The organism is Actinorhabdospora filicis (assembly GCF_030269765.1).
Lineage (GTDB): Bacteria > Actinomycetota > Actinomycetes > Mycobacteriales > Micromonosporaceae > Actinorhabdospora > Actinorhabdospora filicis.
The window spans coordinates 2646438-2702060 of the sequence record NZ_BSTX01000001.1 but is presented as its reverse complement, the minus strand read 5'-3'; the positions used below and the strand labels follow the sequence as shown (position 1 = coordinate 2702060).

Below are 55623 nucleotides of genomic sequence, written 5' to 3'. Positions count from 1 at the left end.
CGAGAGCGCGGTGAGGATCGCGCCCTTGTCCGGGATCGGTGTCGGCATGATGACGTCGTAGATACTGACTCGGTCGGAGGCCACGAGGATGATGTCGCCGCGGTCCTCGTAGAGGTCACGGACCTTCCCGGAGTGCACCAGTCGCATGCCCCGCACGATAACCCACCGTTACAGGTAGGCCCCGGTCGGCAGCTCCTCGTATCCGGCCGACGGCACTTCGCCGGACCGCAGGGCGCACAGCTCGGCGAGGGTCGCGCCACCGGAGGCGATGCCGTCGGGGCGGCCGAGCCAGCTCACGGCCTCGTCGTAGGGGAAGCGGCCGACCTCGATCTGCGCCAGGCAGCGGCCCGGGCGGATCACCGCCGGGTGCAGGCGGGTGAGGTCCTCGTTGGTGGTGAGCCCGATGAGCAGGTTGCGGCCCTGGCCGAGGAGCCCGTCGGTGAGGTTGAGCAGGCGGGACAGGGCCTGGCCCGTCGACTGCTTCGCCTCGCCGCGGATCAGCTCGTCGCAGTCCTCGATGAGCAGCAGCTGCCAGCGCGGATGGCCGTCCTCGTCGTTGTCGTCGTCGCCGAGGGCCACCTGGAGCAGGTAGCCGGGGTCGCCGAAGAAGACCTCGGGGTCCAGGACGCAGTCCATGCGGCACCAGGAGCGCCACTCGTTGGCCAGCGCGCGCAGGGCGGTGGTCTTACCGGTCCCGGGCGGGCCGTGCAGGAGCAGCAGGCGGCCGGAGATGTTGTCCGGCCGGGTCGCCATGAGCGAGTCGAGCTGCCCCACGACGCCCGAGGCGTAGTTGCGGCGGATGTCGGCCCACTTGGGGATGTCGATGGTGCGCACCAGACGGTTGGGGCGCGGCATCGACATGTGCCAGAAGCCGATGTCGATGACGGTGTCGTCGTCCTCGGGCTCGGGCTCCTCGGCGTTGTCGGTGGCGGCCTTGAGGATCGTCTCGGCCAGCTCGGCGGTGCGCGCGGACACGCGGACGCGCCCGTTGCCGCTGTTCCAGCGGATCGCCTGGAGCATCCAGTGCTCACCGGCGGCGAGCAGCGCCGACTGGCCGCCCTGCTCGGCGGTGCGCAGGATGCGCGCGTCGGCGGGGACGAGCGAGGCGTCCTTGCGGACCTTGTTGATCCACTTCATCCGGGCGTGCTGGTGGTCCCCGCGGACGTACGGGCCCAGGGCGAGGGCGTCGATGACGTCGAAGGCGTCCATGTCGTCGTCGTAGTTCATGAGGAACGGCATCAGATCCGCCGTCCCGTCGACGGCGGCCTCGTGGGTGCCGTTCTTCTTGGTGTTCTCCCCCACCTTGGCCGCGTGCGCCACGGGGAGCTTCTGCGGCGTTTGCATCTCGCCAATGATCCCCGAGGGGTGCGACAGGGTCCAACCCCATTTCGTGCCAGCGTGAATTCAGCCGCTCACCAGTCGGAACCCGCCTTGCGGATCGCGCCCAGCGACAGTCCCGTCTCGTCGAACAGGTAGGAGCGCATCAGCTCCAGGCGCGGCGCGTAAACGTGCACCGAGACCGCCGGGCGGTCCGAGGCGTTGCGAACGGCGTGGACCGTGCGCGGCGAGACCGCGCTGGAGTCGCCGGAGGTCAGGCGCCGCTGCTCCAGTGACGGGAAATAGCCCGGGACGACGGTGTATTCGCGCAGCTCACCGTCCAGGACCGTGAAACCGGCCTCGGACGGCGTGCGCTCACCGCCGTGGTCGTGCAGTTCGGTCGACTGGCCCGGCAGCCACGCCATCAGCCACGCCTCGTGGTCCTCGGCGACGGCGATGCGGCGGGCGGTCCGGGAACGCCGGGAGAAACGCGGCGCGGGCGCCGAAGCGGCGTAGTAGGCCGAAAGCGCGGTGAGAACGGTGGCGGTGGCCGTTTTCATGAGAAGTCAGAACTTTCGTGGACGCGCGCACGGCGCAATGGACTGTCGGCTGAGTTAGCGGCGACAGTCGCGACAGCGACCCGACGTGGCGGCGGTCACTTCAATGGCGTCCACAGTCCGACATCTTAACGCACAATCTGTCCGACCGGTCCTCACCCTGTGCTGATTTCTTAGGTGATGGGCGAAAAACTGCCGTCGCGGCCTTCAGATACTTCCCGAACGTGCAGTACTCTCGCCTACGGTTCGCAGGCTGAAGAAGGAGCGCCCCAGTTGCTCGGCAAAGCAGCGCGCGGCAGAGCGCGGTTCCGCATTCTCGGTGCCATGACGCTCGCCGCGGTCGGTCTCGTCCTTGCCCCCTCCACCGCGCACGCCGACCCCGTCGACGACAAAGAAGCGCAGATGGAGGCGAAGTACCACGATCTCGAAGGACTCATCGAGGACTACAACAAGGTCAACATCGAGTTCACCGAGACCAAGGAGAAGATCGCCGACCTGGAGGAGAAGCTCAAGCCCTTCCAGGAGAAGCTCGACGTCCTCTACGAGGAGGTCGGTGAGATCGCCCGCAACACCTACATGGGCGGCGCGATGTCCGGCATGACGGCGGTCCTGACCACCGGCTCCGCCGACACCCTCGCCGACCGGATGACCCTCCTCGACCAGATCACCGTCGACGACCACGACGCCATCGCCGCCCTCAACGACGCGAAGTCGGACCTGGACGAGCAGAAGCGCGTCCTCGACGGCCTCTACGCGACCCAGTCGAAGCAGGACGAGGAACTGCGCGGCAAGAAGGAGACCATCGAGACCGATCTCGAACGGCTCTCCGGCGAGCGCGACAAGGCCTACCGCGACTCCCGCGGCCTCGGCCCCGGCGACTTCACCCCGCCTTACGTCCCCGGCAAGCGCGGCGAGGTGGTCCGCTTCGCACTGAAGCAGACCGGCAAGCCCTACGTCTTCGCCGCGGCCGGCCCCGGCGGCTGGGACTGCTCCGGCCTCACCCTCGGCGCCTGGAGCCAGGTCGGCGTGAACCTCCCCCACAACGCCGAGGCGCAGTGGAACATGGTCCAGCACATCTCCCGGGACCAGCTGAAGCCCGGCGACCTCGTCTTCTACAACGGACTGAGCCACGTCGCCCTGTACATCGGCGACGGGCACATCGTCCACGCGGCGACGAACAACAACAACGTGCAGGTCACCACGATCGAGAAGGCCGCGACGGATTACTACGGCGCGGGACGCATTCCCGGCTGGTAGCCGGCCCGATCAGACCTCACGCACCCGAAGACCACACCCGGCAACACGATGACATCACGAAAACCATGACCTAACCCGGCAACACCCAGACGCCCCGCATCGCTCGCCCCCGGACGATGCGGGGCGTCGCCGTGTCCGGGCGCGGCGGGTGTCCTAAATGGAGTGACGGGTGGTGCCGGGCGTCCTAGCCTGCGGGCATGCCGCCGACTCGCCGCGCCATCGTCCTGCCGTTCGCGGCCGCCTACGCGTCCCGGCCCGGGGCCGCCGCCGTCCTGCTCACCGGATCCGCCGGGCGGGGCCACGACGACCGCTGGTCCGACGCCGAGCTGGCGGTCCTGTGGGCCGAGCCGCCGTCCACCGCCGACCGGGAGCTCGTGGCGAGCGCTGCCGACACCCACCGGCTCTATCCCTTCGACTCCGCCGACGGGGCCTCCTACGACGACCTGTGGCGGTCGGGGCTGCTCATCGAGGTCGTCCACACGACCCTCGCCAGTGCGCACGCGAAGCTGGACGCCCTGCTGGAGCGGCACGAGCCCGACCCGGGCCTGCTGGCCCTCGCCTCCGCGCTCGCGCACGGGAAGACGCTCGCGGGCGACGCCTCGGAGCTCACCGGCCGGGTGCGGGACTATCCGCGTCCGCTGGCCGCGGCGGTCGCCCGCCGGCTCGGCCAGATCGACCACTTCTGGCGCTGGCGCATGTACGTCGAGCGGCGCTGCCCCCACGGGCTGCGCGAGCACTGGTCCGGCGTGGTCACCGCCCTCACCCACGCCCTCCTCGCGGTCAACCGGGTGTGGTGGAGCGGCCCGAAGTGGGCCCACCGCGTCCACGCCGCCCTGGAGATCGCGCCCGCCTCGTTCGCCGAGCGCGTCCTCGCCGTCGACGCGATGTCCCCGCCCGAGGCCGCCGGTGAGCTGGCGCGGCTGGTGGGCGAGGTGCACGGGCTGCTCGAACGCCACCTGCCCGAGGCGGACCCGGGCAGGCTCGCCGAGATCTTCGCCTTCGGCCGCGAGCCCTGGCCCGACTCCCTCATTCGCTGACTGCGGCCCGGCCCGGCCCCGACACCCCGTCCCGCGCCGCGATGTTCCCGAGGGCATCCCGTGACCTGCCGGAACACCGCCCAGGCCGGGCATATCGGCCCGGGTTGCCGTCGATCGTCCTTCCTGGACGTACCGCCGCCGGTCTCGTCCGAACGGAGGATGCACCCAATCGGCCGCGACCTCACGAGCTATGCTCGCCAACGGTCCGCAAGCTGATAAGGAGCAGTCTCTTGCTCGCGAACACAGCGCGAAGGATGGGTTTCCTCGCCGTAGCGACCGCCTTCGTCATAGGCGTAGCCGCGCCCGCCGTCCACGCCGATCCGGTGGACGAGAAGGAAAAGCAGATCGAGGAGCAGTTCCACACCCTCGAAGGCGTGATCGAGGACTACAACCGCGTCAACGAGGAGTTCAAGGAGACCGCGGCGAAGGTCGAGGCCCTCGAAAAGGAGCTCAAGCCCTTCGAGGACCAGCTCGCCGTCCTCTACGAGGAAGTCGGCGCGATCGCCCGCAACATCTACATGGGCGGGCAGATGACCGGGACGATGACCGCGCTCACCACCGGCTCGCCCGACACCCTCGCCGAGCGGATGACGCTGCTCGACCAGGTGACCGCCGACTCCAGCGACGCCATCGACCGCCTCAACGACGCCAAGGCGTCCCTCGACGAGCGCAAGGGCGTCCTGGACGGGCTGTACGAGACGCAGTCGCAGCAGGAGTCGGAGATGAAGGCGAAGAAGGAGACCATCACCGCCGACATCGAGCGCCTCTCCGGTGAGCGCGACAAGGCCTACCGCGACTCGCGCGGGCTGTCCGACGACTCCTTCATCCCCCCGTTCGTCCCCGGCAAGCGCGGCGAGGTCGTGCGCTTCGCGCTGAAGCAGGTCGGCGACGACTACGGCTGGGCCGCCGAGGGTCCGGACGTCTGGGACTGCTCCGGGCTCATGCTGGGCGCGTGGAAGCAGGTCGGCGTGCACCTCCCGCACAACGCGGCGATGGAGTGGAACCAGTTGCAGCACATCTCGCGCGACGAGCTCCAGCCGGGCGACCTGGTCTTTTACAACGGGCTGAATCACGTGGCGATGTACATCGGCGGCGACCATGTGGTCCACGCGTCGGACTACGGGATCGGCGTGATCATCTCGACCGTGGACAAGGGCGGGAGCCCGTACTACGGGTCGGCGCGGGTACCGGGGTTCTGACGCCCTGACACCCTGGCGCCGGGAACGACTTGCGGCCGCCGCCCCTTCGGGGGTGGCGGCCTTATTCATGGGACGGGGCCGGTGTGTCAACCCCGTGTGCCCCCGGCGTCGTAGACCAGGTGACCCTTCTTGAAAGGAGCACCATGAGAAGACGCAGTCTCCTGGCCGCCGCGGGGGCGGCCGGCGCAGCGGCTTTCATCCCCTCCACCGCATGGGCCGGTGGCGGCTGGATCGAGACGACGGTGCCCGATCCCGGGCACAAGTACACCGTCGCCGACATCCTGGCCTTCTCCGCCCGCGACGCCCACGCCGTCGGTGGCGGGCAGGGCCGGGCGGCGGCCTGGCACTGGGACGGGCGCGCGTGGTCGGCGGTGCCGACCGCGGAGGACCTGCACCTGACCGCCCTCGCCGCCGGGGCGCGGGGCGAGGTGTGGGGCGCGGGCTGGCGGACGGTGCCCGGCACGCGGGACAGCACCGCCCACGTCGCGCGGTGGGACGGTTCGGCCTGGCTGGGGATCGCGGTGCCCGCGCCGGAGTCCGACGCGAACTACCTGTCGGGCCTGGACGTCACGTCGCGCGGGGTGTGGGCGGCCGGGTACTTCGAGCGGGCCGACGCCGAGGGCCGGTCGCGGTCCACCGCCTTCATCGCGCGCTTCGACGGGCGGACGTGGACCTCGGAGGAACCGCCCGCGCCCCCGGAGGCCAAGGAGACCGAGGCGGAGCACATCGTCGTCGCCCCGGGCGGCGACGTCTACGCGAGTGGGTGGGCGCGGGTGCCCAGTGACGAACCGGGCGCCGACTCGCCGGTTCCGCTGCTGTGGCGCCATTCCGGCGGCCGGTGGCGGCCGGTGGATCTGTCCGGGCTGGCCTCGCGGTTCGGGTACGTCACCGGGCTCGCCGTCTACCGGGGGCACGCGCACGTCGCCGGTCACGTGTGGATGCGAACGCCGGAGGGCGCCAGTTACGCCAAGCCGTACCTGGCCGAGGTGCGCGGCCCGAACCTGCGGGAGCTGCCGCTCCCGGACCGGGCCGACATGATCACCGACCTCGCCGCCGACGACGCCGGTGGCATCGTGCTGATGGTCGGCACCGACCCCTTCGACGAGCGGACCGACGTCGTCTACCACCTGCGCGACGGGCGCACGACGGTCACCGAGACGCCGCCGAGCACACCGGAGACCAGGGTCGGGTACGCGCAGGTCAGCCTCGTGCCCGGCACCAGCACGGTCTGGATCTCCGGCGGAGCCCGGCCCGAGGGCGGGCAGTCCGGGACCGGCATCGCCGCCTACCGCAAGCTGTGAGAGGAGCGTGCCGCCGGGCCTCACGACCCCGGCGGCCTCACGACCCCGGCGGCACCACCGAATCCCGCACCACCACGTGCGTCCCCAGCATCACGTGCTCGTTGCCCGTCGAGCCGGGGCGCAGGGCCAGGCGGGCGGCGGTGCGGCCGAGTTCGCCGACGGGGATGTGGACGGTGGTGAGCGCGGGGTACAGGTCCTGGGCGATCAGGTCGTCGTTGTAGCCCATGATCGACACGTCTTCGGGGACGCGGAGACCGGCGTCGCGGCAGGCGCGCATCGCCGAGGCGGCCAGTATGTCGTCGAGGGCGAAGATGGCGGTGAAGTCGGGCGGGCCGGACGCCAGGCGCGCGCGGACGGCCTCGTAGGCGAACAGCCGCTCGAAACGGCCCGGCATGAGCAGCGACTCGTCCGAGGCGATCCCGTTGTCGGACAGGGCGCGCAGGTGACCGGCGATGCGGCCGTCGCCGGTGGTCTGGCCGACGATGCCGCCCAGCAGCAGGATGCGGCGGTGGCCGCGGGAGATGAGGTGGCAGGTGCCGGCGTGGGCGCCCCGCTCGTTCTCGTACTCCACGACGATCGCGGGGACGTCCGGGCCGAGCCCGGGGCGGCCGACCAGGACGAGCTTGCCGCCGACGTCGCGGAGCCCGGCGGCGTAGCGGGCCATGCGCTCGCGGTACTCGCCGGTCATGGCGACGCCGCCGACGAGGATGACGGCCTCGGCGCGCTGCTCGCGCATCAGGCCCAGGACCTCCAGTTCGCGGGCGGTGTCGCCGTCGGTGGAGACGTACATGAACAGGCGGCCCTCGGCGGAGCTGTAGGACTCCACTCCGGCGGCGATGTCGGCGTAGAAGGGCGCGGTCATCGAGGTGGTGACCACCGCGACGAGCTTGGAGGTGGACCCGGACAGGGCGCGCGCGTGCGCGTTCGCCACGAAGTCCAGGTCCTCGATCGCGCGGAGGACCTTGGCCCGGGTACGGGCGGCAACGGGATAGTTGCCGCCCAGTACCCGCGACACGGTGGCGACGGAGACGCCCGCCTGGGCGGCGACGTCCCTAATGGTGGATCGGGCCATGGACTAGAAGTTACTTGGCCGCCGCGTACTCGGCCGCGAACTCGTCGGCGGACTGGGATCCGCCGTCGCTCTTCCACTTGGCCACCGCGCCGTCGAAGGTGGAGACGTCCTCGCCGCGGAAGACCACGCCCAGGATCGCGTCGTTGATCGCCTTGGTCAGCGCCGAGCCGTTCTCCGTCCACTTCGCCGAGCGCAGGCCGTTCGACGGGTCGGGGATCGTGATCGGGGCGACCTTCTTCTCCCACTGGTAGACGCGCTCGACGGCCTCCGGGTAGCCCGCGTAGAACAGGGCCTGCGGGGCGGCGGCGATGTACTTGACGGGGAGGGTGGTGCCGTTCTCGCCCTTCGTCCACAGCTCGGTGGGGACGGGGGTGCCGTCGGCGCCGCGCGTGAAGTGGGTGCCCTCGACGCCGTAGTTGAACAGTTCGTACTGCTTGGTGCCGAAGGGCGCGGCGAGGTAGTTGCAGACGGCCAGCAGCATCTTGATGCGCGAGGCGTCGGCCTTCTTGAAGGCCACGAAACCGAAGCGGCCGGTGCCGCCCCAGGGCGTGGACGCCGCGCCGCCGAACGGGAGGCCGAAGTCCTGCGTGAAGCCCTTGGCCAGGGCCAGCGACGAGGTGCCCATGGCGCCCCAGCCGTCCCGGTAGGTGGCCACGGTCTGGTTGGCGAAGAGGGTCTTCATGTCCACCGCCGACGTGCTGCCGCCGTCGGGGTAGGCCGAGCCCTCCTTGAACAGCTGCGCCGACATCGCCAGGGCCTCCTTGAACTGCGGAGACTCGTAGGTGGTGGTGAACTTCCCGTCGGCGGAGACCGCCCAGGTGTTCGGGGCGCCGAGGGAACCGGCGAGGTAGTCGATGTTGAGCTCCATGGGGAAGCCCATGCCGTACTTCTTGTCGCCGGTGGCGGCCTTGAGCGAGGACAGGAAGCCCGCCTTGTCCCACTCGTAGACCGCGCCCGCCTTCTCCAGCGCGGTCCGGTTCACCAGCAGCGAACCGCCGTAGACGGGACGCTCGGTGGGCACGCCGTAGAAGCGGCCGCCGATGCGGCCCAGGCCCTGCCAGGTGTAGGACGGGATGTTGGCCAGCGCCGGGAACTGCTTGACGTTGTCCCCGGAGACGTACTCGGAGATGTCGGCGCACACCTGCTGGATGAACTGCTCCTGGCGCGGCAGCACGTAACCGGCGCCGAAGAACATGATGTCGGGAAGGTCGTTGCCGGCCATCTTCGTGCTCATCACCTCGACGAAGTTGGCCGCCGGGATGATCTCGATCTTCAGGTTCACCCCGAGCGCGGCGTTGACCGCCTGCCAGTACTTGTTCACCGACACGTCGGTGGGCGGGGTGCCGTAGGAGATGACGCTGACCGTCACGTCCGACTTGTCGCCGGGGGTGGCGAAACCGGCGTCGGTGAGGTTCGAGGGGTACTTCGTGTAGGCCGCCTGGAGGCCCTTCTCGCCGCCGGGCAGGTCCGGGGTGGGACCGGTCAGCGGGACGTAGGCCGGCCACGGCGCGAGTTCCTTGCCGTCGTTGCCGACGTCGGAGCCGCCACCGCCGTCGCCGCAGCCGACGAGCAGGGGGCCCGCGCCGAGCGCGACGGCACCGGCGCCGAAGAGTTTCAGGGTGTCACGACGGTTGATGGCCACGACGGGGTCCTTTCGAGAGGGGCGGGAGGAGTTCACGACTTGATGGCGCCGGACAGGACGCCCTTGGCGAAGAAGCGCTGGATGAAGGGGTAGACGATGACGATCGGGAGGGTCGCCATGATCACGACGGCCATCTTCACCGCCTGCGGGGAGTTGGCCACGCCCGTCTCGGAGGCGGCGTTCTCGGTGAGGCTCGCGCCCTGCGTGACGTAGAGGCGCATCAGCGTCTGCACCGGCCACATGTCCTGGCGGGTGTAGATCATCGCGTTGAAGAAGGCGTTCCAGTAGGAGACGGCGTAGAACAGGCCGACGACCGCCACGATCGACTTGGACAGCGGCAGCACGATGCGGGTCAGGATGCGCAGCTCACCGGCGCCGTCGAGCTTGGCGGCCTCGATCAGCTCGGTCGGCACGGCCTGGAAGAAGCCGCGCATGATGACCAGGTTGAACACGTTGACCAGGACCGGCAGCACCAGCGCCGGGTAGCTGTCGAGCAGCCCGAGCTCCTTGACCACCAGGTACGACGGGATCATCGCCGGTGGGAACAGGAACGTGAACAGGACCATGATCAGCACCGGCTTGCCGCCGAAGACGCCCGGCCGGGCCAGCGCGTAGGCCAGCGTGATCGTGGCGAACAGGCTGGTGGCGGTGCCCAGGATCGTGATGCCCAGGCTGACGGTGAGGGCGTGGGTGATCACACCGCCCTCGAAGATGTCGGTGTAGGCGCGGAAGCTGAAGCTCTGCGGCCACACCACCCAGCCGCCGTTGGCCACGACCTCCTCGGGCGCGGTTATCGAGGTGGCCAGGATGGTCCAGAACGGGAAGAGGACCAGCAGGACGATCAGCGACAGGGCCAGCGCCTTGGCGGCCCGGGTGATCGGCTTCGGCCGTCCCATCCACAGTGGACGACCCGGTTTCTGGGACAGAGTCACTTGTACACCCCCTGCTCACCGAGCCGGTGCGCGATCTTGTTCGCGGTGAAGATCATGACCAGCCCCACCAGGCCCTTGAAGAGACCGGCGGCGGTGGCGATGGAGAAATGGCCGTCCTTGATGCCGGTGATGTAGATGAAGGTGTCCAGCACCTCCCCGGCGTCGGGACCGACGGTGTCGCGCTGGAGGAAGAACTGCTCGAAGCCCAGCGTGAGGATGTCGCCCAGGCGCAGGATCAGCAGCAGGACGATGACCGGCCGGATCGCCGGGAGCGTCACGTGCCACAGGCGCCGCCACCACCCGGCGCCGTCGATGGACGCCGCCTCGTAGAGCTGCTCGTCCACATTGGCCAGCGCGGCCAGGAAGATGATGGTCCCCCAGCCGGTCTCCTTCCAGACGACCTGCGCGATGACCAGCGGCTTGTAGGCGTCGGGATTGCCGATGATGTCGACGGTGTGCAGCCCGGCGTCGCCGAGGACCCCGTTCAGCACGCCCACGTCACCCAGGACCTGCTGGAACAGCGCCACCACGATCACCCACGAGATGAAGTGCGGCAGGTAGACCACGCTCTGCACGAACTTGCGGACCTTGTCGCCCACCAGGCTGTGCAGCAGCAGCGCCAGGGCCAGCGGGGCCGGGAAGTAGAAGACCAGCTGGAGCACCGAGATGCTCACGGTGTTCCAGGTGGCGTGCCAGAAGTCGGCATCGCCGAACAGGGTGACGAAGTTGGCGAAGCCCGCCCACGGCGAGTGCCACACGCCGATGAAGGGCACGTAGTCCTGGAAGGCGATCGCGTTGCCGAACAGCGCGCCGTAGTGGAAGACCAGGAAGTACGCGACTCCCGGGACCATCAGCGCGACCAGCACCAGGTCCCGGCGGAACCGGCCCTTCCTGCGCTTCGGCTTGCGAGGAGACGTCTCGTCCCCGCCGCTTGCGGCGGGATGGCGCTCCGGTGGCGCCGCGGTGGCAGTCAACGGTGACCTCCTCGCTCTCGGGTGTGGCCGAAGATAGACGGTTTCTGTGAGCTGAGACAAGCCCCGCACATGTTTCAACTCGGTAACGTGCCTGGTAGTTGAGATATCCGCAGCTCACCCGCATGTTGACCAACGATCCGGGTGCGCTTATCGTGCTGTTCGAAAGAAACCGATTACTAGACCGGGGTCACACCCGGCGAGGAGGGGACCGTGACCGAGGGGATGGCGGACGCGCGACCGTACGGCGTGCTGGCGATGGCGGAGTACGCCCGCTCCAGCGCGGTGACCGACGAGGTCCTGACCGCGCTGGGGGGATTCGCCGAGGTCGACCCCGGCCTGCTCGTCGCCGACTTCGCCGACCCCGCGCACGCCGGCGCGCTCGCCCGGGCCGAGTTCCTGGTCAGCGGATGGGGCTGCCCGCCGCTGACCGCCGAGGCCCTGGACCGGATGCCGAAGCTGCGGGTGAACGTGCACGCGGCCGGATCGGTCAAGCACCACACGACCGAGGAGGTCTGGCGGCGCGGCATCGCGGTCTCCTCGGCCGCCGACGCCAACGCGGTGCCGGTCGCCGAGTACACCCGGGCGGTCATCATCCTGGCGCTCAAGCGCGCCTTCGCGCTGTCGGCCGGGCTGTCCACGGAGGGCTGGCCCTCGCCGGACAACCGCGTCCCGGCCGGGGTGGTGAGCCGGACGGTGGGCCTGGTGGGCGCCTCGCGCATCGGGCGCCTGGTCATCGAGCGGCTGCGCGACCTGGGCGTCCGGCTGGTCCTGTCCGACCCGTACCTGACGGCGGCGGAGGCGGCCGAACTCGGCTGCGAGCTCGTCGACCTCGATGAGCTGGTGTCCACATCGGACGTGGTGAGCCTGCACGCGCCGGAGCTGCCCGAGACGCGGCACCTGATGGACGGGCGGCGGCTGGCGATGATGCGCGACCACGCCGTCCTGGTCAACACCGCCCGTGGGTCCCTTGTGGACACTGAGGCGCTGGCGAAGGAGTGCGCCTCGGGCCGGCTGGACGCCGTCCTGGACGTCACCGACCCCGAGCCGATCCCGCGCGAGCACGTCCTGCTGACGCTGCCGAACGTGTTCGTGACCCCGCACCTGGCGGGCGCGCAGGGCACCGAGATCGCCCTTCTGGGCTCCTACGCGGTGGCGGATCTGCGCAGGTTCCTGGCGGGTGAGGCCATGCTCGGCGCCGTTGACATCGCCGACCTGCCGAGGCTAGCGTGACCGCTCATGACCTCTTGGAAAGCGCTTTCACTGCCGCCGTCGGACCATGAGCTCTCGCCCTACACCGGATACACGCGCGCGCACTGGGAGGCGGTGGCCGACCACTGGGTGAACGTCGCCCTGTCCTATGCCTCGCCGCGCTTCTCGCTGTTCCGGATCCCCGGGCGGCACGCCTGGTCCGGGCCGGAGTCGGACGCGCTGGAGGGCTTCGCGCGCTCCTTCCTGATCGCCGCGCCGCGCATCGCCGGGGGCGGCGACCCGCACGGCTTCGCCGAGAAGTACGCCTCCGGGCTGGTGGCCGGCACCGAGCGCGGCGGGTCCGAGGGCTGGCTGTGGGCCGTGGACTGCGTGGAGCCGCTGACCGGCAAGACGCAGCCGATCGTGGAGGCCGCCGGGATCGCCTACGCGCTGCACATCTCGCGCGCCCAGATCTGGGACCGGCTGAAGCCCGCCGAGCGCGACCAGATCGCCGACTGGCTGTCCCATCACGCGCGCCGGATCGCCTGGGCGAACAACTGGCTGCTGTTCACCGCCGTCATCGAGGCGTTTTTGGCCTCGGCCGGTTACGACACCTCCGCCTACGACGGCCGCGCGAACGTGCGCCGGGTGGAGTCCTGGTACACCGGCCAGGGCTGGTACACCGACGGGTCGCGCCGCAACTTCGACTACTACAACGCGTGGGTCATCCACCCCCTGCTGTGGGCGATCCACGACATGCTGCCCGCGCGCGACCCGGACGCCGCCTGGCTGTGGGAGAACAGGCTCGGGCGCTACCTGGAGTCCTACGGGCACCTCTTCGGCGGCAACGGATCGCCGCTGATCCAGGGCCGCTCGATCATCTACCGCACGGCCACCCTCGCGCCCATCTGGCTGGGCCAGCTCACCGGGCGCACGCCGCTGTCCCCGGGGGCCAGCCGGCGCCTGGCCTCCGGGACGCTCAAGCACTTCGTGGACCACGGCGTCGGCGTGGACGGGCCGCTGTCCCTGGGCTGGCACGCTGACCAGTACCTGGACGTCACGCAGCCCTACTCCGGTCCCGGATCGCCCTACTGGGCCGGGATCGGCTTCCACGGGCTGGCCCTGCCCGCCGACCATCCGGTGTGGACGGCGGTGGAGGAGCCGCAGCCCGCCGAGACCGGCGACCACGTGGTGGACCTGGACGCCACCGGCTGGCTGATCTCCTCGACCTCCGGCGACGAGATCACCCGGGTCTACAACCACGGCGCAGACCACAACACGGCCGGCACGCCCGACGACGACCCGCTCTACGTGAAGTACGCCTACTCCACGCACACCGCGCCCGGCACCGGCCCGGCCTTCGCGGCGAACGTGGACGGGGCCTTCGTGCTGCTGGACGGCGAGCCCTCGCGGCGCGGGCCGATCGTGCGCCACCGCGTCCGCGGCCCGGTGGCCGGTTCGACGTGCGTGCCGCGCGAGGGCGCGAGCCTGACGAGCGTGTCGATCGTCCAGGGGCCCTTCGAGGTGCGCTGCCACCTGCTGGCCACCGACGCCGCGACGGGCGTCCGCGAGGGCTCGTGGGCGGTCGCGGGCGAGGACGCCGTCCCGTACGGCCTCACCGGCGGCGTGGCCTGGGCGCGGCGGGCCGACGGGCTCACCGCCGCGCTGCTGCCCGTGCACGGTTACGAGCGGGCCGAGACGATCGCGCGGGCCGACGGGAACGTCCTGGGCGCGCACATGTCGACCCCGGCGGCCTTCGGGCAGGCCGAAGGTGTTTCCGCACACGTCGCCCTGCATTTCTTGGGCCGTAGCGATGATGTGACCGTTCTGGCGTCAACCATGTCGACGGCCGCGCGCATCTCTGTGGATGGCACGGCCGTACGGGTGGAGTGGCGAGACGGACAGACGGTGACGGTGGACCTCGATACGTTCATCGGCTGACCCTTCGAACTAATCCGCACCGGCGATGTGGCCAGCCACATCGACCGGTGCGGATCCGTTTCACGATGGCGTACGCCCGGTACGGTGACCGGTAACCGTTTGGGAGGGCGTAGTGCGATTCACGACGAAAATGAAGGTGGTGTGGCTTGGCACCGTTGCGTTCGTGGTGTTGATGACGGTCGGGATCACTTACGGCATGCAGGATCCCGCCATGCATCCGCCCGCCGCCGCCTCGTCGGACCGCTCCTCGGACGCGCCGCCGCCCCCGCCCACCAGCGCGCCCGCCTCGCCGTCCCCCTCGCCCTCGGCGTCCTCTCCCGACGACGGCAAGCACCAGGACGACCCGTCCAAGATCAAGTCGGACAACCCGCTGGACCGGGTGATCTACACCACCGGCTCCAACGCCGTCGCCCTCACCTTCGATGACGGGCCCGACCCCAACTGGACCCCGAAGGTCCTGGGCAAGCTGCGCGAGTACGGCGTCAAGGCCACCTTCTGCCTGGTCGGCAAGAACGCCGACGCCTACCCCGAGCTGGTGCAGGAGATCGTCCGCGACGGCCACACCCTCTGCAACCACTCCTGGAGCCACGATCTCGAACTCGGCAAGAAGAGCCGCGAGGAGATCCGCAAGGACATGCAGAAGACCAATGACGCGATCCACCGCGCGGTCCCCGGCGAGGACATCGCCTACTTCCGCCACCCCGGCGGCAACTGGACGAACAACGCCATCGACATCGCCTCCGAGCTGGGCATGAAGAGCCTCAACTGGAACGTCGACCCCAAGGACTGGGAGAAGCCCTCGGCGAAGAAGATCGCCGACCGGGTCATCACCAACACCAAGGTCGGCTCGATCGTCCTCCTCCACGACGCCGGCGGCGACCGGACGAATTCCTACAACGCCCTCGACCGCATCCTCAAGGAACTCGGCGACCGCTTCAAGCTCATCCCGCTCCGCCATTGACCCGCTGACCTGCGAAAACGCGGGACCGACCCCCTGGATTTCCCACCCGGACGGCCGTGTCGTATGCTTTCGGAGCCTCCGGCGAGACCGGATGTAGGCACCGGCCCGAACGGAAACCGGATGACGCGAGTCGCCCGGGATGCCACGATGGTCGGGACGCCCTCATCGTCTAGTGGCCTAGGACGCCGCCCTTTCAAGGCGGTAGCACGGGTTCGAATCCCGTTGGGGGCACGACTTCGGTCGTGGGTAGTATGACTACCTGCAATACGAGGTCCCGTGGAGCAGTTGGAGTGCTCGCCGCCCTGTCAAGGCGGAGGTCGCGGGTTCAAGTCCCGTCGGGACCGCGGTAAAGCCGGGCCCCTCTCGAAAGAGAGGGGCCCGGCTCTTTTGTATGCCCGCACAACGCTTTGTTTCCCCGCCCGTTGATCTTGTGGCATGCCGTGGCTACTCTGACGCCCTTACGCATTCCCTTGCCCGGCAAAGGAAACGGAGGGGCGATGGACAATCCGCTGATGGACGTCGAGGGCGCGCGGGAGCGCCTGGTGGCGTGGCGGGACGATGCCTCGCGGCGGGCCGCGGCGACGCAGGCCGCCGGTGAGGGCCTGCGCGCGCTGCGGATCACGGCACCCGACGACTACGAGACGGTGGAGATCACCGTCGACTCCTCCGGCTTCATGGTCGACGTGCGGCTGTCGCACCGGGTGCAGCGGATGACGCCCGAGCAGACGCGATACGCGATCCTGGGCGCCTACCGCAACGCGCGGGCGAAGCTCGCCGAGGCCGCCGCCGAGGTCGTGAAGGAGACGCTGGGGACGGAGTCGGCGACCGGGCGGGCGCTGCTGGCCGGGTACCGCACCGAGGACGCCGACGCGGGCGACGCGGGGTGGCGCTGACATGGCCGGTGGATTCCAGGTCGACGTCGAGGCCCTGCGCGCGCACGCCTCGGCGCTGACGGCCATTCACGAGCGGTTCGCCGCCATCAAGACCGCGAGCTCGTCGATCTTCCAGGCCGATGACGCCTACGGGCAGCTCTGCGCGTTCCTGCCGCCGATCCTCGAAGGCCGCCACGAGGCGCAGGACGAGGGGGTGGCGCTGCTCGCGGAGAACATCGAGCTGCTCGCGGCGGGCATCAAGCGGACCGCCGAGCGCTACGAGCAGGCCGAGCATTCGACCACCGGTGGCTTCAAGTCCATGCAGCCCGGCGTCTGAGCCCCGGAGACCGACAATGAGCCGATCCCTCATCACCACCGAAGATCCGTCCAGCCGCGACGGCTGGACCGGGCTTCCCCTCGCCGACGACTACAAGGGCATCAAGGACGCCATCGACTCCGGTAGCTGGATCGACGGCTCCATCGCGGGACTGGGCGCCGCGCTCGACGTGGCGTCGATCGCCATCGACCCCTTCAGCACGCTGCTGTCGATGGGCATCGAATGGGCCATCGAGCAGGTCGGGCCGCTGAAGGAGGCCCTCGACTGGCTGGCCGGCGACCCGGAGACCGTCATGGCGCACGCGATGACGTGGGACAACATGGCCGAGGAGCTCTTCTCCATCGCCGAGGCCCTCAAGACCCGGCTCAGCATGGATCTCGCCGAGTGGCACGGCGAGGCCGCCGACGCCTACCGCAACGTCCTGGCCATCAACATCGACGTCGCCGGGATCTTCGCCGGGACCGCCGCGGGCATGGGCGCGGCGACCCGGGGCGCGGCGACGCTGGTGCAGATGGTCCGGGAGTTCGTGCGCGGCTTCATCGCCGACTGCATCGCCAAGGTCGTGGTGTGGCTGGCGGAGGTGGTCTTCTCGCTGGGCGTGGCCACGCCGCTGGTGGCGTCCCAGCTGGCGGTGGCCGTGGTCCGCTGGACCGGCCGGATCTTCGGCTGGCTGATGGGCCTGGTCACCAGCATCACCTCCCTCCGCGCCCTCCTCGACGTCTAGGCGGCCCTTGATGAAGCAACTGATGGCGGCCCTGCGGACCACGGCCGTCCTGGTGGTGCTGTTCGCGGTGTCCGGGCTGTACAACAAGCACCCGGGCGGCGGGGACGGCGAGGCGCCCAAGCGTCCCAAGTTCAGCCCCGGCATGATGCCCAAGAAGGTCGGCGCGGCCCAGCAGCAGGGCATCAAGAAGGCCCAGGAGGGGCGGCCGAAGGGCGCCGAGACCGGCGAGGACGCCACCCCGGCCAAGCCCAAGAACCAGTGGGAGGACCCCGACTTCGCCGACGCGATGTACGACATGCACCGCTTCGGCCAGATGGGCGACGGGACGATGGACAAGACCTGGGACGGCGACGGCCTGGGCAACGGGGCGCACAAGCCCGACTCCACCGTCCCCGGCAAGACGAAGTTCCCGCCCGGCACCACCAAGGCCGAGGTCGAGGGCTGGTTCAAGGACATCGCCGCCAACCCCGACTCCCGGCCCCAGCCGCGACCGCACGGCGACGGGTGGGTGCTCACCGGCACCCGTAACGGCATCACCATGGTCGTTACCCTGGACAAGGACGGCAGCATCTCCGGCGGCCACCCGGTCAGCGGCCCGGGCGTGGAGACCAACCCGAGGGCGAACTGACGGAGGCGACATGGAGATCAACGAGTACTTGCGGCTGTGCGCACGCACGGTCGAGGACCTGGCGCCGGTGATCGGCCCGGCCTACCGGGGCATGATCATGACCCACGACCGCGCGGGCGCCTGGGACCAGGCGATCCCGATGCTGGTCGGCGCGATCTCGGAAGAGGGCGTGGCGATCCCGTCGGCGCAGAAGGAGAACCTGCGGCGGCTGCTGGTCCACATGCGGGCCCCGCTGACGTACCTGGAACAGATCCGCACCACCGACTGACGCGAGCCGGGCCCCTCTCCACCGAGAGGGGCCCGTCGCTTTCGTGCCGCTAGCCGCCGATGGTCAGCGCCGCCCACTGGTGGCCGTCGAGGTCGGCGAAGCCGCGCTGGTACATGCCGCCGTCGTCGCGCGCGGGCCCCAGCGGGGTGGCCCCGGCGTCCACGGCCTTCGCCACGAGCGCGTCGACCGCGTCGCGGTCGGGCAGCCCGAGGACCAGGATCGCCTCGGTGCCCTCGGAAGGCGGGCGGTGGGCGTAGCCGGCGAAGGTCGGCTCGGCCAGCAGCATCACCTGGGTGTGTTCGCTGATGATGACCGAGGCCATGTCCTCGGTGGCGCCGAAGAAGTCGAGGCCCAGGGCGGTGAAGAAGGCCCGCGAGCGGGTGAGGTCGCCGACGGGGAGGTTCACGAAGAGCTTGGTGGCCATGACCGGTATCTCCTGTTTCGCAAGGCTTGTCGTGCTGACACCGAAAGCATCCCGCGAATCGGTACCGCTGCTAAGGTCCGAAGACATGGCCGAAAACAGGACCGATTCCTTAGTCGCCGACCTGCCCATCGAGCTGCGCCGCGACGTCCCGGTGCCGCTGTACCGGCAGATCGCCGCCGCCGTGCGCGGCCACATCCGCGGCGGGACCCTGCCACCCGGCACCGCCCTCCCGCCCACCCGCGTCATCGCCGCCGACCTCGGCGTCTCCCGGGGCGTGGTGGTGGAGGCCTACGCGCAACTGACCGCCGAGGGCTACCTCGCCGCCCGCTCCGGCGGGTACACGCGCGTGGCCATGGGCGCCCACATCCCCGTGGCCGCACCGGAAACCGAGCCGCCGCCGGCGCACCGCATCGACTTCACCTACGGACGCGCCGACCTCACCCTGTTCCCGCGCCAGCCCTGGCTGCGCTCACTGCGGCGGGTGCTGACCGAGGCCCCGGCCCGGTCCTTCGCCCCGCCCGACGGCCGGGGCGCGCCGGTGCTGCGGGCCGCGCTCGCCGAGTACCTCAACCGGGTCCGGGGCACCGCCGCCGATCCGCGCGACATCGTGATCACCAGCGGCTTCGCGCAGGGCGTCCGGCTGCTGGTGCAGGTCCTCGCCGAGGCCGGGGCCACGCGCGTGGCGATGGAGGACCCCTCGCCCGACGACGACGCCCGGCCCGCCGCGCGCCGGGCCGGGCTGAGGCCGGTGGGTGTCCCCGTCGACGAGCACGGGCTCGTGGTGAGCGGGCTGGCCGGGCTGCGCGCCGACGCGCTGGTGCTCACGCCGTCCCACCAGTGGCCCCTCGGCGGCGTCCTGCCGCCCGAGCGGCGCGCGGCGGTCCTGCGCTGGGCCGGGGAGACCGGCGCGCTGATCGTCGAGGACGACTACGACGCCGAGTACCGCTTCGACCGCGAGCCCGTCGGCGCGCTCCAGGGGCTCGCCCCGGACCGGGTCGTGTACGCCGGGACGCTCAGCAAGACCCTCGCGCCCGGCGTCCGCATCGGCTGGCTCGTGCTGCCCGCCCACCTCACCGCGGCGGTCGCGGCGGCCAAGGCCACCGCCGACCGCGGATCGGCCACATTGGAGCAACTCGCCTTCGCCGACTTCCTGCGGCGCGGAGAGTTCGACCGGCACATCCGCCGGATGCGCCGGGTCCACATGGGACGCCGCCGCGCGCTGCTGGACGCGCTGGAGCGCCACCTGCCCGGCGCGCGCCCGTCCGGTGCCGCCGCCGGACTCCACCTGCTGGTGTGGCTCCCGCCCGGCGTGGACGAGGACGCGGCCGTGGCGGCCGCCGCCGAGGCGGGCGTCGGCGTCCAGGCCCTGGCGCCCTACCGGTTCGGCGCGGGACCGGCCGGGCTGATCCTGGGCTACTCGGCCCTGAACGAGCGCGCGATCACCGAGGGGATCGCGCTGCTGGGACGGGCGGTGGCCCGGCTCAGACGACCGGCACCCGCGGCAGCGCGAGCGCCAGGTCCTTCAGCCGCTCGCCGCTGAGGCGCGACTGCCCTTCGGAGAGATCGGCGCGCCCGTCGTCGGCGGCCAGCCGCGACTCCAGCACGATCGCGTTGCCGTCGGCGCGGTAGACGATGACGACGGTGGCCTGCTCGCCGAGGCGGCCGTCGGCGAACACGCGGCTCCGGCGCACCTGAAGGCCTTCCAGGCCATCGATCGTGCTGAAGGGCGCGCACTCGTAGCGGGTGCGCAGCTCGGGTCCCTCCGGCTCGGACCAGTTGGCCAGCGTGTAGTCGGCGCAGCCGTCCACGAGGCGCGGGGCGAAACCGCCGTTGGAGGAGCCGATGCGGGCGATGTCCCCGGCGCCCTTCTCGTAGGCGCCCTTCGGGACCAGGTCGACGGTGAGGGTGTCGTGGAAGCCGTCGCGGCCGTCCACGTTCAGGCGCGCGTGGTAATGCGGGCGGCCGCGGCCGATGGCCGGCCAGACGCCGATGGTGCCGTTGGGGCCGTTCGGCACGGAGAACAGGAACCGCTCCTGCCGGACGGTGATCGGCCCGCCCGCCGGAACCGGCTCACCGTCGCGCATCGGGACCGCGGTGGACAGCTCCGGCACGGCGCGCAGGGCCTCGTCCAGACGGCGGGTGGCGTCGGTGGACTCGCCCTCCTCGGAGCCGAAGATCCGGGTGTTCCAGGTGTAGTTGACCGCCGGGTCCAGCTCGGGCAGGGCGAAGGCGGGCTGCCGAGGCACCGGGCCGATCAGCGTCCCTCCATTGGGGACGGTCGCGGTCGAGACGATCGCGGCCACCACGAGCGCCGCGGCCAGTACGTACCAGCGGATCCGGGACGGCCGCCGCCCGGGCGCGGGGGCGGCGCCTTCGACGTGGACGGTCAGCTCCTGCGTCATGCCGGTCATCCCATCACGAACGCGGCTCGGGCGTGGTCCCCCGCTCCTCACCTGCCATGACGCGGTTGTGTCGCCGTCTTGCAGCCGCTCTCGCGAAGGATCGGGCCAGAAACCGAAGGGAGCACCATGCGTCACATGCACGCCATCGCCGACCGCCTCCTCGCCGCCCTCGTCCCCGGTGGGCGCGCCGAAGCCGCCTGCGTTCCGCAGACCTGGACCGAGCAGAAGTACGTCGCCTGCCCGGGCGGGCTGCGGGTCTGCCACCGCACCTGCTCGAAGCTGAGCAACTGCAGCAGTGGCTGCACGCCGTGGAGCTGCGGCGGCTGCAACCAGGCCTAGGCCGTGGGACCCGGGGGCCGCGGCCCCCGGGTCAGTCCAGGTCCTTCAGCGCGATCTCCAGGTCGCGGGCCTCGGAACGGCCGAGGGCGGCGAAGATCGCCAGGGCCTCCCGCCAGGCGGTGCGGGCCGGTCCAATGTGGCCGAGGGCGAGGTGGACCTCGCCGAGATCGCGCAGGCTCACCGCGAGGGAGTAGCCGACGTCCAGGGACCGGTACCGCCCGGCCGCCCCGGCGTAGTGGCGGGCCGCTTCGGCGAGGTCGCCGCGTTTGCGGTGCACCAGCCCCAGACTGTGCAATGTGGACGCCTCGCCGAGCCGGTTGCCGAGCGCGCGATTGGCCGCCAGGGCCGCGTCGCAGCTGTGCGCGGCGGCGTCCAGATCGCCGAGGAGGGCGTGGAACCAGCCGACCTGGTTCAGCGCCCGCGTTTCGAGGTGCGGGCGGCCGCGCACGCGCGCCAGGCCGAGTTCGGCGTGGCGCAGGGCGGCGGTGTAGTCGCCGAGCAGGTCGTGGACCTGGGCGGCGTGCTGGTCGATCGCGCCGCGTGTCTCATCATCGGACATGTCCAGCGCGGTGGCGATCGCGCGGCGGGCGGCGGTGGGGTGCTCCAGCATCGCGTGCAGGCGGGCGAGCCGGGCGTGGATGAGCGCGTCCCGCGCGGTGCCGTCGCCGAGGGCGGCCAGGTGCGCCGCGACCGCGTCGTCCCAGCGGCCGCGCAGGGACTGGTAGGGCAGCAGCGACCAGGCCAGATCCCGGGCGTGGGAGGGGAATCCGGCGTCCCGCGCGCGCAGGACGGCGGCCTGGAGGTTGTCGTGCTCGGCGGCGAAGTGGGCGATGGCGGCCTGGCGGCCGGGCATCGCGGGGGCGCCGGTGAGCGGCTCGCGGTTGGCGTCCAGGGCCCGCGCGGCCGCGTCGGCCTCCTCGCGGTAGTGGTCGAGGAGACGCCCGAGCGCCTCGCGCCGCCCGGTCGCGGTGTCCTCGGCGTGGGAGCGTTCGGCGGCGTAGGCGCGCAGCAGGTCGTGGTGGCGGTGCCGGTCGCCGTCCCCGGCGAGCAGGGCGGCGGCGGTCAGCTCGCGCAGCAGCGGTACGGCCTCGCCCTCCAGGACGCCCGCCAGGCGCGCGGCCGCGGCGGTGCTCAGGTCGGGGCCGGGCAGCGACCCCAGCAGCCGGAACAGCCGCGCGGTGGCCGGTCGCAGCGGGCGGTACGACCAGGAGAACACCGAGCGCACGTCGCCGAGCGGGTCGTCGTCGGCGAAGCGGTCGAGGCCGGGCGCGAGCTGCCGCGCGATCGCCTCCATCGGCAGCTCCGGGCTCAGCAGGGCCCGCGCCGCCGCGACCGCCAGGGCCAGCGGCAGGCTCGCGCAGTGGGCGATGACGCGGTCGGTGGCCTCCGGGTCGGCGCGCACGCGGGCGGCGCCGAGTCGCGCTTCGAGCAGCTCGCGGGCCTCGCCGGGGGCGAGCACGTCGAGGACGACCGGGCGCGCGCCGTCCACCGCGATCAGGCCGGTGAGCCGGTCGCGGCCGGTGATCACCGTCAGGCAGCGCGCCGAACCGGGCAGCAGCGGCCGGACCTGCTCGGGCCCGCGCGCGTTGTCCAGGACGATCAGGACGCCGCGATCGGCGAGCAGGCTGCGGTAGAGGGCGAAGCGGGCGTCCTCGGCGACGGGTGCGTCTTGCGGCCGGACGCCGAGGGCTTCGAGGAAGCCGCCGACCACCTCGGCGGGTCGGCGCGGCTCGCCGGAGGGCGCGTGGCCGCGCAGGTCGGCGTACAGCTGCCCGTCGGGGAACCGGGCGGCGACGCGGTGTCCCCAGTGGACGGCGAGGGTGGTCTTGCCGACGCCCGCCGGGCCGGTGATGACCAGCAGTGGCATCCCCGAGGCGGTGACCGCGTGCCGGTCGAGGGCGTCCAGGGCGGGGCCGCGTCCGGTGAACCCGGCCAGATCGGCGGGCAGCTGGCGCGGAACGATCCCCTGCGGGGCGGGCGTTTCCGGGCCGCGCCCGGCCAGCAGCGCGGCGTGGATGGCGCGCAGCTCGCCGCCCGGGTCGGCGCCCAGCTCCTCGGCGAGGTGCCGCCGCAGCAGCTCATAGCGCTCCAGGGCCTCGGCGCGGCGGCCGCAGCGGCGCAGGACGTCCAGCAGCCGCGCCCACAGCGGCTCCCGCAGCGGGTACAGCGCGGTCAGCTCCAGCAGCTCCGGGACGCACGCGGCCGGGTCGCCGTCGGCGATCTCCAGGTCCACGCGCCGCTCGACGGCCGTCAGCCGCCGCTCGGTGAGGGCCTCGCCGTAGGTCTCCCACAGCCGCGCGGAGGGCAGGCCCTCGAAGGGCGCGCCCCGCCACAGCCCGGCGGCCTCGGCGAGCCTCGCGCGGTCGGGATCGGCGGCCAGCGCGGTGAAGCGGAGCGCGTCGACCTCGGCCTCGGCGGTCAGGACGTAGCCTGCGGGCCGGGTGCCGATCGCCGACTCGCCCAGGGCCCGGCGCAGGCGCGCGATGTAGGTCTGCACCGTCCGCCGTGGCCGCGCGCCGGGATCGCCGCCGTCCCAAAGGGTCTCGATGAGCCGCTCGACACCGACCGGCCGGCCCGCCTCCATCGCCAGCGTGGCCAGGGCGACGCGCAGCCGGTTCGGCAGCGGCACCGTCCGGCCGCCGACGCGCACGTCCCAGGGCCCCAGCACCCGGATCTCGATCGACACGACACCTCCACCAGGCACCCGCGCGATGACGCGATCGGGCGGGACCGCACCACAGTGGACGCGCCAAGGTTAGCGCTCGCCCGCCCGGGGGCCAGTGGTGTCCGGCGAGTCACCTAACGTGACGGCCGATCGGACGCTTTTCGCTCGTGTGGGCACTGATCGGCCGATACTCCACCCGATTGGGTAATAGCGGCGCACTTGCCGCGATCGCCGTCGCTTGATGTAGTGGAGATCCGACTCACCGTAGAGAAAGGTTCCCCTTTTGTCCTCCGCTCTCAAGACCCTGGCCGCACTGCTGGTCTTCGCGGTCGCGATCATCGTCGCGCCGCCCGCCTTCGCCACCACCTCCGACGAAGCCGGATACCGAGCGCAGACCGTGACCCTCGACCGCACCGGCGGCTACGCCGGACTCCACCTCAGGTACACGGTGGACAGTCGCGCGGGCGAACCGCTCGCCGCCGCCGTGACCACCACCGAGTTCCGCGCCCTGGCCGACCACTACCCGACGCCGTGCTGCGACCAGTTCACCTACACCCTCACCGTCCGCTACACCAACGGATCGGTGAAGTCCATCGAAGCCGGCGGCGACCTGCCGGACCTGCTGGCCGACGCCATCGACCGCGCGGTCGCCGTGGGCACCCAGCGACAGATCACCTCCGAACGCGCGAGCCTCCTGGTGGTCCTCACCGGGTCGGGCGCGCCCACCTGGTGGACGGTCGACTGCCCGTCGGCGTCCTGCGCCGCGCTCACACCCGCCGTCCGCGCGACCTTCCCGCCGGTGCCCGCCGAGGCGCCGTGCACCCGCATCTACGGCGGGCCCCAGCGCGCCCACGTCCTGGGCTACTGGTCCGGTGAACGGATCGATGCCACGTTCAACCGTCTCGGCGGCTGCGAGATCGCCCGCTGGGACGCCGCTTCGGGCCTGCTGACGCCACCGGCGGCCTGATCCCGTGCCGATGGGCGGCCCGGTGTGTGCGGGCCGCCCATCGGCGTGCGCGCCGGACGAGGTCCTGGTGCGGGCGATCGTGGCGGCCACATAGGACGGACGACCGGCTGCGAGCCGGGCCGCGCGCACGAGAAGGGTGTACCGGTCCACTGCTCCGAACCGCCAGCCGAGCGTGTTCACCCGCGGCCGTCCTGCATCCGGCGGCTGCGCTCGCAGGCGAGGGATTGAGTTCCCCCGGCGCCGATCCGGTGGCAGGGTGGACCCCGATCCCCACCGGACAGGAGCCGTCCATGCGCGCCTTAGCCCTCGCCCTCCTCACCGCGGCCGTGCTGGCCTCGGCCGCCGCCTGCTCGAAGGCCCCGCCGCCGGACGCGGCCGCGCAGCCGTCGGCGTCGGCCCCGACCTCCGGCACGGTGAGCGGCACGCCGCCGCTGCCGTCTTCGACGGCGACCCGGGACGAGGCCCCGGGGGCGAGCCTGTCGGCCGCGCTGTCGCTGACCGCCTCCGGCGGCCTCGCCGGGGGCGAGGACACCATCACCGTCGCGGTGGACGGCGCGTGGAGCCGTGACCGGAGCGGCAAGGTCGGCGAGGGCCGCCTCAACGAGCGGATGATCACGCGCCTGAACGTGCTGATCGCCGATCCGGGACTGGCCGAGGGCGGTGCGGCGAAGCCGGGCGCGCAGTGCCCGGACATGATCCGCTACACCCTCACCGTCGGGGAGCACACCTACCGCTCGGGTTGCGACGGGATGCCCAATGACGTCTTCGCCGCGATCGTGGACAACCTGCGGGAGGCCGCGTCCTGACGCGGCCTCCCGTGGGGCGCTACTCCTTGACCGGGTCGGTCTCGCCGCTGCGCTTGACCAGCCGGTCGCCCGGTTCGACGCTGCGCCAGAACGCGCCGCGCACGCGGACGTCCTTGTGCTCGCCGTCGGGCAGCTCGACGGTCACGCGGTGGTACATGTTCTGGCCGTCGGGGGAGCTGCGCTTCTTCTCGGTGACCACGCCTTCCCAGGCTTCGGCTTTTCCGCGTCCGAACATCGTCGCCTCCTTGTGATCATCGTGCCTCGCGGACGTGGTGGGGGTGGGCGGTTCGGCGGGCCAGCAGGGCCAGCCCGGCGGTCATGGCCGCGCCGAGGGCGATGAGCCCGAGGCGTTCGGCGGTGGTGTCGGGGATCCTGATGGCGCCGAAGGCGGTGTGGGCGATGAGGGCGCCGGAGACCAGGGCGAGGACGTGGCGCTCGCCCCAGCGGGACACCAGCCGCGCGGTCCCGGCGAGCAGGACGAGGGCCGCGCCCATCGGCAGCCAGGTCCAGGCGCCGTGGGTGAAGGCGGGCCGGGTGGCGCCGCCGAAGGGGTAGAGGAGCGCGAGGAACCCGAAGGTCGCCGCCGCGCCGAAGGCCAGCTGCGCCCAGGGGCCCGGGGACGGCCGCGCGGCGGCAGGCGCCCGGGGCAGCCGGAAGGCCAGGAGTCCCAGCAGGACCACCGCCACCACGCAGCCCACCAGTACCGCCACCGGCATGACGTACCCCGGGTCCTCCGTCGGCGGGACCGCCAGCCGCAGCAGCGCGACGCCCAGGACGGCCACCACGCCGGTCGCGGCGAACCCACCCCGGCGCAGGTAGGGCGCCGTCCGGGAGGCCGGGAACAGCAGTTCGGTGAGCACGATCGGGATCGCCACGCTGAAGACGGCGTGGTAGGGGAGCATGACCTCGGTGTAGGCGGTGTTGATCCCGAGCAGCCGGGGCGCCCAGTCGCCCGCGCCGTACAGGGTGGGGCTGGACAGAGCCTGGAGCGCGATGCCCTCCTCGACCACGCCGTAGGCGAGCCCGAGCAGCAGGACGGCGGGCCACCGCAGCCCGTGGCGGCGGGCGAGCTCGCGGATGAACAGCACGCCCGCCCCGTAGATCGGCAGCCACAGCAGCACCAGCCAGATCATCCGCAGCGGCGTCGAGCCGAGGGTCACCTCCGCCGACACCGGTGCCAGTACGACCAGGACCAGCGCGGCCCACCGGTCGCCGCCGGGCGTCCGGGGCGGCTTCGGGAAATGCGCGCGGACCCGGAACGTCAGCACCGCCAGGGTGATCAGCGCGGCCAGCTGGAGGCCCTGCACGGCCCGCAGCCAGGGCGGGTACTGCCCCGACACCAGCAGGTAGCCGACACCGATGACGCCGATGACGGCCAGCGCACGGATCCGCAGGTAGGCGCGCCGGCTGCCCTGTGACAGGCGCCGGGCGAGCCAGGCGTAGAGGAGGGCGCCGAGACCGACCATGCCCGCGCGGATCCACACGGCGGCCTCGGTCCCGCCCTGGTGGGCGGCCACCTGGGCGCGGAACACCACCGTCGCGGCGGCGAACACGACGCTCAGGCCCACGGCGGTGAACAGGGCGGCCACCACGCCGCCCACGGGAGGCTTCGGGGTACTCATGCCTTGAGTCTCGAAGCGCGGGGGCGTGCGCGCGTCGGCCGGAAGCAGCCGCCCCGATCTCCTAGGTCGCCCCTCTTCGTCGACTTTGGTAGGGGGTGCCCCGGGTTATGGTCCGGGCATGAGCGCGCATCCCTGGCTCGTCCCGCCGCTGGCCGACGGGCGGCGCACCTCCCGCGACTGGGCCGTCGACGTCGGCTGCGTGCTCGCCGCGGCGATGGTCGCGGTGTTCACCGTGGCCGGGGACCTGATGTCGGCCCCCGGCGGCTGGACGGCGGTGGACGTGGCCGGCGCCGCGCTCGCCTGCGCGGCCCTGTGGTTCCGCCGCCGGTGGCCGGTGCCCGTGGCGGCGGGGATCCTCGCGGTCTCCGCGGTCGCCCCCGCGGCGGCCGGGGCGGCGGGCGTGGCCATGTACACCGTCGCGGTCTACCGGCGCTTCCCCGCCGCGGCGGCCGTGTGCGCCTCGGCCGTCCCGGTGGCCGCGCTGCGGTACCTGCTGCGGCCGGTGACGGGCCTGCCGTGGAGCGTGTGGCTGCTGGTCAACGCGCTGGCGGCGATGTCGGTGCTGGCGTGGGGCATGTTCGCCCGCGCCCGCCGCGGCCTCATGCTGGAACTGGCCGAACGCGCCCGCCGCGCCGAGGCCGAGCAGCGGGAGCGCGCCGAGGCCGTCCGCCGCGCCGAACGCGGCCGCATCGCCCGCGAGATGCACGACGCGCTCGCCCACCGGCTGTCGCTGCTGAGCCTCCAGGCGGGCGCGCTGGAGTACGCCTCACCCGAGGCGGCCGAGGCGGCGGGGGTGATCCGGGCGAGCGCCCACCAGGCCCTGGAGGACCTGCGGGACGTCATCGTCGTCCTGCGCGAGGACGGCCCGGTCGCCCACGCGGGCCTCTCGGAGCTGCCCGCGCTGGCCGCCGAGACGCGCGCGGCGGGTACGCCGGTGGACCTCGACGACCGGGTCGGGGACGCGGTGGGGCTGCCGGAGCGGGCGGGGCGGGCGGTGCACCACATCGTCCGGGAGGCGCTGACCAACGCGCGCAAGCACGCGCCGGGCGAGCCGGTGAACGTGCTGGTGTACGGCGCGGAGGGCGAGGGGATCACCGTGGTGGTGCGGCAGCCGCTGCCCGCGCCGGGTGCGTCGCCGTCGGCGATCCCGGGGACGGGGACGGGCCTGATCGGCCTCGCCGAGCGCGCGGCCCTTGCGGGCGGGCGCCTGTCACACGGTCCCGAAGAGGGCGACTTCGCCGTCCGCGCGTGGCTACCGTGGCCGTCATGACACGGGTTCTCATCGTCGACGACGATCCCCTGGTGCGCGGCGCCCTGACGCTGATGCTCTCGGCCGCCGAGGGCCTGGAGGTGGTGGGCGAGGCGGGCGACGGGACGCACGTCGAGCGGGCGGTGGCCGAGCTGTCCCCCGACGTGGTGCTCATGGACATCCGGATGCCGCGCCTGGACGGGCTGGCGGCCACCGAGCGGCTGCGCGCGCGTCCCCGGGCGCCGGAGGTGCTGGTGCTGACCACCTTCGACGCCGACGAGCACGTGCTGCGGGCCCTGCGGGCCGGGGCGGCGGGCTTCCTGCTGAAGGACACGCCGCCCGCGCGGATCGTGGAGGCCGTCCGCCGGGTCGCCGCCGGTGAGCCCGCGCTGTCGCCGGAGGTCACCCGGCGGCTCATCGACCGCCTCGACCACGACACCGGCGACGTGCGCCGGGCCCGGGCGCGCCGGACGCTGCGGTCGCTCACCGAGCGGGAACGCGAGGTGGCCGATGCGGTCGGGCGCGGCGAGTCGAACGCCGAGATCGCCCGCGGCCTGCACATGAGCGTGGCCACGGTCAAGGCGCACGTCTCGCGGGCGCTGGCCAAGCTGGGCCTGAACAACCGGGTCCAGCTGGCGCTACTCGTGCACGACGCCGGTTAGGCCGGGGCGGACGGGAGGCCCAGCCAGGGCGCCGGGTCGACGGCGTTGCCGCCGACGCGGACCTCGAAGTGCAGGTGCGGGCCGGTGGACGCGCCGGTCGTGCCGACCTCGCCGATGGCCTGGCCGGAGGTGACCTCGTCGCCGGCCGCGACGCCGATCTTCGACTGGTGGGCGTAGCAGGTCCACAGTGACTGGTCCCGGAAGCGCCCGTGGTCGAGGCACGTGAGCAGCCCGTAGCCGCCGCTGCGGGCGGCGAACACGACTCGCCCGGGCGCGGCGGCGTGGATCTCGGTGCCCGGCCCGGCGGCCAGGTCGAGGCCCTCGTGCGGCTGGCGGCGGTGGTAATACGGGTCGAGGCGCGCGCCGAAGCCGCTGCTGACCGGCGCCGAGACCGGCAGGGTCAGCAGCCGCCGGTTCGCGCCGTGGGCGAGGGCGTAGGACAGCCCGGAGATCTCGGCGTCCACCTCCCCCTGCTCGTCGCGGGCGGCGGTGAGCACGTGCGACAGGGCCGTCCAGCGCGGATCGCCGCCCTTGGCGAGGTCCCCGTCGGGTGTCGTGGGCAGCGCGGACGCTGCGGTGGCCAGGTCGCCGGCGGCGCGGTCGGCGACCTCGGCGAGGTACTCGGCGCGCGAGCGGCGGTCGGTGAGCCGGGCGGCCAGGCCGCCGAAGGGCGACAGGATCGGCTCGGACTTCGCCGCCGTCCAGGGCGCCGGCTTCTCCCCGGGCTCACCGGAGGGCGAGGGCTTCGGCGAGGGCCTGGCGCTCGCCTTCGGGCTCGACGACGGCGAAGGCGACGGCGAAGGGGACACCGACGGCGCCGCCGAAGGTGACGGGGAGGCCGACGGGCTCGCGGACGGCGAGGCCGACGGGGAGGGCGACTCCTCTCCCGAAGGCGACGGGGACGGCTTCGGCTTCTTCTTCGCCGCCACCGACGCCGTCACATCGCCGGGCGCGGCCGCCTCGGCCGCCACCGCCGTGCCCGTGATCAGCGCGGCCACCACCACCGCGACCAGTGCCCTACGCACCCAGCCGCTCCCGTCGCCGCGCGCGCCAGTAGACCGCCACCAGTACCCCCGTGAGAAGCAATGTCAGCCCCTGCTCCCACGGCGGCGTCACCGCATGGGAAACGGCCGCCGTCGCGGCGGTGCGCACCGTGGGCGGCGCAGAGGCGGTTTCGACCAGATACCCGTTGAACGAGTCGGACCCGCCCGAGGTCGCGGTGTTGCGCACGAACCCGTCGGCGGGAGCGGCGACCACGCCCGAGATCGTGACCTCGACCGTCCCGCCGCCGGGGACCACACCGACCTCGCAGCGGAAACCGCCCGGGATCGCCGCGCAGCCCGGCGAGGCCACCGCGTCGGTCAGCGGCGCGGTGACCTCCACCGGGGACGCCGTGGCGTCCACCAGACCGGAGTTGCGGATCCGCACGACGTGCTCCACGCGCGTCCCGGGAGCCGCGCCATAGGGTTCGCTCGACAGCTCGACGGACAGGCCGCCGGACGCGGTCAGAGGCAAAGGCATGCGCCGAGTCTGGCCGACATCGTCCCGATTCGCAGGGATTTCGGGCCGGTCACCGCTTCCGGCGTCGCCGGACCGATGAGATCGCGCTGCGGAACTTCTCGATCTCGCGGACCGTCGGGTGCTTCGGCCCGAGCCCGCGCCGGGCGTCCCGCAGCAGCGCCATGATCAGCACCCGAGCCCGGACCGGGTTGCGCAGCGAGGTCAGCGCCACGTGATTGCCGCGGCTGTCGAGGGTGTCGGTGTGCATCGGGCCCAGGACGCGCGTCTGGTCGGCGATCAGCTCCTCGAACAGCGCCAGCGCCTCATCGTGCCGCCCGAGCTCCCCGAAGAGGGTGGCGATGTTGTAGCGGGACCCCATGGTGTCGGGATGATCGGGCCCCAGCGCGCGCGAGCGGTCGGCGAAGACCTCGCGGTGCCGCGCCAGGCCGGTGACGGGATCACCGTTCAGCGAGGTGCAGGTGGCGATGTTGTTGCGGGTGCTCAGGGTCTCGGGATGATCGGGCCCCAGGACCCGCAGCCGGTCGGCGTAGATCGTGGTGTGCAGCCGCAGCGCCTCGGCGTGGTCCTTCAGATCGGAGATCGAGGCGGCGATGTTGCTGCGCGTGCTCAGCGTGTCGGGATGATCGGGACCCAGGACGCGCTCGCGGTCGGTGAGGATCGTCCGGTGCAGCCGCAGGGCCTCGGCGAACTGGCCGCTCTTGGCCGTCGAGGTGGCGATGTTGTTGCGGATGGCCAGGGTGTCGGGGTGGTCGGGGCCGTGCACGCGCTCGCAGTCGGCGAGGAGCCTGCGGTAGAGCCGCAGCGCGTCCAGATAGGACCCGGAGTCCTCGGCGGCCGAGGCGATCTCGTTGCGGCAGATGAGCGCCTCGGGATGGTCGCCGCCGTAGACGAGTTCCTGGCGGGCCAGCAGGTCCAGGGCCCGCTTCCGGGTGTTCTGGTCGCCGTACTTGCGGTCGACGCGGATGCGCCGGTTCTCCACCGCCAGCGTCGCCGGATGGTCGGCGGGCAGCCCGGCGGTGAACGTGTCGGCCAGGTCCAGGACCTCCGAGGACGTGCCGTACTGCCCGGCCTCGTAGTAGTACTGCAGGATGTTGCCCGCGGCGAAGGCCAGCGACTCGCGCACGTCCTCCCCGGCGGACGCCCCCAGCACGGCCAGGTGCGCCGGCAGCAGCCGCCACGCGCCCCACGTGTGCGACGCGCTGGCGTCCAGGACGCGGGGGCTGCGGTACTGGTCGGTGGCCATCCGCAGGCACGCCGCCGCCGTCGCGCGGTGGTCGGGCGGGTGCGTCCGGCACGTCTCGCGCACCAAGGGGTGCATGGACACCAGCTGATCGCCCACTCCCCGGCCCTCGCCGATGACGCGGGTGATGAGGCCGTGCCGGTGCAGGCCGCCCAGCAGCGCGTCCAGCCGCTTGCCGGTCAGCTCGGCGAAGAGCCCGGCCTCCACCAGCAGCTGCGGCCGCAGCAGCGCGGTGTACGGGACCGGCGCGTCGGCGAAGGCCGCGACCAGGTGCAGCAGGTCCGTCACGGCGGTCCCGTGGTGGCGGGCGAGGATGCGCAGGGACCGCTCGATGAGCGGGGTGTAGATGCGGGTGATGACGTCCTCGTCGCCGCCCTCGCCCAGCACGGCCAGCAGCTCGCCGACGGGATCGCCCTCGGCGGGCCCGTCCCAGCTCGACGCGTCGGGGTCCCGGCGCAGCTGCGAACCGGCCAGGTCGAGGGCCAGCGGCAGCAGCGCCAGCCGCTCGGCGAGGACGCGCAGGCCGGGCGTGGCGTCCCGCTCGGCCCGGTCGGTCAGCACGGTGACGGCGTCCTCGACGCTCAGGTCGGCCACGTCGTGGACGGTCGCCGAGGAACCCCACACGCGCTTGTCGCCGATGCGGGAGGTCACCACGACGACCCCGTGCCCGGGCGGGCGCCGGTACCAGCCGGTGCCCAGCGCGGGCGCCTCGCCCGCGACGCCGGACAGCACCTCCGGATCGTCGGCGTTGTCCAGGATCAGCAGCCACGGCTTCTCATGGCGCGACAGCAGGTCCCACACCAGGTCCTTGCCGCCGCCGATCTCCCAGGTCTGCCGGGCGCGCTCGGCCGAGGACAGCAGCGTGGCCAGCGCGCGCATGTGCCCGTCGAGGCTGTCGGCGTCACCGGCGTGCATGTGCCACACCGTGCGGTCACGGGCACGGGCGGCCAGTTCGAGGGCCAGGGTGGTCTTGCCGCGCCCGCCGGGCGCGGCGATCACCTCGATCCGGCCACCGGCCTGGGCGGCGCCCCACAGGTGCGCGCGCAGGGATTCGTTGCCCCGGACGGGATGCTCCAGCCGTCGCGCGGCCAGCGGAAGGACGGGCGCGGCTGGCATGAGCACGGCGTCCATCGGGCCTCCCCCTGGGTTGCCACCACTGTAGACAGCGGTCGCATGGTCAAACCAGTGCCGACAGCAGCGCCGCCGCCTCGTCCAGGAGTTCACCGCCCGGGGTGAGATCGGCCGGGTCCAGCAGGATCCGGGACGCCGCGCCCAGCAGCAGCATCTGCGCCATCGCCCCCGCCGAGTCCGGCAGGCCCAGCAGCGCCGCCAGCGCCGAACGCGCGCCCTGGTTGGCCCCGGCCAGCGAGGCCGCGCGCTCGGGATCGCGGGAGGCCTCGGCCAGCAGCTCGAACTGCACCGCCCACATCGCCGGGGACGCCGCGATCGAGGCGATCACCCGGTCCCACACCGAGGCGAAGCGCTCGCGGGGGGCGGCGGGGTGGCCGGCGGCGGCGATGGCCTCCAGCTCGTCGCCCCAGTCCTTGAGGGCGCCGATGAGCGCCTCCTCCAGCAGGGCCTCCTTGCTGCCGAAGTGGTAGCCGATCGCGGCGAGGCTGACCCCGGCGGCGGTGGCGATGTCGCGGGCGGTGGTGCGCACGAAGCCCTTGTCCAGCAGGCAGGCGCGGGCGCCTTCGAGGAGGTTCTCACGGTTTCCCATGGCCGTGAGCATAGCAAGACAATCGTCTGACACGAAGGTCTTGCACAACTGTCTAAGACATGTGTACAGTCATGGCACACCACCCCGAAGGCTTAGGAGCCCGCGATGAACACCACCCCCCGCACCGTCCTGATCTCCGGCGCCGGCGTCGCCGGGCTCGCCCTCGCCCACTGGCTCGCCCGCCACGGCTTCACCCCCACCGTCGTCGAATACGCCGAGGGGCTGCGATCCGGCGGCTACAAGGTCGACGTCCGCGGCGCCGCCCTGACCGTCCTGGACCGCATGGGCCTGCTGGACGCCGCCCGCGCCCTGCGCACCGAGGTCCGCACCGGCACGATCGTCGACGGCCGCGGCAAGCGCGCCGCCAGCATGGACGCCGACACCTTCGGCGGCCGCGTCCACGAGGACGCCGAACTCCTGCGCGGCGACCTGCACCGGCTGCTCCACGACAGCGCCCGCGACGGCGTCGAGTACCTCTTCGGCGACTCCATCGCCGCCCTCACCGACACCGGCGAGCACGTCGAGGTCGCCTTCGCCTCCGGCCGCACCGGCCGCTACGACCTCGTCGTCGGCGCCGACGGGCTGCGCTCGGCGACCCGCAACCTCGTCTTCGGGCCCGACGACCGCCACCTCACCGACCTCGGCCACTACATCGCCGTGGCCACCGTCCCCAACCGCCTCGGCCTGGACCGCGAGGAGATGACCTACATCGGTGCGGGCCGCACCGCGCTGGTCTACTCCACCGCCCGCGAGGAGGGCGCCCGGGCGATGTTCCTGTGGCGCTCACCGGCCCTGGACTACCGCGGGCTCGACCGCGCCGGGCGCGAGCGGCTGCTCGCCGAGGCCTACGCGGGCGAGGGCTGGGAGGTCCCGTCCCTGCTGGCCGACACCGCGTCCTCGCCCGATTTCCTGTTCGACTCGCTCAGCCAGGTGAAGATGGACCGCTGGTCGCGCGGCCGGGTCGTGCTGCTCGGCGACGCCGCGCACTGCGCCTCGGCGGCCTCCGGGCAGGGCACCAGCCTCGCGCTGGTCGGCGCTTACATCCTCGCCGGTGAACTGGCCGCCCACGCCGGTGACCACGCGGCGGCCTTCGGCGCCTACGAGCGGCGGATGCGGCCCTTCGCCGAGACCAACCAGGCGCTCGGCCCGGCCAACGTCAAGCGCATGGTCATGAAGACCAAGGGGCAGGTCCGCTTCTCGCTGGCGATGCTGAAGCTGCTGAACAAGATGCCCGGCAAGGAGCGGATGCTGGCCAAGGTCGTGGAGCCCATCCACCGCGCGGCCAACGCGATCGACCTCCCCGAGTACCGGATCGCCGAGGGTGATCTCCGCCTGCGGAAGTAGTCCCCGGGGGTCGCCGCCAGGGGACGGCGTCCTACCGCCGTGTCACGTAGCCTGCCGTCGAGTGACCTGGGAGGCACCATGACAGCGGCCCTGCGACTGACCGGACTGACGAAGCGATTCGGCGACAAGACCGCCGTGGACGGGCTCGACCTGACCGTCCCCGCCGGGTCCTTCTACGGGCTCGTCGGGCTCAACGGCGCCGGCAAGACCACCACCCTCTCCATGGCCGTCGGGCTCCTGCGTCCCGACGCGGGCACCTCGAACGTCTTCGGCGTCGACGTGTGGAGCGACCCGACCACCGCCAAGGCCCTCCTGGGCGTCCTGCCCGACTCGCTCGGCCTGCCCGAGCGGCTCACCGGCCGCGAGGTCCTCACCTATCTCGGGCTCCTGCGGGGCCTGGACAAGTCCACAGTGGAAGAACGCGCGGCGGAGCTGCTGGCCGTCCTGGAACTCGACGGGGCCGAGAAGACCCTGGTCTCGGAGTACTCCACCGGAATGCGCAAGAAGATCGGCCTGGCCGTCGCGCTGCTGCACGCGCCGAAGCTGCTCGTCCTGGACGAGCCCTTCGAGGCGGTCGACCCGGTCTCGGCGCTCACCGTGCGGCGGATCCTGCGCCGCTTCACCGACGGCGGCGGCTCGGTGGTCATGTCCAGCCACGTGATGGCGCTGGTCGAACAGCTCTGCGACCACGTCGCCGTGGTCGACAAGGGACGGGTGCCGCTGTCGGGGACCGTCGCCGAGGTCAAGGCCGGTCGCGGGCTGGAGGACGTGTTCGTCGACCTCGTCGGCGGCGGTGTGGACGGGGCGGAGGGCCTGGCGTGGCTGGCGTCCTGATCGCGATGCGCGTCGCCGTCCTGCGGCACTCCCTGCGCGGAGCGCGGGCGGCCTGGACGTCCACCGGCGCGCTGGTCGGCCTCGGGCTGGCGGTGGCCACCATCGTCAGTGGACGGACCGACGGCACGCTCCTGGCGAGCCTGTGGGGCACGTGGGCCATCGGCTGGGCCGTCGCGCCGCTGGTCAGCGGCGGTGGCGAGGTGCTCAAGCCGGAGAACTTCGCGATGCTGCCGATGTCGCCGCGCAGGCTGGCGAGCGGGCTGCTGGCCTCGTCCTTCGTCGGCTTCGGGCCCGCGGTGACGCTGGTCGCCTTCGCCTCCCTGCTGCCCTACGCAGTCCACAAGGGACCGGTCGCGCTGGTGGTCGCGGTTCCGGCGCTGCTGCTGGAACTGGTCTTCGTGGTCCTGCTGGCGCGCTTCGTCAACGCCGTCGCCGGGATGCTGCTGCGGACCCGCGTGGGCGCCTTCATCGTCGCCCTCGTCTGGGCGGGCTCGATGGCGCTGATCGCGCAGGGCTGGGCACTGGTCGCCGCGCTGACCCAGCGCTGGGGCGACGAGGGTCCCGCGTACCTGCGCGACGTCGTCGGCTGGCTGCCCTCGGGCTGGCCGATCCGGGCCGTGGACGCCGCCGCGCGCGGCGACTGGGGCGTGGCGCTGGGCGTGCTGGCCGCGCTGGCCGTCCTGCCGGTCCTGATGCTGCTCGGCTGGTCGCGGCTGCTCCAGCGGCGGCTCACCGAGAAGCCCGCGCGCCCGAGCGAGCGCCGGGCGTCCTCGTCCCGGCTGGGCCGGATCGCTTACACCGGAAGGGTCGGGGCGGTCGCGGCCAAGGAGCTGCGCAGCTGGTCCCGCGATCTCCTGCGCACCAACCACCTGTGGTTCGCGGTGATCTACGCGGTGGGCTTCTGTCTCCTGCCGGTACTGGTCGGCTGGTGGGGCATGGCGCCCTACACCGGCCTGGCCATGCTGCTCATGGGATCCGGCCTCGCCGCCAACATCTACGGCCTCGACGGCACCGCGCTCTGGCTCACCCTGCTCACCCCCGGCGCCGCCCGCGCCGACGTCCGCGGCCGCCAGCTTGCCTGGGTGACGGTCATGGCGCCGATGGCGATCGGGCTCAGCGTCGCGTTCACCGTCCTCAGTGGAGACTCCTACGCCTGGCCCATCGTGGTCTCGCTGCTGCCCGCCGTTCTCGGCGGCGCGGCCGGGCTGATCGCCCTGGTGTCGACGCACATGCTCGTGCCGATGACCGACCCGCACAAGCGCGGCTCCAACCCCCTCGGCATCAGCGACAACGACGGCTCGTCGACCGGGCTCGCCTACCTCATGCTCGGCGGCGTCCCCGTCACCGCCCTGCCCGCCGGAGCCGTCGCGGCCGCCGGCGTGCTGACCGACCGCCCCTGGCTCGCCTGGCTCGGCCTCCCGACGGGTCTGGTCACCGGCGCCTTCTTCGCCTGGCTCGGTGGCCGTCTCGCCCACCGCCGCCTCGACGCCCACGGACCCGAGCTGCTGGAGGCGATGCGCACCGGCGTCGCGCCCGCGACCCGCAAGGTCACCGGCAAGGACGGCGTCGAGCGCCTCATGGCCGCCAAGGGCCTGGACGACCTGCCGAAGCGCCTGCGCGTGATCGTCGGCGTGTGCTGGTCGGTGTGCTGGCTGCCGATCTTCCCGCAAGGGCTGGTGGCGCTCGGGTTCGTGCTGTTCGGGCAGGAGCGGCACTCGTGGTTCCTGGCGACGTACGTCGGGGGCTGGGGGGTGCCGCTGGCGTGCGGGATGGTCGTGTTCGGGCTGGCGGTGCTGGGGACGGGGATCTACCTGCCGGGGTGGTACCGGAAGCGCGAGGCGGTGGACGCGGTGTAGCGCGGTTGGTAGCGTCGGGCCGACCTGTTCGGCCCGGCGCGCGGCCCGCCCATGCCGCGCCCGGGCGCCGGTGCCCGGAGGTGACGTGGTCCGTCTGCTGTTCGCACGGTTACGCCGAAAGCCTTCGCGTCCGCTGACCATGTGGCTCGGCGTCCTGGTCACCACGAGCGCCTTCGCCGTCCTCACCGGCGGCGCCGAGACCTCCCGGCTCGACGTGACCGGGACCGTGGACCGGAACTTCCGCGCCGAGTACGACATCCTCGTCCGCCCGGCCGGGTCGCGGGACGGCACCGAGCTCGACCGGGGCCTGGTCCGGCAGGACTTCCTTTCCCAGCGCTACGGCGGTCTCGGCCTCGACGAGGTCGCCCGGATCGCGGCGATCGAGGGCGTGGACGTGGCCGCGCCGATCGGGATGGCCGGGTTCGTCATGGTCCCTGAGGAGACCCGGCTGGACCTGACCGCCTCGCTCGACGCGGCGAAGGAGCGGCAGCTCCTGGCCGTCCGGCACACCTGGCGCGCCGATGGCGGCAGGACCTCGGTCGAGGATCCGGGGACGTCCTATGTGTACGTCACCGGGAACCGGGTTCTCTGGCCGGTAGCGGTATCGGCCGGCGGCACCTTCACCTACGAGTACCCGGACGCCGGTGGCGCGAGGCTCGACCCGGCCGCGTGCGGCTCGATCGGCCGCAGCGCGCCCGCTCCCGCGTTCGAGGAGACCGCGCCGGGCACCTTCACCCCGATCTGCCCGCTCAACTGGAGCACCTCGGACTCCGCGCCGCCCTTCGACGGGCGCGAGCGCAGTTCGTTGCTGGTGGCGCGCTGGTCGCCCGAGGGGTTCACCACCCGCCACGGGCAGGCGCCCGAGCCGGAACTCGCGCTGCCGGTGCGCTGGACGCGCGCCGCCCTGATCGGCGCGATCGACCCGGCGGCCGAGGCGAAGCTGCTCGGGCTGGACGCGGCGGTCACCGGCGGGCGCTACCTCGTCCCCGGCGAGGCGAGCCTGGGCCGCGGTGACGGGCTGAAGGGCGTCGCCGCGCACGAGACGATTCCGCTGCTGAACAGCGCCGACCCGGGCATCGACCAGCGGGTCGAGAGCAGCGTGTCGGCGCCGGTGGACGCGGGTTCGCTCGCGCTGGACGACGACGCGCTCTACGCGATGCTCAAGGGAACGCCCTGGCGGGCGGCGACATCCGTTGCCACTGACGGGAAGTCGGCGCGACTCGGCGATGAGCCCATCGACCTGAGCCGCATCTACCGGCCCGGGCCGGTCGCCACCGACGCCGGGCCGGACGGCGTGCTCACGCCCCGGCCCGGGGGCACCGACGGGCTGGACTGGTACCGGCCGGTCTTCGGCTACGCCGACGACTCCTCGATGCTGTTCACCGACGGCCCTTTCCGTTCCGTCGAGCAGGTCCCGGCCGATCCGGCGCGGGCCGAGGCGATCGGGAAGGTCATCGGCGAGTTCGATCCCGCGAAGGCCGTCGCCGACGGCTCTCCCGCCTCGGCGCGCACTTTCGCGGCCGCGTCGGCGCTGCTTCCCGACGGCTCGTCCCTCTTTCCCTCGGGCGATCCGGCCGGGTACCTTCCGCTCCCGCCGCAGCTGCTCACCACCTTCGATGCGCTCAAGCTCCTCACCCCCGGCAGGGAACGCCAGTGGGACGCGCCCGTCTCGGCGATCCGCGTGCGCGTCTCCGGCGTCACCGGTTTCGACGAGCTCTCCCAGGAGCGCGTCCGGCTGGCCGCCGAACTGATCCAGCGCACGGGCGATGTCGACGTCGACATCGTGATCGGCTCGTCCCCGTCGGCGCAGACGGTGACGCTGCCCGCCGGGCGCAACGGGCGTCCGGAGCTGCGGCTGAGCGAGTACTGGACGAGGAAGGGCGTCGCGGTGTCGCTTGTGGACGCCGTGGACCGCAAGAGTCTCATCCTGTTCTGCCTGGTGCTGGCGGTGTGCGCGCTGTTCCTGGTCAACGCGGTGACCGCGTCGGTGCGGACGCGGCGGCACGAGCTGGCGGTGCTGGCCGCCCTCGGCTGGCCGGACGGGCGGCTGACGCGGCTGGTGCTCTACGAGGTCGGCCTGATCGGCGTGACCGCCGGGATCGCCGCGGCCGTGGTCGCGGTGCCCGTCGGCGCGCTGCTCGGCGCGGACGTGACGTGGGCGCGCGCCGTCCTGGCCGTACCGGCCGCGACGGTGCTGTGCCTGCTCGCGGGTTTCCTCGCCACCCGCCAGGTGCGGCGGCTGGACCCGGTGGAGGCACTGCGCCCGCCGGTGGTGGCGGCCCGGCGCGGGTTCGGTGCCGGGCTGACGCGGATGTCGCTGGCCGGGGTCCTGCGCGTCCCGGGCCGCAGCGTGCTCGGCGCGCTCGGCCTGGCGATCGGCGTCGCGGCGGTGACGGTCCTGACGGCGGTCAGCGCGGGCTTCCAGGGCGTGGCGCAGGGATCGGTGCTCGGCGAGGTGGTCTCGCTCCAGGTCCGCCGGGTGGACCTGGCCGCGGCGGTCATCACCGTGCTGCTGGGCGTCTTCGCGGTCGCCGACCTGGTCTACCTGAGCGCGAAGGAACGCGCGGGCGAGCTGGCCGTGCTGCGCGCCTCGGGCTGGCGCGAGGTCCACATCGGACGCCTGCTCGTCGGCGAGGGCGCGGTCCTGGGAACGGCCGGCGCGCTGACCGGCGCGGGCGCCGGGCTGGCGATCGTGGCGTCCCTGACCGGCGGAGCGGCACCCGGCACGACGGCCCTGGTGGTACTGGGATCAGTGGCCGCGACGACGCTCGCGTGCGCGCTGGCCGCGCGAACGGCCCGCACACGCGACCTGGCGGCGGTTCTGGCGGTGGACGAGTGACGGGCGGGGCGATGATCACGGTGACGGGCCTGCGCAAGACGTATCCGGGCGCGATCGCGGCCTGCGACGGCGTGGACCTGACGGTCGCGCGCGGCGAGGTCGTGGCGCTCACTGGCCCGTCCGGCAGCGGCAAGTCCACATTGCTGCATCTGATCGGCGCGCTCGACACCCCCGACGAGGGCGTGATCGAGGTCGGCGACGTGACCGTGACGTCCTTGCGGCGCAAGGATCTGGCGGGCTACCGGCGCTCGGTCGGGTTCGTGTTCCAGCGCTTCCACCTGCTCCCGGCGCTGACCGCGCTGGAGAACGTCCTGGCGCCGCTGGTCCCGTACGACGTGAAACGGCCCGATCGCGAGCGCGCGCGCTGTCTGCTGGACGCCGTGGGCCTCAAGGACCGCGCGGACGCCCTGCCGTCCAAGCTCTCCGGCGGCCAGCAGCAGCGGGTGGCGGTCGCCCGCGCGCTGGTCGGCGAACCCGGGCTGCTGCTGGCCGACGAGCCGACCGGCAACCTGGACAGCGCCACCGGCGAGGAGATAGCCGAGCTGCTGCTGGGCCTGCGCGAGGAACGCGGGACGACGCTGGTCATCGCCACCCATGACGAGGGTTTCGCGGGGCGCTGCGACCGGGTGGTGCGGGTCCGCGACGGGCGCCTCGGCTAGAGCGTCTTCGCGAGGGTATCCCGCACCATTGGTTCGGTGGGGATCCTCGTCATGGTCGCCGCGGTCGTGGCGATCGAGGACGTCCCCGCCGCGTCATCGAGGTCAACGGCCGCCTCGGCGGCTTCCTGAACGAGCTGTCGATCCGCGCGCAGGGCGTGGACCTCGTCCGCCTCGCCGGACGCGCCGCCTCGGCGAGGAGCTCGCGGTGTCAACCGACGCGCCGGACCGACCACATCTTCGGCGACGCGCCCGGCCACGACGCGATGCCAGCGACCTTGGGGATACCGCTGGGGGAGCTGGCGTACTGGTACGAAGTGGACGGTGTGCTGGTGGAGGTGTGAGGGGACGCAGAGTGGGGTGGGGAGAGGTGACCAGGTTCGGGCGAATCACCGGACACGGACGGATCATCGCCCTGAACCCAGATCAGGTCAGATGCGCGAAGCCGATCGGCTACTCGTTCGGATTGCGCGCTTCGGCGGGCTGTTCCAGGTTCTGCTGGCGCTTCTTCTGCTCGGACTTGAGGCGATGAACCTCGGCGACGAACTCCTCCAGCCGCTCGTCCTCGGTCTTGATGTGCTTGTACCGGCCGACCCCGACCTCGACGGCCTCCCACTCTTGCTCGATCGCGTCGGCGGTCTGCTGGAGATAGAAGCTGCGTTCTTTGTACTTGAAGTACCCCATGAAACCGCTGGAGATACCCACTACGAACGTGACGCCCAGGATCACCCAGCGCATGGCGCCCATCTCGGTGGCGACGCCTGACGCGCCGGTGGCCGCCAGCGATCCGATGATGAGGACGCCTTGGAGGGCATTGTGCGTCCGGCGGTACCGGTTGCTCTCAGCCCGAAGACCGTCGATGTCGGCGTACGCATCCTCCTTGTAGGTGATGCGCCGGATCTTGGTATCGAGGTTCTGATTGGCGATTAGATTGCGGCGGGCGTCGCGCTTCTCCGCCAGCGCGAGTTCCAGGTCTCGCTCGCGTGTTCTGACCTTCCAGTCTTTGACCTTGAAGTAGGTGCCATCTTCTTTCTGCTTCGCCGGTCCACCCGGATTGCGCTTGAGCATGTAGCTGGCGACCACGAGCCAGACGGCCAGGATCACGATCGGCGCGGCAACGATCAGCTTGATGTTTCGTGGGCTGCCTGGCAGCCACCACCACGCGTACAGGAGGACCAGCAGTGGCGCCCAGAGGCCGAAGGCCCAGTTCGCCTGCCTCGATCGGCGACGAGCGACCGTGAGGTCGTGTTCGAGTATGCGAATCTGATGATTCAGGGCGAGTAGCACTTGTTGCTCGTTGCTCGGGGGCGCGGACAAAGGCCATCCCTTCGCTTTCGTATTGATTGCCGACGATGGCAAGTCACCGTCGGGAGCCGGTCATGGTGAGTCGGCAGTGGGGCCCGGGGTTAGCAGGAGAACGGAGTCCGAGACTCTGAAGATCCATCCCGAGACTCCCGAGATGAGCCCACTGCAGAAGTCGACGAGACGAATCACGTCCCGTTCGTCCATGTGTGATAGGTCCAGCGACACCACGCGGCCATTGCGAATGTGATGCGAGATCTCGGCGATCGGTGATCTGTGGTCTCGTGGGGCGATGGTGACCACGGCGCCCAGGCGCACCAAGGGATCCGATCGCAGGCTTGAGGTGTACCTGTTGATCGAGGTCGCCTCATCAAGGGCGGCGTCCAGTTCGTTCGTCCGGTACCTGGGGGCGATCGAGAAGGCACTTCGCGGTGGCCTGTGACGTGTGCGTGGCCACGATGTTCTGCTGTGGATGAACCATATGAGAGCCAGCGGCACGAGCACTGCTCCGAGTACGGCGATCCAGACTTCCACCTGTTCCAGCCAGATCACTGCCTCCACTGATGTGATCGACCTGCATTGGGCCATCCGTGAATCGGTGCCGTGTTCCTGCGGTCGGGGATTGGTGCGGGGCGTCCGATTCGGGGTGTTTTACTGTGAGAGTCGCCGGCCCGATGGCAGATACCTTGATGTCATGTGAGGCCGGTCACATCCACTCCATTGGCCGATCACGACCGTGGTCACCTGGAGGTGACCACACTCTCTGCGGAGACTCGCGCCATGACCGGTCGCAGGGATAGCGTCTACTCAGCCGAAGCCGACGATCGGAGCACCAATGGCCCTGAACTCCCTGATGGTCCCCCTCGGCACGCCCGCCCCGGCGTTCTCCCTGCCGGACCTGGACGGCAAGACGCGCTCCCTCGACGACTACCGCGGCGGCCCCGGCCTGCTCGTCGTGTTCGCCTGCAACCACTGCCCTTACGTCAAGCACGTCGAGGCGGAGCTGGGGCGGGTGTTCGCCGAGTACGCCGACGTTCCGGCGGTGGTGATCTGCTCCAATGACGCCGTCGCGTATCCCGATGACGCGCCGGAGCGGCTGCGGGAGCAGGCCGGGCGGGCCGGATGGGCGCCGCCGTACCTGATCGACGAGTCGCAGGACGTGGCGCGCGCGTACAACGCGGCGTGCACGCCCGACTTCTTCCTCTACGACGCCGAACTGAAGCTGGCCTACCGGGGCGCGCTGGACGATTCCTCGCCGAAGAACGGCAAGCCGCTCGACGGGGTGCACCTGCGGCGGGCGCTGGACGCGGTCCGGGCGGGCGAGGCGGTCCCGGAGCCGCACTATCCGAGCATGGGTTGCGGTATCAAGTGGCGGGAGTAGCGGGGGCCCTCACGCCCCGTCCGGGTTCTTCCCGTCGGCGACCTTCGTGACGCGCTCGACGGCCACCTTCGCCAGTGCGGCCAGGTCGGTGCCCGGCGGGAGGTAGCCCTGCAGCCAGATCACCACCGCGCCCGCGCGCATGATCACGTTGGTCTCGCCGCCGGTCTCGAAGGCCTCGGTGGTGTCGGATCCGGCGTCGACGGTGAGCTTCCGCTCCGGGTCGCCGGAGTCGGCGTGCCGGTCGGCGGCGATGGCCTTGATGACGACGTCGGCGTTGCCGGGGGTGTCGAAGGCCATGAGGGTGTAGACCACTGTGGACTGGGGGTCGTCGGCGCGCTGGAAGTGGGCCGCGCCGAGGGCGGAGAGCCCGGTGCAGGACGTGTCGAGGTTCTTCCGGCAGGTCCCGGCGGCTTCCTCGCCTTCGGCGGTGCGGGGTTTGCCCGACTGCGAGTCGCGCTCCCAGCCCGCGGGCAGTGACGTCACGGTGGGCAGGGCCTGGCCGATGGCGGACGCGCCCGTCAGGGCGACGTCCTCAGTGGACGGAGTGGACGAGCCGCAGCCGGTGAGGGCGAGGGCGAAGGAGAGGGCCAGGAGGGCGGTCGCACGGCGGCGCATCACTTGTACTTCCCGTAGGTGAGCCGGCTGACGTGGTTGTAGGTAGTGCCGTCGCCGTCCTTGTCGTAGTCGGCGTCGCCGAGGGCGAAGCCGTCGAGGACGGTGCCGTCGGTGAGCTGGACGGTGAAGTCGAACTCGAACCCGTCATCGCCCTCGTCGGGATCATCGGGGTCCTCGCGGACGCGGGTCACCCGCAGGGAACCGGGGACGACGGTCCCGTCGCGGGTGAGGCACTTGAGGAACTTCGCCTCGTCGTCGGGGGCATTCGACGGGAAGCCGACCTCGTAGCCGACCGCGCCGTCCTTGTCACGGCGCTCATAGCCGGGATCGCCGGGACCCATTGGCGTGTAGGTGAAGGAGTACCAGACCTCGGGGTTGCCGGGGACCTGCTTCCGCCACTCGCCGGTCTCGGGGTGGGCGGCGTTGTTCAGCAGGGCGAGCACGGTCCGGTACCAGATCCGCTCGGCGTAGGGCACGGCCGGAGACTCCGTCACCGTCCCCTCTGGACCGTCGGCGCTGCCGCATCCGGTGAGCAGCAACGGGACGGTGAGCACGGCCGCGGCGATCGCGGACTTGCGCATGGTGCCTCCTGGTTCGGCGGGTCTTCGCCGGGGAGGCTAGGCGGGGCGTCCCAAGGTCCGTCCTCGATCGGTCCTCAGCCGGCCAGCGCGGCCAGCAGGTCCCGGATGCCGGTGCCGGACGGGAAGTCGCTCACCTGCCCGTCGCCGACCTCGATGACGCGCCATTCGCCGTCGGCGCGGCGGGCGAGGTCGGTGGTGACGAAGCGCGCGGGGAGGGCGGCGACGGCGGACGCCACGGCGTCCAGCGGCGGCCGGGCGTGCGAGCCGGGCGTGTCGGGGTGTGCGGTGACGGCGATGGGACGCCCGTCCAGCCACCAGACGCGTGTCTCGGGCCCGGTGAGGTCCTCGAAGTCGCGGACGACGAGGCCGCCCGCGAGGTCCTCGCCCTGGCGGGCCAGGAACGTGGCGGCCACGGCGGGCAGTTCGGCGCGGCGGGCGGCGAAGAAGGCCTCGGGTTCGTGTTTGCGGGACTTCACGTGGTCCTTGACGATGTAGCGGCCCTCGGGCACGTCGAGGTTGAAGCGCGTGGTGGGTGTGAGCTCGGCGAAGGTGGCGTACCAGCCGGGCAGTTCGTGGGCGGTGGCGTAGGCGTCCGGCGTGGTGTTCAGGACGCAGCCGCGCGCGGCGAGCGCTTCGGCGAGCGCGCGGTACTGGGCGACGGTGACCATCCAGCCGCGGTACCAGGCCGTGCCCTCGGGGACGCGGCGGACGGCGGCCTCGGCGTCACCGGCGCACAGGGCGTCGTGGTCGATGAGGGCGTAGGGGACGCCCAGGTCGCGCAGGGCGGCGGCGGTGGGCGCGAAGTGGGGGTCGACGCGGGGACCGAGGGGGTCGCGGCAGAGCAGGAACATGGCGGGAGGTTAGCGGTGCAGGCCGGGTGGGCGCGCCGGAATTCGGACGGCGCGGGCCGGGGCGTAGCGTCGGGCGCCATGACGGGAGTCCTGGAACACGTCCACCACTTCTTCATCGAGTTCGACTTCGCGCCCTTCCAGCGGGTCGACGTCCACCGGTTCGCCTTCGAGGGCGAGCCCGGTGGGGAGGGCCTGCTGGCGGCGCTCATCGCGCACGAGGTCTACGGCGACGACTTCGGCAGCGGCATGGGCGACGACCCGGGCCTGCACGGGCCCTATGTGCGGGAGCGGATCCGGCCGGATTCCTACCGGGCGGTGGACGCCGAGGTCGCCGAGGCGAACCTGCGGGGCTGGGCGAACCAGTACAAGGAGCTCCCGAAGTACCTGGAGGGCCGGATGCGCGGCGGGATCTACCAGGCCCTGCGGGATGCCGACGAGGTGTACCTGCTGCCGAAGCTGGGGGTGGACGCCGAGCATGAGTGGGGCGACGACGGTGGTTTCTGCGAGGTGGTCTTCGTCGGGCGCGAGGCGCGGACGGTGACGATGGTGGCGGCGCTGGCGGGGTGAGCGCATGGAAAAGGGCCTCCCACGGGGGAGGCCCTTTTCCTACGAGCTAGCCGAAGAGGCGCGGCAGCGTCCCCTCGGACGCCTCCCGCAGCTCGCCGGTCGGGATCTGGAAGTGGTCCACGATCTCCAGTCCGCCGACTGTGGAGTCCACGATGCCGAGCGGGGTCCACGGCACGCCGTGCTCGTCGCACAGGGCGCCGAAGGCGACCTCGTGCCCGCGCGGCAGGCAGACCACCGCGCGCGCGGTCGACTCGGCGAACAGCCACACGAACGGGTCGGCGTGGTCGGGCAGCTTCACGCGGGCGCCGACGCCGTGCTTGAGCACGGATTCGACGAGCGCCTGGGCGAGTCCGCCGTCGGACAGGTCGTGCGCGGCCGAGACGTGCTCGACCTCGGCGGCGCGCTTCATGACGGCCGCCAGGGCCATCTCGCCGGCCAGGTCGACCGCCGGCGGGATGCCGCCGAGGTGACCGTGCTGGGACCAGGCCCACTCCGAACCGGAGAGTTCGGCGAAGGTCTCACCGAGCAGGATGATCACGTCGCCGTCGTTGGCGAAGCCCATCGGCACGCGGCGGCGGACGTCGTCCAGCACGCCGAGGACCGCCACGACCGGCGTGGGGTGGATCGCGGTCATGCCCGTCTGGTTGTAGAACGAGACGTTGCCGCCGGTGATCGGGACGCCCAGCTGCGCGCACGCGTCGGCGAGGCCCTCGACGGCCTGCGCGAACTGCCACATGACGTGCGGGTCCTCCGGCGAACCGAAGTTCAGGCAGTCGGAGGCCGCGATCGGCGTGGCGCCGGTGACGGCGACGTTGCGGTAGGCCTCGGCGATCGCCAGCTGCGCCCCGGTGTAGGGGTCGAGGCGGGCGAAGCGGCCGTTGCCGTCGGTGGACAGCGCGATGCCGAGGGGCCCGATGTTCGGGTCCACGGCGCCGGTGCCGTCCAGGCGCAGGACACCGGCGTCGTCGGGCATGGACAGCGCGGTGTTGCCGCCGACCATGTCGTCGTACTGCTCGGTGATCCAGGTCTTGTCGGCGAGGTTGGGCGTGGCGGCCATCTTCAGGACCGTCTCGCGCAGCTCGGCGTCGGTGGACGGGCGCGGCAGCGTCTCGGCGCGGTCGGCGGCGATCAGGGCCCGGTCATTGGGTTCCTTGATCGGCCGGTGGTAGACCGGGCCGTCGTCGGCGAGGGAACCGGGCGGGCAGTCCACCACGGTCTGGCCGTGCCAGTTGATGATCAGGCGCCCGCCGCCTCCCTCAGGAGACGCGGCGGTGACCGTGCCGATGGCGGTGGCGAGGACGCCCCACTTCTCGGCGACGGCCAGGACGTCCTCGACCTTCGACGGGTTGACGATGAGGAGCATGCGCTCCTGCGACTCCGAGGCGAGGACCTCGTGCGGCTCCATTGTCGCGTCCCGCAGCGGCACGCGCTCCAGGTCGACGTACATGCCGAGCTCGGCCGCGGCGGCCGTCTCCGACAGCGCGCACGTCAGTCCGGCGCCGCCGAGGTCCTGGATGCCGACGACGAGACCGGCGTCGTACATCTCCAGGCAGGACTCGATGAGCAGCTTCTCCACGAACGGGTCGCCGACCTGCACCGACGGGCGGTTGTCGGTGGCGTCGTCCTCGAAGGTCGCCGAGGCCAGCACCGACACGCCGCCGATGCCGTCCTTGCCGGTCTTCTGGCCGAGCAGGACGACGACGTTGCCGACGCCCGAGGCGGCCTTGTTCTGGAGGCGCGAGGCGGGCAGGACGCCCACGCTCAGCGCGTTCACCAGCGGGTTGCCCTGGTAGGAGGCGTCGAAGACGACCTCGCCGCCGATGTTGGGCAGGCCCAGGCAGTTGCCGTAGAAGGAGATCCCGGAGACCACGCCCGGCAGGACGCGCTTGGTGTCGGGGTGCTCGGCGTCGCCGAAGCGCAGGGTGTCCATCACCGCGATCGGGCGGGCGCCCATCGCGAGGATGTCGCGGACGATGCCGCCCACGCCGGTCGCCGCGCCCTGGTGGGGCTCGATGTAGCTCGGGTGGTTGTGGCTTTCGACCTTGAAGGTCACCGCGAGCTCGTCGGTGATGGCGACGACGCCGGCGTTCTCGCCGATCCCGGCCAGCATCCGCGTGTTCGTCGGGTTCTTCTCACCGAATTTACGCAGGTGCACCTTGCTCGACTTGTACGAGCAGTGCTCCGACCACATGATCGAGTACATCGCCAGCTCGGAGCCGGTCGGGCGGCGCCCGAGGATCTCGCGGATCTTGGCGTACTCGTCGTCGCGCAGTCCCAGCTCGGCGTAGGGCTGGACCTCGTCGGGCGTCTTCGCGGCGATCTCGACGGTGTCCAGGTTCAGCTCCTGGTCAACCTGCTCGACGTCGGCCGCTTCGTGCTTGCCGGTCATGGTGTTGGTCAACTCCCCGCGGCTGCGGTCTGTCCGAGATGGGCGATCACGGAGGTGAACATGCCGAGGCCGTCCAGGGACGCCCCGGTGAGCGCCTCGACGGCGTGCTCGGGGTGCGGCATGAGGCCGACGACGTTCCCGGCGGCGTTGGTCACGCCCGCGATGTCGCGCAGGGCGCCGGACGGGTTGCCGTCCAGGTAGCGGAACACGACGCGGCCTTCGCCTTCGAGCTCGTCGAGCGTGTGCTCGTCGGCCACGTACCGTCCCTCACCGTTCTTGACGGGGATGACGATCTCCTGGCCTGGGTCGAAGTGCGAGGTGAACGCCGTCGCGCTGTTCTCCACGCGCAGGCGCTGCGAGCGGCGGCGGAAGCGCATGTGCGCGTTCCGGGTCAGCACGCCCGGCAGCAGGTGCGATTCGCACAGGATCTGGAAGCCGTTGCAGATGCCCAGGACGGGCAGCCCGCCCTTGGCGGCGTCGATCAGCGTCTCCATGACCGGCGCGAACCGGGCGATGGCGCCACCGCGCAGGTAGTCGCCGTAGGAGAAGCCACCCGGCAGGATCACCGCGTCGACGCCCCGCAGGGCCGTCTCCCCGTGCCACAGGGGCACCGGCGTCGCCCCGGCGAGCCGGACCGCGCGCTGCGCGTCCCGGTCGTCGAGGGAGCCGGGGAAGGTCACGACTCCGATGCGGGCCGTCACGATCCTTCGTCCACTCGCAGTGTGAAGGTCTCGATGACCGGGTTGGCCAGTAGAGCGTCGGCGACGGCGCGGGCCTGCTCCAGGTCCGCCTCGCCCTCGAAGTCGAGTTCGATGCGCTTGCCGATGCGCACTGAGGTGATGCCGTTGACGCCGAGGCGCGGCAGCGCGTTGGCCACCGCCTCACCCTGCGGGTCGAGGATCTCCGGCTTGAGCATGACGTCGACGAGGACGCGCGCCACGGAAGTGCTCCTGTCGGTAAAGGTTTGATGGGCCCCGCCCAAGAGAATATGCGGCCCGAGTTGATCGTCCACGTGCAGACCCCCGTCCGTGGAACCGCGTTCGGTGAATGTCACCTGAGACATAGTGTGAGGTCCGGGGCTTGACGAGGGGGGATCGCGGGCATGACGCTGACACGTTCGGGGCCGGTCACCGTCGGGATCGACGGATCGGGCGACGCGCTCGAAGCGGTCGAATTCGCCGCTCGCGCGGCGGTTTCACACGATCGGCGACTACGGATCGTGCACGCCTACATATGGCCCCTCATGCGGACGCCCGTCGGCGTGTCGGGCATGCGCGACCAGGCCGAGCAGTGGCTGCGGGACGCCGCCGCGCACGCCACCGCCTCCGCACCCGGTGTGACGAGCGACACCGAAATCGTCACCGGATCGGCGGGCGCCGTCCTGGTCGCCGAGTCCCGGGCGTGTGCGCTTCTGGTCCTCGGCTCCCGCGGACTCGGCGGCTTCGGCGGCCTCCTGCTCGGCTCGGTGGGCACCCAGCTGGCGAGCCACGCCGAGGCGCCGGTGGTGATCGTGCGCTCCGGCGGGACGCCCGGCGGCCCGGTCGTCGTCGGCGTGGACGGCTCGGAACCGGCCGAGGAGGCCGTCGGGCTCGCGTTCGACATGGCCGCCGCCTCGGGCGTGGGCGTGCTGGCGGTGCACGCCGATGACGGGGACGTCTCCAACTACGACCGGCACCTGCTCGCCGAGTCCCTCGGCGGCTACGCGGGCCGCTACCCGGACGTACCAGTCGAGGCGCGGCACGCTTCGGGACGGGCCGCGCAGGCGCTGGTGGAGTGCTCGGCGGGGGCGTCCCTGCTGGTCGTCGGCTCGCGCGGGCGCGGCGGGTTCAAGGGGCTGCTGCTGGGATCGGTGTCGCAGGCGGCGGTCACGCACGCGTCCTGCCCGGTGATGGTGGTGCGCGCCTAGCCGGGGAACCAGGTGGACCCGCCCAGGCGCACGATCCGGCCCACCGGCAGCGCCTCCTCCGGCGTCCACGCGGCCACGCCGGGCCAGGCCACCACGAACGGCCCGAGCGCCGGCAGCGGAGGGACGGCCGCCACCACGTCCATGGAGGTCACCGGCTCCCCCGGCCGGTGCGTCTCCAGGAGCAGCGTCAGGAACGAGTCCAGCTCGTCGCGCTCCAGGGCACCCGAGTCGTACAGGCTCACCGTCTCCTCGGCGGCCCGGCGCGCGGCGGCCAGGTCGCCGAACACCCGCCGGTCGGGGCTCCACTCGCCATTGGACGCCCGCCGCTCGTCCAGCAGCAGCGCGAAAACCCCCGCACGCGCGCGGGCCTCACCCCGCGGGGCCTCCGCCCCGAACTCCCGCAGGCAGGTGGCGGCCAGACCGTCGGACGGGTCGCGGCGCAGCGCCTCGCGCAGCGCCGCCACCGCCCCGTCCCCGTCGCCCAGCCAGGTCAGCGCGTTCCCCAGCTGGAGCGGCACCAGCGGATCGGCCGGATCGGCGCCGAAGGCGGCCCGCGCGGCGCGCACGGCCTCCTCGGCGAACGGGCGGGTGACCCCGTCCTCGTCGCAGTCGTCGAGCCCGCCGAGGGGCAGGGCCTCGTCATCGTGGTCCCAGCCTCCGTCGACCTCCTGGGACGACTCGATCGCCTCGCGCAGCGCGAGGGCCGCCACGGTGGAGCGGCCCACGGCGAGGGTCGCGGCGTGCCCGGCGTCCTCCCCGACGGCGTCGTAGTGGGCGCGGGCCTCGTCCAGCATGGGGACGACCTCCCCGGGCACGAGGCCCTCGGCGAGGAGGACGGCGCAGTCGCCGAGGAGACGCCCGGCGAGGGCGAGCCGGGTGGGAGTGTCCGTCATGTCCGCCGACCCTAGCGATCGGGTACGTCACTCCCGCACGCGTCGCCACCGGCGGCGCCCGCGCGCAATGCCAAAATGCCCATGTGATTCCCGACGTTCTCGCCAGCCGATACGCCTCCCCCGAGTTGACCGCCCTGTGGGACCCGGCCGCGAAGATCCGCGCCGAGCGCCGGTTGTGGCTCGCCGTCCTCAAGGCCCAGGCCGACCTGGGCGTCGCGGTGCCCGAGGGGGTCGTCGCCGCCTATGAGAAGGTCCTCGACACCGTCGATCTCGACTCCATCGCCGAGCGGGAGCGCGTCACCCGCCACGACGTGAAGGCGCGCATCGAGGAGTTCTCCGCCCTCGCCGGGCACGAGCACATCCACAAGGGCATGACCTCCCGCGACCTCACCGAGAACGTCGAGCAGCTCCAGGTGCGCGACTCGCTCGCGCTGATCCGGGACCGCGTGGTGGCGACGCTGGCGCGGCTGGCGTCCCGGGCCGTGGAGTACACCGAGCTGGCGATGGTCGGGCGCTCGCACAATGTGCCCGCCCAGGCGACCACGCTCGGGAAGCGCTTCGCGACGGCCGCCGAGGAGCTGCTGATCGCCTACGAGCGCATCTCCGACCTGCTCGACCGCTACCCGCTGCGCGGCATCAAGGGCCCGGTGGGGACCTCCGCCGACCAGCTCGACCTCCTCGGCGGGGACGCCGTCAAGCTCGGCGAGCTGGAGCGGCGCGTGGCCGCCCACCTCGGCTTCAACCGGGTCTTCGACTCCGTCGGCCAGGTCTACCCGCGGTCCCTCGACTTCGACGTGGTCTCCGCGCTCGTGCAGGCCGCGGCCGCGCCGTCCTCGATGTCGCTGACCATCCGGCTCATGGCCGGCGCGGAACTGGCCACCGAGGGCTTCAAGCCAGGCCAGGTCGGCTCCTCGGCGATGCCGCACAAGATGAACACCCGCTCCACCGAGCGCGTCAACGGCCTCGCCGTCGTGCTGCGCGGCTACGCGTCCATGGTCGGCGAGCTCGCCGGGGACCAGTGGAACGAGGGCGACGTGTCGTGCTCGGTGGTGCGCCGGGTCGCGCTGCCCGACGCGTTCTTCGCCGCCGACGGGCTGTTCCTCACCTTCCTCACCGTGCTCGGCGAGTTCGGGGCGTTCCCCGCGGTCGTGGAGCGCGAGATCGAGCGATACTTCCCGTTCCTGGCGACCACGAAGATCCTGCTGGCCGCCGTCCGCAAGGGCGTGGGCCGCGAGCAGGCCCACGAGGTCATCAAGGAGCACGCGGTGGCCGCCGCGCTGGCGATGCGCGAGCAGGGCACCTCGGTCAACGACATGTTCGACCGGCTCGCGCTGGACGAGCGGCTGGGCATGTCCCGCGAGGAGCTGGACGGGCTGCTGTCGGCGCCCCTGGAGTTCACCGGCGCGGCCGGTGCGCAGGTCGCGTCGGTCGCCGCGCGCGTCGCCGACGTCGTCGCGAAGCACCCGGAGGCGGCCGGGTACGTGCCGGGGGCGATTCTCTAGGCGTGCCATTCCCGGCGGGACCGGTCCATCGGGGCCCGCCGGGAGTAGCGTGTAATCAGGCCATGGCTGCGCGTCCCCACCGCGAACGCGGCCGACTGGTCTCGACGGCTCGACGATCTTCCGTCGCCGGGGTCGACCGGTGTACCGGCGGGCACCGCCTGAACCGCCGCCAGCCCAGCCTCAGCCCGGCGCGTCGCCGTCCCTTCCCGATCCGGCGCCGCCCACCCGGGCTTCCCCGGAGTGCGGCCCACGCCCCCAAGTCGCGGCCGGACGCCATGACAGGAAGGGGATCAGGGTGAACAACGCCGATCTCCAGGTCTTCTCCGCGCACGTCCAGCGCCGACGCCGCCAGATCATCGCCGACGTCGCCGACGCCCAGCGGGGCGGTGATCCGTCCGCGATCGAAGACGAGCTGCGCCGCCGCCTGCGCGGCACCGGCGTGTCCGACGCCGAACTGGCCGCCTGGGCCCGCGACATCGGCGCCCTCCCGCAGGGGAGCTAGCCGGTCCTACTCCCCGTGAGGTAGGGACGGGACACTCCCCCGGTACGACGACAAAGACGCGCGTCCTTCGCAGACTGAGGACATGCGCACCGCCACCTCACTCCTCCACGCCGCCGGGCTCGCCGGGTACCCCGAGGCGGCCATCGTGAACGCCGGGGTCGCCATGACCGGCCTCCCCCGGGAACTGCCGCCCGCCCTCGACATCCTGCGCGAGGCGGGCGAGCCGGGGCTCGCCGACTGGATCGCCTTCGGCTGGGACGAGTTCCCCCCGCACGTCGCGCGCCTGCTGTCGTGGGCGACGTCGACGGCCACACCCCTGCGGCTGCCCGCGCCCGAGGACCCCCGCTTGTGGGCGGCGGCCGCGCTCGCGCACGTCGGCGGCCGCCTGTCGATCGTGGCGCCGGAGTGGTCCCTGGACCTGCCCGACGTCGCCGGTGACCCGCCCGACTGGGCGCCCGGCCCCATCGGCCGCGTGTGGGCGGGCCTGGGCGCCGTCGCCTCTCGCGCGCGCTTCACCACCCGCGCCCGCGATCTCGTGGACGAGACCATCGAGCTGCACGGCGGGCTGCGGACGCCCGGCGTCGACGTCGACGAGGTGGTCGCCGACCTGCCGCTCACCGAGCGGCGCACGGCCCGCGCGGCGATCCTGTCCGCGCTGGACCCCCAGCGCGTCGGCCGCGCGGCGGTGGGCGTGGAGTACCTGGTGTACGGGGTGGTGGGGGCGGTGGAGCGGATCGCGGGGAGGTTCTAGCGAGAGGCCCCGCCGCGGGTGCGACGGGGCCTGCGCGTTATTCGTCGGCCGGGCCGTAGTACCCGGTCGTGTTGGCGCGGCGCCGGAACGCGCGGAACGCCACGAACCCGGCGAGCAGCGCCACCGCGCCGACGGCGGCGACGAGACCGGCGGTGGTGCCGGTCTGGGCGAGGCCGCCGCCGTTGCCGCCCTCGAAGGCGATGGGGGTTCTGTCGTTGCCCGCGTTGGAGTCGATGTGGCTCTGCGGCTCGCCGCCGAAGTCCCGGGCGACGATGACGGCACCCTCGGCCGCGAGGTCGACTGCGGTGACCTGCACGGGGATCTCGAAGCTCATCGACTCACCGACTTCGATGTCGACGGTCTTGCCGCAGCGGAAGTCGCCGGGGAAGACGTCCTTGCCGAAGTCGCCGGGGTTCGGCTTGGCGCAGCCATCGGGCAGGGACGTGACCGTGACGCCCTTGGGCAGCTTCACCCACACGTACGTCATGGGCTCACCGCCGCCACCGGGCCAGAGCATGCCGGGACCGTCATTGCGGACGGCCACGGTCAGCGTGGCCGCGCCCGTCTTCGCCGGGAGCGTCGAGGAGACGGCGACGAGGTCGGTCTTGCCGCCCGAGGTCAGCGTGATGAGGTCGCCGGGGTAGGAGGCGCCGTCGAACACGTGCTGGACGGGGACCTCGGCCGGGGCCTTGGGCGCGCCGGGAATGGTGAGGGCGGGGCCCGTTCCGTTCCCGGTCGGGGCCTCTCCGTCGTTCCCCTCCCAGGTGAAGCCGCCGTAAACCTGCCGGAGCACGTCGGTGCGAATCGTCCACGGCATGGTCAGCGTCGAGGATGCGCCGGGCTTCAGGACCGCGTCGAAACGGCAGGTCAGCCACGCGCGGTAGCTCCCGGCGGAAAGATGCGAGACGCAGTTGGCCGGGAGCGGACCGGCGGGCGCGGCCCCGTCGATCTCCATGTTGAGAACCGGGTTGTAGATCGTCGTGTCGCCGCCGTTGGCCACGGGGATTTTCACGTCGATGGTCTGCCCGGG

At 72.2% G+C, this 55623-nt stretch carries 55 protein-coding genes, 2 tRNA genes and 1 pseudogene (2 of these 58 running past the window's edge); 32 read left to right on the top strand and 26 right to left on the bottom strand.

Annotation, left to right across the window (positions count from 1 at the left end):
• From QSK10_RS12765 to QSK10_RS12755, 3 genes are all read right to left on the bottom strand, one after another.
• A protein-coding gene (locus QSK10_RS12765; RefSeq protein WP_285662878.1) for a phosphoribosylaminoimidazolesuccinocarboxamide synthase crosses the window boundary here: on the bottom strand, window positions 1-147 show its 5' end (the start). 687 nt of this gene lie to the left of the window's left edge; 147 of the gene's 834 nt are visible here — the first part of the coding sequence; it begins with the start codon at window positions 145-147; its stop codon lies beyond the left edge, outside the window.
• Window positions 148-168: 21 nt separating this feature from the next.
• Window positions 169-1344 carry a DUF5925 domain-containing protein gene (locus tag QSK10_RS12760; protein WP_285662877.1) on the bottom strand — a complete coding sequence of 392 codons (1176 nt, stop codon included), beginning with the start codon at window positions 1342-1344 and terminating at the stop codon, window positions 169-171.
• 68 nt (window positions 1345-1412) lie between these two features.
• Window positions 1413-1877, bottom strand: a complete 465-nt coding sequence (locus QSK10_RS12755; protein ID WP_285662876.1) for a cysteine dioxygenase — start codon at window positions 1875-1877, stop codon at window positions 1413-1415.
• A gap of 321 nt (window positions 1878-2198) precedes the next feature.
• Here QSK10_RS12755 and QSK10_RS12750 point away from each other — a divergent pair, with 321 nt between their 5' ends.
• The 4 genes from QSK10_RS12750 to QSK10_RS12735 all read left to right on the top strand — a co-directional run bounded on the left by QSK10_RS12750 (window position 2199) and on the right by QSK10_RS12735 (window position 6668).
• A complete protein-coding gene (locus QSK10_RS12750; protein ID WP_285662875.1) occupies window positions 2199-3131 on the top strand; it encodes a C40 family peptidase in 933 nt (310 codons plus the stop codon).
• A gap of 197 nt (window positions 3132-3328) precedes the next feature.
• Window positions 3329-4168, top strand: a complete 840-nt coding sequence (locus QSK10_RS12745; RefSeq protein WP_285662874.1) for a hypothetical protein — start codon at window positions 3329-3331, stop codon at window positions 4166-4168.
• Window positions 4169-4422: 254 nt separating this feature from the next.
• On the top strand, window positions 4423-5367 hold the full coding sequence (locus QSK10_RS12740) for a C40 family peptidase (protein ID WP_285662873.1): 945 nt from the start codon (window positions 4423-4425) through the stop codon (window positions 5365-5367).
• A gap of 143 nt (window positions 5368-5510) precedes the next feature.
• A complete protein-coding gene (locus QSK10_RS12735; RefSeq protein WP_285662872.1) occupies window positions 5511-6668 on the top strand; it encodes a hypothetical protein in 1158 nt (385 codons plus the stop codon).
• A gap of 37 nt (window positions 6669-6705) precedes the next feature.
• Here QSK10_RS12735 and QSK10_RS12730 read toward each other — a convergent pair whose 3' ends face one another.
• Genes QSK10_RS12730 through QSK10_RS12715 form a run of 4 tightly spaced genes read right to left on the bottom strand, consistent with a single transcriptional unit; the run spans window position 6706 to window position 11288 of the window.
• Window positions 6706-7740, bottom strand: a complete 1035-nt coding sequence (locus QSK10_RS12730; RefSeq protein WP_285662871.1) for a LacI family DNA-binding transcriptional regulator — start codon at window positions 7738-7740, stop codon at window positions 6706-6708.
• Window positions 7741-7750: 10 nt separating this feature from the next.
• The gene (locus QSK10_RS12725) at window positions 7751-9382 is read right to left on the bottom strand and encodes a type 2 periplasmic-binding domain-containing protein (RefSeq protein WP_285662870.1); all 1632 of its coding nucleotides are present in this window, start codon (window positions 9380-9382) and stop codon (window positions 7751-7753) included.
• Between the two features lie 32 nt (window positions 9383-9414).
• Complete coding sequence (locus QSK10_RS12720) at window positions 9415-10314, bottom strand: carbohydrate ABC transporter permease (protein ID WP_285662869.1); 900 nt, start codon at window positions 10312-10314, stop codon at window positions 9415-9417.
• Complete coding sequence (locus tag QSK10_RS12715; RefSeq protein WP_285662868.1) at window positions 10311-11288, bottom strand: ABC transporter permease; 978 nt, start codon at window positions 11286-11288, stop codon at window positions 10311-10313. The genes QSK10_RS12720 and QSK10_RS12715 overlap by 4 nt, the downstream gene beginning before the upstream one ends.
• Window positions 11289-11498: 210 nt before the next feature.
• Between QSK10_RS12715 and QSK10_RS12710 the strand changes: the two genes are divergently transcribed.
• The 10 genes from QSK10_RS12710 to QSK10_RS12665 all read left to right on the top strand — a co-directional run bounded on the left by QSK10_RS12710 (window position 11499) and on the right by QSK10_RS12665 (window position 18207).
• Window positions 11499-12518, top strand: a complete 1020-nt coding sequence (locus QSK10_RS12710; protein WP_285662867.1) for a hydroxyacid dehydrogenase — start codon at window positions 11499-11501, stop codon at window positions 12516-12518.
• Window positions 12519-12524: 6 nt separating this feature from the next.
• Window positions 12525-14417 (top strand): DUF2264 domain-containing protein, encoded by a 1893-nt coding sequence (locus tag QSK10_RS12705; protein ID WP_285662866.1) that lies wholly within the window; start codon window positions 12525-12527, stop codon window positions 14415-14417.
• 211 nt (window positions 14418-14628) lie between these two features.
• A complete protein-coding gene (locus QSK10_RS12700) occupies window positions 14629-15378 on the top strand; it encodes a polysaccharide deacetylase family protein (RefSeq protein WP_285662865.1) in 750 nt (249 codons plus the stop codon).
• A 158-nt stretch (window positions 15379-15536) separates the two neighbouring features.
• Window positions 15537-15609, top strand: a tRNA-Glu gene (locus QSK10_RS12695).
• 39 nt (window positions 15610-15648) lie between these two features.
• Window positions 15649-15722, top strand: a tRNA-Asp gene (locus QSK10_RS12690).
• A gap of 153 nt (window positions 15723-15875) precedes the next feature.
• Window positions 15876-16271 (top strand): YbaB/EbfC family nucleoid-associated protein, encoded by a 396-nt coding sequence (locus QSK10_RS12685; RefSeq protein ID WP_285662864.1) that lies wholly within the window; start codon window positions 15876-15878, stop codon window positions 16269-16271.
• Between the two features lies 1 nt (window position 16272).
• Window positions 16273-16587: a hypothetical protein gene (locus QSK10_RS12680; protein WP_285662863.1), complete on the top strand. Its 315-nt coding sequence runs from the start codon at window positions 16273-16275 to the stop codon at window positions 16585-16587.
• 16 nt (window positions 16588-16603) lie between these two features.
• Window positions 16604-17311 carry a WXG100 family type VII secretion target gene (locus QSK10_RS12675; protein ID WP_285662862.1) on the top strand — a complete coding sequence of 236 codons (708 nt, stop codon included), beginning with the start codon at window positions 16604-16606 and terminating at the stop codon, window positions 17309-17311.
• Window positions 17312-17321: 10 nt separating this feature from the next.
• Window positions 17322-17939, top strand: coding sequence for a hypothetical protein (locus tag QSK10_RS12670; protein WP_285662861.1), 618 nt, complete (start codon window positions 17322-17324; stop codon window positions 17937-17939).
• Between the two features lie 10 nt (window positions 17940-17949).
• Entirely contained in the window at window positions 17950-18207 is a 258-nt protein-coding gene (locus QSK10_RS12665) for a hypothetical protein (RefSeq protein ID WP_285662860.1), read from the top strand.
• A gap of 49 nt (window positions 18208-18256) precedes the next feature.
• On the opposite strand, the gene QSK10_RS12660 is transcribed toward QSK10_RS12665, so the two are convergent.
• Window positions 18257-18631: a VOC family protein gene (locus QSK10_RS12660; protein ID WP_285662859.1), complete on the bottom strand. Its 375-nt coding sequence runs from the start codon at window positions 18629-18631 to the stop codon at window positions 18257-18259.
• An 85-nt stretch (window positions 18632-18716) separates the two neighbouring features.
• Here QSK10_RS12660 and pdxR point away from each other — a divergent pair, with 85 nt between their 5' ends.
• On the top strand, window positions 18717-20171 hold the full coding sequence (gene pdxR / locus QSK10_RS12655) for a MocR-like pyridoxine biosynthesis transcription factor PdxR (protein WP_285662858.1): 1455 nt from the start codon (window positions 18717-18719) through the stop codon (window positions 20169-20171).
• On the opposite strand, the gene QSK10_RS12650 is transcribed toward pdxR, so the two are convergent.
• Window positions 20113-21033 carry a hypothetical protein gene (locus QSK10_RS12650; RefSeq protein ID WP_285662857.1) on the bottom strand — a complete coding sequence of 307 codons (921 nt, stop codon included), beginning with the start codon at window positions 21031-21033 and terminating at the stop codon, window positions 20113-20115. The genes pdxR and QSK10_RS12650 overlap by 59 nt on opposite strands.
• Window positions 21034-21159: 126 nt before the next feature.
• Between QSK10_RS12650 and QSK10_RS12645 the strand changes: the two genes are divergently transcribed.
• The gene (locus QSK10_RS12645; RefSeq protein WP_285662856.1) at window positions 21160-21372 is read left to right on the top strand and encodes a hypothetical protein; all 213 of its coding nucleotides are present in this window, start codon (window positions 21160-21162) and stop codon (window positions 21370-21372) included.
• Between the two features lie 31 nt (window positions 21373-21403).
• Here QSK10_RS12645 and QSK10_RS12640 read toward each other — a convergent pair whose 3' ends face one another.
• Window positions 21404-24058 (bottom strand): AfsR/SARP family transcriptional regulator, encoded by a 2655-nt coding sequence (locus QSK10_RS12640; protein WP_285662855.1) that lies wholly within the window; start codon window positions 24056-24058, stop codon window positions 21404-21406.
• A gap of 262 nt (window positions 24059-24320) precedes the next feature.
• Between QSK10_RS12640 and QSK10_RS12635 the strand changes: the two genes are divergently transcribed.
• A complete protein-coding gene (locus QSK10_RS12635) occupies window positions 24321-25004 on the top strand; it encodes a protealysin inhibitor emfourin (protein WP_285662853.1) in 684 nt (227 codons plus the stop codon).
• 290 nt (window positions 25005-25294) lie between these two features.
• Window positions 25295-25810: a hypothetical protein gene (locus QSK10_RS12630; protein WP_285662852.1), complete on the top strand. Its 516-nt coding sequence runs from the start codon at window positions 25295-25297 to the stop codon at window positions 25808-25810.
• 19 nt (window positions 25811-25829) lie between these two features.
• Here QSK10_RS12630 and QSK10_RS12625 read toward each other — a convergent pair whose 3' ends face one another.
• Both QSK10_RS12625 and QSK10_RS12620 read right to left on the bottom strand, forming a co-directional pair.
• Window positions 25830-26045, bottom strand: a complete 216-nt coding sequence (locus QSK10_RS12625; protein ID WP_285662851.1) for a DUF7489 domain-containing protein — start codon at window positions 26043-26045, stop codon at window positions 25830-25832.
• 16 nt (window positions 26046-26061) lie between these two features.
• A complete protein-coding gene (locus QSK10_RS12620) occupies window positions 26062-27432 on the bottom strand; it encodes a hypothetical protein (RefSeq protein ID WP_285662850.1) in 1371 nt (456 codons plus the stop codon).
• A gap of 118 nt (window positions 27433-27550) precedes the next feature.
• On the opposite strand from QSK10_RS12620, the gene QSK10_RS12615 reads away from it, so the two are divergent.
• On the top strand, window positions 27551-28702 hold the full coding sequence (locus tag QSK10_RS12615; protein ID WP_285662849.1) for a sensor histidine kinase: 1152 nt from the start codon (window positions 27551-27553) through the stop codon (window positions 28700-28702).
• The gene (locus tag QSK10_RS12610; RefSeq protein WP_285662848.1) at window positions 28699-29343 is read left to right on the top strand and encodes a response regulator; all 645 of its coding nucleotides are present in this window, start codon (window positions 28699-28701) and stop codon (window positions 29341-29343) included. Before QSK10_RS12615 ends, QSK10_RS12610 begins: the two co-directional genes overlap by 4 nt.
• Here the strand turns inward: QSK10_RS12610 and QSK10_RS12605 are convergent.
• From QSK10_RS12605 to QSK10_RS12590, 4 genes are read right to left on the bottom strand one after another with little or no spacing between them, the layout of a single operon-like run.
• Entirely contained in the window at window positions 29340-30368 is a 1029-nt protein-coding gene (locus QSK10_RS12605; protein ID WP_285662847.1) for a M23 family metallopeptidase, read from the bottom strand. The genes QSK10_RS12610 and QSK10_RS12605 overlap by 4 nt on opposite strands.
• Window positions 30361-30864: a hypothetical protein gene (locus QSK10_RS12600; protein ID WP_285662846.1), complete on the bottom strand. Its 504-nt coding sequence runs from the start codon at window positions 30862-30864 to the stop codon at window positions 30361-30363. The genes QSK10_RS12605 and QSK10_RS12600 overlap by 8 nt, the downstream gene beginning before the upstream one ends.
• A gap of 49 nt (window positions 30865-30913) precedes the next feature.
• Complete coding sequence (locus QSK10_RS12595) at window positions 30914-33235, bottom strand: tetratricopeptide repeat protein (RefSeq protein ID WP_285662845.1); 2322 nt, start codon at window positions 33233-33235, stop codon at window positions 30914-30916.
• A gap of 46 nt (window positions 33236-33281) precedes the next feature.
• Window positions 33282-33824, bottom strand: a complete 543-nt coding sequence (locus QSK10_RS12590) for a TetR/AcrR family transcriptional regulator (RefSeq protein ID WP_285662844.1) — start codon at window positions 33822-33824, stop codon at window positions 33282-33284.
• Window positions 33825-33929: 105 nt separating this feature from the next.
• Between QSK10_RS12590 and QSK10_RS12585 the strand changes: the two genes are divergently transcribed.
• The 6 genes from QSK10_RS12585 (at window position 33930) to QSK10_RS12560 (ending at window position 41697) form a co-directional block, all read left to right on the top strand.
• The gene (locus QSK10_RS12585) at window positions 33930-35168 is read left to right on the top strand and encodes an FAD-dependent monooxygenase (protein WP_285662843.1); all 1239 of its coding nucleotides are present in this window, start codon (window positions 33930-33932) and stop codon (window positions 35166-35168) included.
• 78 nt (window positions 35169-35246) lie between these two features.
• Window positions 35247-36002, top strand: coding sequence for an ABC transporter ATP-binding protein (locus QSK10_RS12580; RefSeq protein WP_285662842.1), 756 nt, complete (start codon window positions 35247-35249; stop codon window positions 36000-36002).
• The gene (locus QSK10_RS12575) at window positions 35987-37858 is read left to right on the top strand and encodes a hypothetical protein (RefSeq protein WP_285662841.1); all 1872 of its coding nucleotides are present in this window, start codon (window positions 35987-35989) and stop codon (window positions 37856-37858) included. The genes QSK10_RS12580 and QSK10_RS12575 overlap by 16 nt, the downstream gene beginning before the upstream one ends.
• A 139-nt stretch (window positions 37859-37997) precedes the next feature.
• Window positions 37998-40697, top strand: coding sequence for an ABC transporter permease (locus QSK10_RS12570; RefSeq protein ID WP_285662840.1), 2700 nt, complete (start codon window positions 37998-38000; stop codon window positions 40695-40697).
• A gap of 11 nt (window positions 40698-40708) precedes the next feature.
• Window positions 40709-41356, top strand: coding sequence for an ABC transporter ATP-binding protein (locus tag QSK10_RS12565; RefSeq protein WP_285662839.1), 648 nt, complete (start codon window positions 40709-40711; stop codon window positions 41354-41356).
• Between the two features lie 155 nt (window positions 41357-41511).
• Entirely contained in the window at window positions 41512-41697 is a 186-nt protein-coding gene (locus tag QSK10_RS12560) for a hypothetical protein (RefSeq protein WP_285662838.1), read from the top strand.
• A 109-nt stretch (window positions 41698-41806) separates the two neighbouring features.
• Here QSK10_RS12560 and QSK10_RS12555 read toward each other — a convergent pair whose 3' ends face one another.
• Entirely contained in the window at window positions 41807-42640 is an 834-nt protein-coding gene (locus QSK10_RS12555) for an SLATT domain-containing protein (RefSeq protein ID WP_285662837.1), read from the bottom strand.
• Window positions 42641-42730: 90 nt separating this feature from the next.
• Window positions 42731-43243 carry a cell division protein SepF gene (sepF, locus tag QSK10_RS34265; protein ID WP_432705309.1) on the bottom strand — a complete coding sequence of 171 codons (513 nt, stop codon included), beginning with the start codon at window positions 43241-43243 and terminating at the stop codon, window positions 42731-42733.
• Between the two features lie 247 nt (window positions 43244-43490).
• On the opposite strand from sepF, the gene QSK10_RS12550 reads away from it, so the two are divergent.
• The gene (locus QSK10_RS12550; RefSeq protein WP_285662836.1) at window positions 43491-44036 is read left to right on the top strand and encodes a thioredoxin family protein; all 546 of its coding nucleotides are present in this window, start codon (window positions 43491-43493) and stop codon (window positions 44034-44036) included.
• 9 nt (window positions 44037-44045) lie between these two features.
• Here the strand turns inward: QSK10_RS12550 and QSK10_RS12545 are convergent, their stop codons facing one another.
• The 3 genes from QSK10_RS12545 to QSK10_RS12535 all read right to left on the bottom strand — a co-directional run bounded on the left by QSK10_RS12545 (window position 44046) and on the right by QSK10_RS12535 (window position 46083).
• On the bottom strand, window positions 44046-44651 hold the full coding sequence (locus QSK10_RS12545; protein WP_285662835.1) for a hypothetical protein: 606 nt from the start codon (window positions 44649-44651) through the stop codon (window positions 44046-44048).
• The gene (locus QSK10_RS12540) at window positions 44651-45232 is read right to left on the bottom strand and encodes a hypothetical protein (RefSeq protein ID WP_285662834.1); all 582 of its coding nucleotides are present in this window, start codon (window positions 45230-45232) and stop codon (window positions 44651-44653) included. The genes QSK10_RS12545 and QSK10_RS12540 overlap by 1 nt, the downstream gene beginning before the upstream one ends.
• A gap of 74 nt (window positions 45233-45306) precedes the next feature.
• Window positions 45307-46083, bottom strand: a complete 777-nt coding sequence (locus QSK10_RS12535; protein ID WP_285662833.1) for an ATP-grasp domain-containing protein — start codon at window positions 46081-46083, stop codon at window positions 45307-45309.
• Window positions 46084-46161: 78 nt separating this feature from the next.
• On the opposite strand from QSK10_RS12535, the gene QSK10_RS12530 reads away from it, so the two are divergent.
• Window positions 46162-46650, top strand: a complete 489-nt coding sequence (locus QSK10_RS12530; protein ID WP_285662832.1) for a hypothetical protein — start codon at window positions 46162-46164, stop codon at window positions 46648-46650.
• 49 nt (window positions 46651-46699) lie between these two features.
• Here the strand turns inward: QSK10_RS12530 and purL are convergent.
• The 3 genes and pseudogenes from purL to purS all read right to left on the bottom strand — a co-directional run.
• Window positions 46700-49039 (bottom strand): annotated as a pseudogene (gene purL, locus QSK10_RS12525) (phosphoribosylformylglycinamidine synthase subunit PurL); the annotation flags it as partial.
• A gap of 8 nt (window positions 49040-49047) precedes the next feature.
• Window positions 49048-49740, bottom strand: coding sequence for a phosphoribosylformylglycinamidine synthase subunit PurQ (purQ, locus tag QSK10_RS12520; protein ID WP_285662831.1), 693 nt, complete (start codon window positions 49738-49740; stop codon window positions 49048-49050).
• Entirely contained in the window at window positions 49737-49979 is a 243-nt protein-coding gene (gene purS, locus QSK10_RS12515; protein WP_285662830.1) for a phosphoribosylformylglycinamidine synthase subunit PurS, read from the bottom strand. The genes purQ and purS overlap by 4 nt, the downstream gene beginning before the upstream one ends.
• 162 nt (window positions 49980-50141) lie before the next feature.
• Between purS and QSK10_RS12510 the strand changes: the two genes are divergently transcribed.
• Window positions 50142-50945, top strand: a complete 804-nt coding sequence (locus tag QSK10_RS12510) for a universal stress protein (protein ID WP_285662829.1) — start codon at window positions 50142-50144, stop codon at window positions 50943-50945.
• On the opposite strand, the gene QSK10_RS12505 is transcribed toward QSK10_RS12510, so the two are convergent.
• The gene (locus QSK10_RS12505) at window positions 50942-51838 is read right to left on the bottom strand and encodes a hypothetical protein (RefSeq protein WP_285662828.1); all 897 of its coding nucleotides are present in this window, start codon (window positions 51836-51838) and stop codon (window positions 50942-50944) included. The two genes, QSK10_RS12510 and QSK10_RS12505, sit on opposite strands and share 4 nt — an antisense overlap.
• 83 nt (window positions 51839-51921) lie before the next feature.
• Between QSK10_RS12505 and purB the strand changes: the two genes are divergently transcribed.
• The 3 genes from purB (at window position 51922) to QSK10_RS12490 (ending at window position 54593) form a co-directional block, all read left to right on the top strand.
• Window positions 51922-53340: an adenylosuccinate lyase gene (purB, locus tag QSK10_RS12500; RefSeq protein WP_285662827.1), complete on the top strand. Its 1419-nt coding sequence runs from the start codon at window positions 51922-51924 to the stop codon at window positions 53338-53340.
• A gap of 295 nt (window positions 53341-53635) precedes the next feature.
• Window positions 53636-53842, top strand: coding sequence for a hypothetical protein (locus tag QSK10_RS12495; protein WP_285662826.1), 207 nt, complete (start codon window positions 53636-53638; stop codon window positions 53840-53842).
• Between the two features lie 82 nt (window positions 53843-53924).
• A complete protein-coding gene (locus QSK10_RS12490) occupies window positions 53925-54593 on the top strand; it encodes a hypothetical protein (RefSeq protein WP_285662825.1) in 669 nt (222 codons plus the stop codon).
• A gap of 37 nt (window positions 54594-54630) precedes the next feature.
• On the opposite strand, the gene QSK10_RS12485 is transcribed toward QSK10_RS12490, so the two are convergent.
• Window positions 54631-55623, bottom strand: the 3' portion of a protein-coding gene (locus QSK10_RS12485) for a hypothetical protein (protein ID WP_285662824.1). 501 nt of this gene lie beyond the right edge of the window; the window shows 993 of its 1494 coding nt (coding positions 502-1494); its start codon lies off the right edge, out of view; the stop codon is at window positions 54631-54633.

Coding starts and splice junctions, on each gene's coding strand:
- QSK10_RS12505 (WP_285662828.1), bottom strand. CDS start 51,838: ATGACGGACACTCCCACCCGGCTCGCCCTCGCCGGGCGTCTCCTCGGC.
- QSK10_RS12680 (WP_285662863.1), top strand. CDS start 16,273: ATGGCCGGTGGATTCCAGGTCGACGTCGAGGCCCTGCGCGCGCACGCC.
- QSK10_RS12580 (WP_285662842.1), top strand. CDS start 35,247: ATGACAGCGGCCCTGCGACTGACCGGACTGACGAAGCGATTCGGCGAC.
- QSK10_RS12750 (WP_285662875.1), top strand. CDS start 2,199: ATGACGCTCGCCGCGGTCGGTCTCGTCCTTGCCCCCTCCACCGCGCAC.
- QSK10_RS12645 (WP_285662856.1), top strand. CDS start 21,160: ATGCGTCACATGCACGCCATCGCCGACCGCCTCCTCGCCGCCCTCGTC.
- QSK10_RS12685 (WP_285662864.1), top strand. CDS start 15,876: ATGGACAATCCGCTGATGGACGTCGAGGGCGCGCGGGAGCGCCTGGTG.
- QSK10_RS12610 (WP_285662848.1), top strand. CDS start 28,699: ATGACACGGGTTCTCATCGTCGACGACGATCCCCTGGTGCGCGGCGCC.
- QSK10_RS12540 (WP_285662834.1), bottom strand. CDS start 45,232: ATGCGCAAGTCCGCGATCGCCGCGGCCGTGCTCACCGTCCCGTTGCTG.
- QSK10_RS12490 (WP_285662825.1), top strand. CDS start 53,925: ATGCGCACCGCCACCTCACTCCTCCACGCCGCCGGGCTCGCCGGGTAC.
- QSK10_RS12535 (WP_285662833.1), bottom strand. CDS start 46,083: ATGTTCCTGCTCTGCCGCGACCCCCTCGGTCCCCGCGTCGACCCCCAC.
- pdxR (WP_285662858.1), top strand. CDS start 18,717: ATGGCCGAAAACAGGACCGATTCCTTAGTCGCCGACCTGCCCATCGAG.
- QSK10_RS12760 (WP_285662877.1), bottom strand. CDS start 1,344: ATGCAAACGCCGCAGAAGCTCCCCGTGGCGCACGCGGCCAAGGTGGGG.
- QSK10_RS12570 (WP_285662840.1), top strand. CDS start 37,998: ATGTGGCTCGGCGTCCTGGTCACCACGAGCGCCTTCGCCGTCCTCACC.
- QSK10_RS12630 (WP_285662852.1), top strand. CDS start 25,295: ATGCGCGCCTTAGCCCTCGCCCTCCTCACCGCGGCCGTGCTGGCCTCG.
- sepF (WP_432705309.1), bottom strand. CDS start 43,243: ATGGCCCAATGCAGGTCGATCACATCAGTGGAGGCAGTGATCTGGCTG.
- QSK10_RS12530 (WP_285662832.1), top strand. CDS start 46,162: ATGACGGGAGTCCTGGAACACGTCCACCACTTCTTCATCGAGTTCGAC.
- QSK10_RS12735 (WP_285662872.1), top strand. CDS start 5,511: ATGAGAAGACGCAGTCTCCTGGCCGCCGCGGGGGCGGCCGGCGCAGCG.
- QSK10_RS12565 (WP_285662839.1), top strand. CDS start 40,709: ATGATCACGGTGACGGGCCTGCGCAAGACGTATCCGGGCGCGATCGCG.
- QSK10_RS12625 (WP_285662851.1), bottom strand. CDS start 26,045: ATGTTCGGACGCGGAAAAGCCGAAGCCTGGGAAGGCGTGGTCACCGAG.
- QSK10_RS12650 (WP_285662857.1), bottom strand. CDS start 21,033: ATGACGCAGGAGCTGACCGTCCACGTCGAAGGCGCCGCCCCCGCGCCC.
- QSK10_RS12670 (WP_285662861.1), top strand. CDS start 17,322: ATGAAGCAACTGATGGCGGCCCTGCGGACCACGGCCGTCCTGGTGGTG.
- QSK10_RS12620 (WP_285662850.1), bottom strand. CDS start 27,432: ATGAGTACCCCGAAGCCTCCCGTGGGCGGCGTGGTGGCCGCCCTGTTC.
- QSK10_RS12730 (WP_285662871.1), bottom strand. CDS start 7,740: ATGGCCCGATCCACCATTAGGGACGTCGCCGCCCAGGCGGGCGTCTCC.
- QSK10_RS12660 (WP_285662859.1), bottom strand. CDS start 18,631: ATGGCCACCAAGCTCTTCGTGAACCTCCCCGTCGGCGACCTCACCCGC.
- QSK10_RS12595 (WP_285662845.1), bottom strand. CDS start 33,235: ATGGACGCCGTGCTCATGCCAGCCGCGCCCGTCCTTCCGCTGGCCGCG.
- QSK10_RS12550 (WP_285662836.1), top strand. CDS start 43,491: ATGGCCCTGAACTCCCTGATGGTCCCCCTCGGCACGCCCGCCCCGGCG.
- QSK10_RS12510 (WP_285662829.1), top strand. CDS start 50,142: ATGACGCTGACACGTTCGGGGCCGGTCACCGTCGGGATCGACGGATCG.
- QSK10_RS12665 (WP_285662860.1), top strand. CDS start 17,950: ATGGAGATCAACGAGTACTTGCGGCTGTGCGCACGCACGGTCGAGGAC.
- QSK10_RS12615 (WP_285662849.1), top strand. CDS start 27,551: ATGAGCGCGCATCCCTGGCTCGTCCCGCCGCTGGCCGACGGGCGGCGC.
- QSK10_RS12705 (WP_285662866.1), top strand. CDS start 12,525: ATGACCTCTTGGAAAGCGCTTTCACTGCCGCCGTCGGACCATGAGCTC.
- QSK10_RS12700 (WP_285662865.1), top strand. CDS start 14,629: ATGCATCCGCCCGCCGCCGCCTCGTCGGACCGCTCCTCGGACGCGCCG.
- QSK10_RS12745 (WP_285662874.1), top strand. CDS start 3,329: ATGCCGCCGACTCGCCGCGCCATCGTCCTGCCGTTCGCGGCCGCCTAC.
- QSK10_RS12755 (WP_285662876.1), bottom strand. CDS start 1,877: ATGAAAACGGCCACCGCCACCGTTCTCACCGCGCTTTCGGCCTACTAC.
- QSK10_RS12740 (WP_285662873.1), top strand. CDS start 4,423: ATGGGTTTCCTCGCCGTAGCGACCGCCTTCGTCATAGGCGTAGCCGCG.
- QSK10_RS12585 (WP_285662843.1), top strand. CDS start 33,930: ATGAACACCACCCCCCGCACCGTCCTGATCTCCGGCGCCGGCGTCGCC.
- QSK10_RS12600 (WP_285662846.1), bottom strand. CDS start 30,864: ATGCCTTTGCCTCTGACCGCGTCCGGCGGCCTGTCCGTCGAGCTGTCG.
- QSK10_RS12675 (WP_285662862.1), top strand. CDS start 16,604: ATGAGCCGATCCCTCATCACCACCGAAGATCCGTCCAGCCGCGACGGC.
- QSK10_RS12590 (WP_285662844.1), bottom strand. CDS start 33,824: ATGGGAAACCGTGAGAACCTCCTCGAAGGCGCCCGCGCCTGCCTGCTG.
- QSK10_RS12545 (WP_285662835.1), bottom strand. CDS start 44,651: ATGCGCCGCCGTGCGACCGCCCTCCTGGCCCTCTCCTTCGCCCTCGCC.